General features: G+C 46.8%; 43 protein-coding genes. 24 read left to right on the top strand and 19 right to left on the bottom strand.

What is annotated here, in order from left to right:
- Positions 1–62 precede the first annotated feature (62 nt).
- Genes JW881_01830 through JW881_01810 form a run of 5 tightly spaced genes read right to left on the bottom strand, consistent with a single transcriptional unit; the run spans position 63 to position 5495 of the window.
- Complete coding sequence (locus JW881_01830; protein ID MBN1696228.1) at positions 63–1136, bottom strand: polyprenyl synthetase family protein; 1074 nt, start codon at positions 1134–1136, stop codon at positions 63–65.
- On the bottom strand, positions 1120–1809 hold the full coding sequence (locus JW881_01825) for a carotenoid biosynthesis protein (protein MBN1696227.1): 690 nt from the start codon (positions 1807–1809) through the stop codon (positions 1120–1122). Before JW881_01825 ends, JW881_01830 begins: the two co-directional genes overlap by 17 nt.
- On the bottom strand, positions 1806–2630 hold the full coding sequence (locus JW881_01820; GenBank protein ID MBN1696226.1) for a phytoene/squalene synthase family protein: 825 nt from the start codon (positions 2628–2630) through the stop codon (positions 1806–1808). The genes JW881_01825 and JW881_01820 overlap by 4 nt, the downstream gene beginning before the upstream one ends.
- A gap of 55 nt (positions 2631–2685) precedes the next feature.
- Positions 2686–4272, bottom strand: a complete 1587-nt coding sequence (locus tag JW881_01815; protein ID MBN1696225.1) for a 4Fe-4S dicluster domain-containing protein — start codon at positions 4270–4272, stop codon at positions 2686–2688.
- 59 nt (positions 4273–4331) lie between these two features.
- On the bottom strand, positions 4332–5495 hold the full coding sequence (locus JW881_01810; GenBank protein MBN1696224.1) for a glycosyltransferase family 2 protein: 1164 nt from the start codon (positions 5493–5495) through the stop codon (positions 4332–4334).
- A gap of 41 nt (positions 5496–5536) precedes the next feature.
- Between JW881_01810 and crtI (JW881_01805) the strand changes: the two genes are divergently transcribed.
- Genes crtI (JW881_01805) through JW881_01795 form a run of 3 tightly spaced genes read left to right on the top strand, consistent with a single transcriptional unit; the run spans position 5537 to position 8422 of the window.
- Positions 5537–7033: a phytoene desaturase gene (crtI, locus tag JW881_01805; protein ID MBN1696223.1), complete on the top strand. Its 1497-nt coding sequence runs from the start codon at positions 5537–5539 to the stop codon at positions 7031–7033.
- Positions 7030–7710 carry a lysophospholipid acyltransferase family protein gene (locus JW881_01800; GenBank protein ID MBN1696222.1) on the top strand — a complete coding sequence of 227 codons (681 nt, stop codon included), beginning with the start codon at positions 7030–7032 and terminating at the stop codon, positions 7708–7710. The genes crtI (JW881_01805) and JW881_01800 overlap by 4 nt, the downstream gene beginning before the upstream one ends.
- 52 nt (positions 7711–7762) lie before the next feature.
- Positions 7763–8422: a hypothetical protein gene (locus JW881_01795; GenBank protein MBN1696221.1), complete on the top strand. Its 660-nt coding sequence runs from the start codon at positions 7763–7765 to the stop codon at positions 8420–8422.
- A 170-nt stretch (positions 8423–8592) separates the two neighbouring features.
- Here JW881_01795 and crtI (JW881_01790) read toward each other — a convergent pair whose 3' ends face one another.
- On the bottom strand, positions 8593–10074 hold the full coding sequence (gene crtI, locus JW881_01790) for a phytoene desaturase (protein ID MBN1696220.1): 1482 nt from the start codon (positions 10072–10074) through the stop codon (positions 8593–8595).
- A 114-nt stretch (positions 10075–10188) separates the two neighbouring features.
- Here crtI (JW881_01790) and ispH point away from each other — a divergent pair, with 114 nt between their 5' ends.
- The 7 genes from ispH (at position 10189) to JW881_01755 (ending at position 20330) form a co-directional block, all read left to right on the top strand.
- Positions 10189–11076 carry a 4-hydroxy-3-methylbut-2-enyl diphosphate reductase gene (gene ispH / locus JW881_01785; protein ID MBN1696219.1) on the top strand — a complete coding sequence of 296 codons (888 nt, stop codon included), beginning with the start codon at positions 10189–10191 and terminating at the stop codon, positions 11074–11076.
- 73 nt (positions 11077–11149) lie between these two features.
- Positions 11150–12307 carry a hypothetical protein gene (locus tag JW881_01780; GenBank protein ID MBN1696218.1) on the top strand — a complete coding sequence of 386 codons (1158 nt, stop codon included), beginning with the start codon at positions 11150–11152 and terminating at the stop codon, positions 12305–12307.
- A gap of 3 nt (positions 12308–12310) precedes the next feature.
- Positions 12311–13855 (top strand): hypothetical protein, encoded by a 1545-nt coding sequence (locus JW881_01775; GenBank protein ID MBN1696217.1) that lies wholly within the window; start codon positions 12311–12313, stop codon positions 13853–13855.
- 26 nt (positions 13856–13881) lie between these two features.
- Entirely contained in the window at positions 13882–15489 is a 1608-nt protein-coding gene (locus JW881_01770; protein ID MBN1696216.1) for a glycosyl hydrolase, read from the top strand.
- 318 nt (positions 15490–15807) lie between these two features.
- The gene (locus tag JW881_01765) at positions 15808–17496 is read left to right on the top strand and encodes a glycoside hydrolase family 11 protein (GenBank protein ID MBN1696215.1); all 1689 of its coding nucleotides are present in this window, start codon (positions 15808–15810) and stop codon (positions 17494–17496) included.
- A gap of 96 nt (positions 17497–17592) precedes the next feature.
- Positions 17593–18777 (top strand): hypothetical protein, encoded by a 1185-nt coding sequence (locus JW881_01760; GenBank protein MBN1696214.1) that lies wholly within the window; start codon positions 17593–17595, stop codon positions 18775–18777.
- Positions 18777–20330 (top strand): hypothetical protein, encoded by a 1554-nt coding sequence (locus JW881_01755; protein ID MBN1696213.1) that lies wholly within the window; start codon positions 18777–18779, stop codon positions 20328–20330. The genes JW881_01760 and JW881_01755 overlap by 1 nt, the downstream gene beginning before the upstream one ends.
- Here JW881_01755 and JW881_01750 read toward each other — a convergent pair.
- Entirely contained in the window at positions 20314–22299 is a 1986-nt protein-coding gene (locus JW881_01750) for a FecR domain-containing protein (protein MBN1696212.1), read from the bottom strand. The genes JW881_01755 and JW881_01750 overlap by 17 nt on opposite strands.
- A complete protein-coding gene (locus JW881_01745; protein ID MBN1696211.1) occupies positions 22286–22903 on the bottom strand; it encodes an RNA polymerase sigma factor in 618 nt (205 codons plus the stop codon). The genes JW881_01750 and JW881_01745 overlap by 14 nt, the downstream gene beginning before the upstream one ends.
- Before the next feature lie 325 nt (positions 22904–23228).
- Here JW881_01745 and JW881_01740 point away from each other — a divergent pair, with 325 nt between their 5' ends.
- Complete coding sequence (locus JW881_01740) at positions 23229–24725, top strand: thiol-activated cytolysin family protein (protein MBN1696210.1); 1497 nt, start codon at positions 23229–23231, stop codon at positions 24723–24725.
- 229 nt (positions 24726–24954) lie between these two features.
- Here JW881_01740 and JW881_01735 read toward each other — a convergent pair whose 3' ends face one another.
- From JW881_01735 to JW881_01725, 3 genes are all read right to left on the bottom strand, one after another.
- Positions 24955–25296: an EAL domain-containing protein gene (locus JW881_01735; protein ID MBN1696209.1), complete on the bottom strand. Its 342-nt coding sequence runs from the start codon at positions 25294–25296 to the stop codon at positions 24955–24957.
- A 473-nt stretch (positions 25297–25769) separates the two neighbouring features.
- Complete coding sequence (locus JW881_01730) at positions 25770–27179, bottom strand: sigma-54-dependent Fis family transcriptional regulator (GenBank protein ID MBN1696208.1); 1410 nt, start codon at positions 27177–27179, stop codon at positions 25770–25772.
- 13 nt (positions 27180–27192) lie between these two features.
- Positions 27193–30420, bottom strand: a complete 3228-nt coding sequence (locus tag JW881_01725) for a response regulator (protein ID MBN1696207.1) — start codon at positions 30418–30420, stop codon at positions 27193–27195.
- Between the two features lie 332 nt (positions 30421–30752).
- Between JW881_01725 and JW881_01720 the strand changes: the two genes are divergently transcribed.
- From JW881_01720 to JW881_01695, 6 genes are all read left to right on the top strand, one after another.
- Positions 30753–30950: a class IIb bacteriocin, lactobin A/cerein 7B family gene (locus JW881_01720; protein MBN1696206.1), complete on the top strand. Its 198-nt coding sequence runs from the start codon at positions 30753–30755 to the stop codon at positions 30948–30950.
- A gap of 25 nt (positions 30951–30975) precedes the next feature.
- The gene (locus JW881_01715) at positions 30976–31173 is read left to right on the top strand and encodes a class IIb bacteriocin, lactobin A/cerein 7B family (protein MBN1696205.1); all 198 of its coding nucleotides are present in this window, start codon (positions 30976–30978) and stop codon (positions 31171–31173) included.
- A 58-nt stretch (positions 31174–31231) separates the two neighbouring features.
- Positions 31232–31411 carry a hypothetical protein gene (locus tag JW881_01710; protein MBN1696204.1) on the top strand — a complete coding sequence of 60 codons (180 nt, stop codon included), beginning with the start codon at positions 31232–31234 and terminating at the stop codon, positions 31409–31411.
- Positions 31412–31525: 114 nt separating this feature from the next.
- Positions 31526–31666: a hypothetical protein gene (locus JW881_01705; protein ID MBN1696203.1), complete on the top strand. Its 141-nt coding sequence runs from the start codon at positions 31526–31528 to the stop codon at positions 31664–31666.
- A 17-nt stretch (positions 31667–31683) separates the two neighbouring features.
- Positions 31684–33873, top strand: a complete 2190-nt coding sequence (locus tag JW881_01700) for a peptidase domain-containing ABC transporter (protein MBN1696202.1) — start codon at positions 31684–31686, stop codon at positions 33871–33873.
- Between the two features lie 365 nt (positions 33874–34238).
- On the top strand, positions 34239–35015 hold the full coding sequence (locus tag JW881_01695; GenBank protein ID MBN1696201.1) for an HlyD family efflux transporter periplasmic adaptor subunit: 777 nt from the start codon (positions 34239–34241) through the stop codon (positions 35013–35015).
- A 304-nt stretch (positions 35016–35319) separates the two neighbouring features.
- On the opposite strand, the gene JW881_01690 is transcribed toward JW881_01695, so the two are convergent.
- Positions 35320–36834 carry a hypothetical protein gene (locus tag JW881_01690; GenBank protein ID MBN1696200.1) on the bottom strand — a complete coding sequence of 505 codons (1515 nt, stop codon included), beginning with the start codon at positions 36832–36834 and terminating at the stop codon, positions 35320–35322.
- A gap of 317 nt (positions 36835–37151) precedes the next feature.
- Between JW881_01690 and JW881_01685 the strand changes: the two genes are divergently transcribed.
- Both JW881_01685 and JW881_01680 read left to right on the top strand, forming a co-directional pair.
- Positions 37152–37643: a protein kinase gene (locus tag JW881_01685; protein MBN1696199.1), complete on the top strand. Its 492-nt coding sequence runs from the start codon at positions 37152–37154 to the stop codon at positions 37641–37643.
- A gap of 45 nt (positions 37644–37688) precedes the next feature.
- Complete coding sequence (locus JW881_01680) at positions 37689–42419, top strand: AAA family ATPase (GenBank protein MBN1696198.1); 4731 nt, start codon at positions 37689–37691, stop codon at positions 42417–42419.
- A 161-nt stretch (positions 42420–42580) separates the two neighbouring features.
- Here JW881_01680 and JW881_01675 read toward each other — a convergent pair whose 3' ends face one another.
- Both JW881_01675 and JW881_01670 read right to left on the bottom strand, forming a co-directional pair.
- The gene (locus JW881_01675; GenBank protein MBN1696197.1) at positions 42581–43171 is read right to left on the bottom strand and encodes a DUF1905 domain-containing protein; all 591 of its coding nucleotides are present in this window, start codon (positions 43169–43171) and stop codon (positions 42581–42583) included.
- Positions 43172–43286: 115 nt separating this feature from the next.
- Positions 43287–43952 carry a FecR domain-containing protein gene (locus JW881_01670; GenBank protein ID MBN1696196.1) on the bottom strand — a complete coding sequence of 222 codons (666 nt, stop codon included), beginning with the start codon at positions 43950–43952 and terminating at the stop codon, positions 43287–43289.
- A 529-nt stretch (positions 43953–44481) separates the two neighbouring features.
- Between JW881_01670 and JW881_01665 the strand changes: the two genes are divergently transcribed.
- Positions 44482–44880 carry a hypothetical protein gene (locus tag JW881_01665; GenBank protein MBN1696195.1) on the top strand — a complete coding sequence of 133 codons (399 nt, stop codon included), beginning with the start codon at positions 44482–44484 and terminating at the stop codon, positions 44878–44880.
- A gap of 673 nt (positions 44881–45553) precedes the next feature.
- On the opposite strand, the gene JW881_01660 is transcribed toward JW881_01665, so the two are convergent.
- Both JW881_01660 and JW881_01655 read right to left on the bottom strand, forming a co-directional pair.
- A complete protein-coding gene (locus JW881_01660; protein MBN1696194.1) occupies positions 45554–47509 on the bottom strand; it encodes a FecR domain-containing protein in 1956 nt (651 codons plus the stop codon).
- Entirely contained in the window at positions 47506–48093 is a 588-nt protein-coding gene (locus JW881_01655) for an RNA polymerase sigma factor (protein MBN1696193.1), read from the bottom strand. Before JW881_01655 ends, JW881_01660 begins: the two co-directional genes overlap by 4 nt.
- A gap of 256 nt (positions 48094–48349) precedes the next feature.
- On the opposite strand from JW881_01655, the gene JW881_01650 reads away from it, so the two are divergent.
- Both JW881_01650 and JW881_01645 read left to right on the top strand, forming a co-directional pair.
- Positions 48350–49975 carry a thiol-activated cytolysin family protein gene (locus JW881_01650; protein MBN1696192.1) on the top strand — a complete coding sequence of 542 codons (1626 nt, stop codon included), beginning with the start codon at positions 48350–48352 and terminating at the stop codon, positions 49973–49975.
- A gap of 163 nt (positions 49976–50138) precedes the next feature.
- A complete protein-coding gene (locus JW881_01645; protein ID MBN1696191.1) occupies positions 50139–51317 on the top strand; it encodes an endo-1,4-beta-xylanase in 1179 nt (392 codons plus the stop codon).
- Positions 51318–51357: 40 nt separating this feature from the next.
- Here the strand turns inward: JW881_01645 and JW881_01640 are convergent, their stop codons facing one another.
- Together JW881_01640 and JW881_01635 are read right to left on the bottom strand one after the other, a co-directional pair.
- Positions 51358–51918 carry a hypothetical protein gene (locus tag JW881_01640; GenBank protein MBN1696190.1) on the bottom strand — a complete coding sequence of 187 codons (561 nt, stop codon included), beginning with the start codon at positions 51916–51918 and terminating at the stop codon, positions 51358–51360.
- A gap of 247 nt (positions 51919–52165) precedes the next feature.
- Complete coding sequence (locus JW881_01635; protein ID MBN1696189.1) at positions 52166–53737, bottom strand: cellulase family glycosylhydrolase; 1572 nt, start codon at positions 53735–53737, stop codon at positions 52166–52168.
- A gap of 217 nt (positions 53738–53954) precedes the next feature.
- Between JW881_01635 and ispG the strand changes: the two genes are divergently transcribed.
- Positions 53955–55016: a flavodoxin-dependent (E)-4-hydroxy-3-methylbut-2-enyl-diphosphate synthase gene (ispG, locus tag JW881_01630; protein ID MBN1696188.1), complete on the top strand. Its 1062-nt coding sequence runs from the start codon at positions 53955–53957 to the stop codon at positions 55014–55016.
- Positions 55017–55052: 36 nt separating this feature from the next.
- Complete coding sequence (locus JW881_01625) at positions 55053–55982, top strand: hypothetical protein (GenBank protein MBN1696187.1); 930 nt, start codon at positions 55053–55055, stop codon at positions 55980–55982.
- 348 nt (positions 55983–56330) lie between these two features.
- Here JW881_01625 and JW881_01620 read toward each other — a convergent pair.
- Positions 56331–56805, bottom strand: a 475-nt coding sequence (locus JW881_01620) for a hypothetical protein (GenBank protein ID MBN1696186.1), incomplete at its 5' end; no start/stop codon positions are given.

The raw sequence follows: 56805 nt of genomic DNA, 5'->3' as shown, positions 1-56805 counted from the left end.
GAATGATATGCGGCCGCAGTATGGAATGATATGCGGCCGCAGTATGGAATAAGATGCGGCCGCTATATTGAACGGTGCGCGTTATAATCGATAAACTCCCTGAAGAGCTTTCCCGCCGCAACTGATGCGACCGGAAGCGATTCGAGGAGTGCGGAAACCTTTTCCGTCATGGAATCGATCATCCGGCTGAGTTCGTCGCGAATCCCGAGTCCGGTCACAAGCTTCCTGATATATTCGATGTCCTCTTTCCCGATATCGTCCCGCCCGATACAGGACATGATCCGTTTTCTCTCTTTTTCTCCCGCTTTGTTGTATGCCTTGCAGAGATACAGGGTCTTTTTCCCCTCCTTGAGGTCCGAACCGATCGATTTCCCTACCGCATCCTCGTTTCCGAAAAGACCGATATCGTCGTCGACGATCTGGAAGACGGTTCCCATGAGTTCCCCTATTTCAGCGATGACTTCGAGATCCCCCTCACCGACGCGCCCGAGTATCGCCCCGATTTTCAGGGGGAGGGTATAGGTATATCTGCCCGTTTTGTAAACGTAGAGATTGAGGATCGAATCTTCATCGATCATCGATTCTTCGGCACCCCATGCGACATCGAGCATTTGAGCCACTCCGACATAAAACATTTCACGGCTGCAGAGTCTTAGGATTTCTTTTCCTGCCTCGCGATCGATTCGGAGGGAGTTGAGCAGGTCGAACGCGAGAAAAAAGGAAATGTCGCCGCCGCAAATACCAAGGGCTTCACCGATGTGATACGGATCGCGAAGCGACTTCCGTCCCGCCTCTTCATAATAGATATAGTGAAAGGAGGGTTTCCCTCTTCGTTTCATGTCCCTGTCCATAATGTCGTCATGAATGAGGAGGGATGACTGGAGAAGCTCTAAAGCGGCACCGATTTTGACGATCTCTTCCTCCAAGGCGGGGCTGATATCAGTCTTGAACATCATACAGGAAAGACTGACCAGTCCGCCCCGTATCATTTTACCCAGCCTCGAAAACTCATAGATCCGGGAAAGGACATCGATGCCGTCGAGATGCAATAACGCAAGACGCTTCCTGCTTTGATCGAGAAAGGATTTCAGGAAACGAGATATTTTCTCTTTCTGTTCACTAAAGAAATATTTCATGAGACCACTCCGCGATAAAGATGAAAACAAGGAGAGAAAAGAAAAAGGCGGCCTGTATGAACACATAGAATGCGGGAAGAAAATTTCCGTATTTCTTTTTCCCGGCCAGCAGGGAAATCGAGGCGCACAATGAAATCAAAAACCATGCGAGGTAATTCTGAAAGGGAATCGTCCCTCCCGCCCACCGCCAGTAATTGAAATGCATTGCCACCGGTTCGAGAATTATATCGAACACAAGACAGGCAGAGGCGGTGAGGAGTGCAGATAGAAAGATATTGTTGATTTTATGTGCAAAAAAGATTGTTGTTCCCAAAATAATGATGGTCCAGTTGAGACCGATTAAGGGGGGTACACCGAAGATAGCGGGTCCGAGGACCGGGCCGTAGGCATATGACCCGAAAACAAGGCCCGTATTAACGCCGATTACCTCGATGAAAAATGTCAGAAGAAAAACAACGGCGTACCACACAAAGAGATATCTGTCCGGGGGAAATGAAACGGAGAATAGCACAAACAATCCGGCAATCAGGAGAAAAAAGGGGGTGACGAAAAGCGCGAACGGTCTGGTAAACGGAATGATATGCAGGAGGAAACCGACCGCGAAAGATATCGCAATATTTCTTTCAATGAGTGACTTGTATCGAATAAAAAGAATCCCGATCTCCCTCTTCATCCCGGTTGTTCCACCATATTCTTCAGTAATTGCAGCAGTATTCTCCATTTTGGAGGTTTGACCTTTTTTTTATAGACAATCAAAGGATCTTTTCTTATTTTATCTGCGGACCAGAGGTACATATCGGCTGCGGTCTTGATCGGGATCAGGTAACGGCGCGGAATGTAGCGGTATCCTTTTTCCGCTTCCTTTTGCCAGCTTTCGTACCTGTCGATCTGTTTTCGGTGAAAAGCGATGAACCGGGAGGTATGCGCTCGGACATGATTTTCGTTCAGGGATGAAAGGCCTGAATCTTCAAGGGGAAGGTACCTGCGGCCGAGGGCATTGTCTTCCGCAATATCACGGATGAAGTTGATGTACTGCATCGCCCTGCCCTGCATTCGCGCCGCATGAAAAGCCTTTTCGGGAAGGTCGAGTATCCGGGACATGAACAGACCGATTACTTCGGCGGATCCGTAAATATATAAAAGGGTTTCCTCGAGGGTTGTGTAAACGGATTTTGTCAGGTCCCATTCCATCGACTGCAAAAAGGCGTCGATCCATGAGGGATCGAAAGCCTTTCTCTTCATGAGTTCGACAAAATCATCAATGATGATCTCACCGCTTTTCCTGCCCTTGAGGCATTGATAATACTGATCCTTGAAGCGGGAAAAACCATCCGAGTCCTGGGGGATATTGTCGACGAAATCATCGGCAATGCGAACGAATCCGTAAAGAATGAAGACATCTTCCCTGACTGCTGGGGGAAAGAAAAGACTCGAATTGAAATAGGTCTTGCTACCCCTTTTAAATGTCTTGTAATGAATGGTTGTGATCGCCATATTAGATGCCTCCTGGCTTGTTCAGGTTTCCTGTGACGCTGAGTCGCATACCTGCTTACATCTCCCTGTATGACGGTCCGTATCCGCCTTCCGGTTCATTCCATTCGATATTATCATAGGGGCATTTGACCTTGCACGCCTTGTCGTGAATGCAATTGACGGATTGCACATGGAGGCCGCCGTCGATCAAAGAATACACACCGCCCGGGCAGAACGAAACACATGGGTTCTTTTCCCGGATACCGCAGACAATGCATTGGCCGGCGTCCTTAATGTTGATATGTGAGATGGATGTTTCATCATGGATTGTGCCGGAATAATGGACGAAGAGGTCCTTGTCCGCCTTGTGTGTTTTCCCGAATCGGAGTTTTCTCCGTAAAGCCCTTGTTTTTACCGCGTCGCGTTTCATGGGTAATATACCGGGGATCGCCCGCATCAGAAAGGTAAGCGGCAGACCGGCATACAAACCGAGGGGGGTGGTAAAAAGCTGCCTGAAATTCCGTGCCCGGAAAAGTTCGGGGAGAACGCCTTTTTTATACAACTCCCTTTCATAGCTGCGGACGATGTCCGTATTATATCCGGCCTCCACCTGAAAAACCGAGTCCGCGGCGGCAAAACCGGATGCGATCGCGCAATGCAGCCCTTTGATAATGGAGGTGTTCACAAAACCGGCAGCGTCACCGAGCAGCAAGGCCCCCGGAACGCCCGGGGCGGTAAGCGCGCCGTATCCTCCGCAAGGGACCGTTTTCGCGCCCGCTTCCGCGAGTTCGGTATTGAGGAGGTACCCTTCGATCGCCGGATGGCGTAAAAAACGTTCGAACTCCTCCTGCGGATCGAGATCCCGGTATTTCCAGCCGAGGCTGACCACGAGACCGGCCGAGATAGCCTTCCCGTCGGCACTGTAGAGAAAGCCGCCGCCAAAGACATCGGGCGGCAATGGGTAGCCGAGTGTGTGAATAACCCGCCCGGCACCGAAAGGATTCGGCCCGTTTGTCCTGAAGAGCTTTTTTATCCCGATTGAATAGGTCTGCTGGTGGGCATGGGGGAGGAGACCGAATCGTTCTTTGAGCCGGGAGGAGAGGGTTCCGAGGCTTCCATCCGCGATCAGGGTGACATCGGCATAAAGTTTTTCTGAGGGTTTGAAGCCGTACTTTTTCGTTCCGTCTTTATTGATTCCCTGTTCCGGGATAACGATCCCGTGCACCTTTCCCCGCTCGACAATAAGATCGCCCGCTGTTACACCGTAAAGAACGTCGATGCCTTCTTTTTCACAAAGCGCGGCGAGTGATTTGCAGAGTCGTGAAATAGAGAGGATGACATCGCCGAAATGCCGCTGCTCAGGTGGAAGCAAAGCGGCCGGGAGGGCCGTTTTACCGCATGGTGAGAGGAACGCGAGGGAATCGTGCCGTACCTGTTCCGCACCGATCGATTGAGGCAGATTGTCCGAGAGAGCGGTTAAAAACCCTTGCTTAACAAGCCCGCCCGAAAGCGAATGATAGCCGGCCGATTTCGCACTGTCAATGACCAGTATGTTTTTTTGTATTCCTTCACGATCGTAATGCCGCTTAAGCCGCAACGCGCTGCTCAATCCCGCAGGACCGGCACCGGTGACCAGTACATCAATCTTTTCTTCGTTATCCATCGAAAGATCCTTTCACTTGATTATCTGTATCAAAAATGGAATGTATTGTCCACCGGGTATCACGAAAGTCTTATCGTGCGGTTTTTCCAGACAACTTCTTTTTTTACTTTCGAGACATATATTGAACGGAAAAAGAGAAAGAGAAAAAAAAGTATATATACGGGATAGACGAATGAACAGATGGGATGGAAATTGCCAGCTTTCCGGGACATTCCGAATATCTGTAATCCATAGAGCGAAAATATCACAATAAAAAAAGCGGTAAAAAAAGGAGAGCACCCGAATGCGATTAATACGGGAAACGAAAAACTGCTCATTATTCCCGTAATCCATGCGGCCAGCATCACAATCGAGGCCTTCCCCGACATTTCTGAGGCTTTCGAGAGGTTTTTCGTCCAACCGCCGACAAGTGACGCGATCCCTTCCGGATACATTGCATAGGTAATATGGGGGCCGCCGCCGAAACAAAAAATCTGAAATCCCTTTTCCTGAAAAAGCCTTCCCATGGCCATATCGTCGACGAGTTCGTTTTTTATCGCTTTATGGCCGCCGGATTCCATATAATCATTCCTGTCGACGAGGATACACGGACCGAACAAACCGGCCGTTTTTCCCCGTTTTGACATAATATTGAAGGCGTCGACGCCGGCAAGGACCACAAGATTCGGAAAAAGCGAAAAATGTTCGTACCATCGGCTTACGGAGTGATATGGCTGGACCGATACGATTCCCGGTTGTTTTTCTATTGTGTGAAGGAGGATTTCGAGTGCCGCGGGTGAGAGACGGACATCAGCGTCGAGGAAAAGGAGGTAGTCACCGGAAGCCGCCTGCGCGCCTTTCCAGCAGGCGTGAGTTTTCCCTATCCAGCCGTCCGGTTTTTCCGGTATCCGTATAAGGGTGGTGCCGAACCGGTCGGCGACGGATGCCGTACCGTCCGAGGAATCATCATCGACAACGATGATCTCGAAATTCAGGTACGATTGCCGTTTCAATGACTGAAGCAGCGGCAGAATCCGATGTGCTTCGTTTCGAACGGGAATGATCACGGAAACCATGGCTTGCGCGTGGAGGGTGGATTCATGACGAGTAACGGCGCTGAACCTGAAGAAAAGAAAAAATCCGGCGATCATGAGGAGAAGGGCGAGAAGGATATTTATCGAAGAAAGCATATCGATCATGCTCATCATGAGGATGATTCTATACGACAATTGTCGTTTATTCAATGTTTGACACTGCGGCATTTACCCGTTATACTCGGTTTTTGATGAAACAATGTGCAGTCATCGGTGGCGGACTCGGCGGTCTCGCCGCAGCGATTTCTCTTGCCCACACAAATGTATGCGACGTCCACCTTTATGAACAGGCCCCGCAGCCCGGAGGAAAGGCGGGTTCCATTGTCATTTATACCGATCATCAAAAAAAACGGCGATTCCGCTTTGACACCGGCCCGACGATTCTGACCATGGCGTTTGTCCTCGAGGACTTTTTCCGGTCGGTTGGAGAGGACCTTTCCGATTATCTTGACTTGCAGCGGCTTGAAACACATTGCGACTACTATTATCCGGACGGGCTTGTTTTTCACGCGTACACGGATCACCAACGGTTTTATCGCGAAGCGGGAAAGAAGTTGAAAGATCCCGTCCGGTCGATCAAGGCGTTCAAACGGTATTGCGGGAATATATACGATCTTGCTTCCCCGCTGTTCCTTTTCAATTCCTTTCACGAACTCGATACGCTTTTTTCGGCAGATCCAAAAGAAATCCTTCCGCATTTAAACCGCCTCGATTCCTTCAGAACCATGCACGGGGCGGTTTCATCATATTTCAGTGACGAGCGGTTGATCCAGCTTTATGACCGGTATGCGACATTCAACGGATCGAATCCCTACAAGGTTCCCGCCACCCTGAATATCATTCAGCATGTCGAAAGCCTCGGCGTCACGGTCCCTTCAGGCGGTATCTGGCGCATCCCGGGGGCGCTTCATCAGTTAGCGGAAAAAAAAGGGGTGACCGTCACATGCAATTCGCCCGTTTCAGGTATCACGCGAAGCGGAAGGCGAATTACCGGTATCACGACAGGCGGAATTAAAAAAGCATATGATATCGTTGTTTCGAACGCCGATGTCAGATATACCTACACACACCTCCTGCATGACACTTCAACGCCGGGCGCCCTGAAATACAGGATAAGCGAACCGTCTTCGTCGGCTATGGTGTTTTTCTGGGGGATGAATTGCCAAAGCGGATTGAACACCCATTCGATCCTCTTTTCTTCCGATTATAAAAATGAGTTCAAAGCCATTTTTAAAAAACTGGTATGTCCGGATACACCGACGGTCTATATCTATATTTCATCAAAGTATTCAAACCGGGACTGTCCTGAGGGGTGTGAAAACTGGTACGTGATGATCAATACACCACGTGACCGCGGACAGGACTGGAAAAGTGAAACGGTACGAATGAAACGAGCCGTCCTCTCCTTGATAAAATCGCGTCTCGGCATCGACGCCGGGAAATATATTGTCTGCGAGCATGTGTACGGTCCGCGTGATTTTTACCGCATGACTTCAAGCACGTTCGGAAGCCTGTACGGGCTTTCCTCCAATTCGCTGACCGCGGCCTTTCTCAGGCAGGGAAACCGTTCGCGGTGGTACCGGGGACTCTATTTTTGCGGCGGCAGCGCACATCCCGGCGGCGGAATTCCGCTTACCGTTCTGTCCGGTAAAATGACCGCAGACCTGATAAAAAAGTACGAGTTATGATCAAGGCGCATCACCGGCTTTGGGCACAGCTTTTTTTCAATCGATATCTCGACAGACTCATCAAAAAAAACTTTGAAGGGTTCTACCTGGTAAATGAATTACCTTCACTCCCGCTTGAAAAATCCCTGCTTTTCACACCAAACCATATAAGCTGGTGGGACGGATTTTTTGCCTATTCCCTTCTTCGAATATTGACCGGCCGGGCGGTTTTCCTGATGATGCTCGAACGCGAACTGCGTCGATACCGTTATTTCAGCAAGATCGGCGCCTATTCGATCAATCCCTCATCGGGAAGGGAGACGATCCGGTCGATCGCCTATACCGCTGAAATTCTTGACAATCCGGACCGCGCGGTCATCTTTTATCCACAGGGTGAAATCGAACCGTACTGGAAACGGCCTCTTTCAATCAAAAGGGGAGGACTCCGCTCGATTCTTTCAGGAAAATATGGCCCGTTACCGCATTGCGAACGAACGGTTTTGGTCGCCGGCTTCTGCATCAATTATGGCAACAAAAAATATCCGGATATTATCGTCCGCTTTGGAGAACCTCTTTCACCCGATGAGATTATCGGTGATTTCAAACGATACGAGGCGGTTTTTCACGAAAATCTCGACAGACTGGACAGGGCGGTATGCGGACGGGATTATATCAGGAATATCATGCCGTTACTGTAAGGGTATTTCCCCTTTATAAAAAAATTATTAATATAAGTGTAATGAGGTTGCCATGAGAAAAGCGATATTACATTTGTTTTTCTTTATCTTCTCTGCTATGATAACGGTTGTGCATGGATACGGTATTGATGAGGTATGGGCAATGTATTACATGACACAGGCGGACGACAGTGAGCTCGATCGGGAGATCGGTGTCTATGAAGCGATATCGTCCCCCATACCGGAGGATGATATATCGCTTGCGATACTCTATATCCATAAATATCTGCGTACGGGGAAAACCGTCTATAGCGACAAAGCGCACAAACGATTTAAAATACTGAAGGACTCCCACCTTCCCGATTATCTTGTCATCGCGTATATGGGAATGTCATCCTCTTTTCAGGCAAAGAAAAAGACTATTTTCGGGGCCGATGACCTCAAGGCGATGGCCGCTTCTTTCCGTTCCATTCCCGAACATATCGAAAACTGGTTTATCCGTTTTTTGCGGGGCACCTCCTGTTATGAAGTGGGTAAAAAATTGCCCGATATCTGGATCATGGGAGAAATAAAAAAAGAAGCGCTCGATATGGGTAAAGCGGATCTCGCTTATGTTCTCTCCTGCCATGATAAAGCCAATATTTTATCGTTCACTCTCTCGGGATATGACCGTAAAAGGAAACCCGTCCCCGAATCGGTCAGGAAAACGATCGAAGAGATACTCGAAAAATAGTACCAATACCGCCCGTAAAGGAAGCCGTACGAACGTAGCGGCTGATGTGCAGAAACATGCCTGACATGTACAGACACCGCTTTCAATTAGATAAGAGAAGCGGTCCTATCGTCATTATTCAGAGAAGGCGGCTTGTCTATGATAGTAAATCGTCTTCAATGCTGTCCGGTTTATGCTGCCGGAGAGTTTTTGGCGACGGCCGCAGCGATCATACGACCACCGATTAACGCCATCGGCATCCCGATGCCCGGTTGCGTGTAATGGCCGCCGTAATAGAGATTTTTCACCTTTTTGCTTTTATGCCTGGGTCTGAAAATTGCCGATTGAAAAAGGGTATGAGCAAGACCGAGTGCCGTTCCCTGAAAAAGATGGTAATCGCGCATGAAATCGCGCTGTGAGGCGATTTTCTTGACCGCGATCTCGGCCTGAAATGATTCCCCGAGGAGTTTCTCGATATCGTTAATAATCATATCGGTAAAAACAGCACGATGTTCATCCGAATCGTCGAGTCCCGGCGCAATGGGGACGAGGACAAAGAGGGTCTCTCCCCCCGGAGGGGCTACGGAAGGATCTGTTTTTGACGGACACCCCATATAGTAACATGGATTGTCCGGCCATCGCGGGGTCGAAAAAATATCGGAAAAATGTTTTTTCCAATCCCGTGCCAGATAGAAACTGTGATGAATCAATCCCGGCAGCTTCTTGTTAATGCCGAGATAGATGAGGAACGTCGAGGGCGCAAGGGTTCTCCGATTCCAGTAGCCTGAGGAATAATTGCTTTCGCCCGATGAAAGCAGAACCGTATCGGTAAAATGATAATCCGCAGTGGAAACCACGATATCGGCTTTTATATAGCCTTCTTTTGTCTCTATCCCTTCCGCCTTCCCGTTATTGACGACAATGCGGCGTGCTTCCGTTCCGAACAAGAACTCGACGCCGAGTTCGGATGCAAGCGCATAAAGGGCGAGGGGAAGCTTCGCGATACCGCCCTTTGGATAAAACACACCCTGGGTGAGATCCGCGTGGGCCATGAGGGAAAAAAGGGCGGGAGTGGTAAAGGGACTGCTTCCAAGAAACACGGTATTGAACTCGACGATCTTTTTCGACCGGTGGTCGTCAAAGAACCGGTCGACAAATGAATCAAGTTTCCCGGCGATATTGAGTTTTATACCGTCAGTGAAAAGGCGGGGATTCGCCATATCCAGGATGGAGGTAAAGTCCTTGTAGAGAAAGTGTTTGAGGACGATTTCGTATTTCATCCGGGCATTGTCGAGGTAGCGGGAGAGTTTTTTTCCTCCGTCTTTCTCGAACAGATCGAAGAGTGCCCGGTTTTTTTTCTGATCCCGGCAGAGGGTCGCCGTGCCCTGACCTTCGAAGTAAATTCTGTATGACGGCGTAAGGTCTGCCAGTTCGTAATAGGAGCCGGTCGCTTTACCGAATTGCGCGAAAAAATCGTCATATACTTCCGGCATGAGGTACCATGAGGGGCCCATATCAAAGGTGAAACCCTTTTCGGTAAATCGGCGTGCGACACCACCCGGAGTCGTGTGGTTGTCCATGACCGTTACCGTGTATCCCGATTTTGCGAGCAGACATGCCGAGGAAAGACCGGCCAGTCCGGCACCGATAACAAGAATTTTCTTCTCTCCCATGAGTCTTCCTTTCTCTTTTGTTGCTACTTTATCACAGTCGCGTATTAGTGGCAATGACATCTTGTCGATAAGGTCTTGTTTTAACCTGTCACATCGCTTATAATCGGATGTGATATGCGAATCGTCATACCAAAGCTTTCAGGATTCTGCCCCGGCGTCAAGGAAGCTGAAAAAACGGTGATGGACTATCGCAAACGGTTTCCCGACACGCCGATTTATGTTCTCGGCTACATGATCAATAACAGGAAATATATCGAGTACCTGAAAGAACGGAATATCATAACCGTCGATTCTCCCGATTCACTCTGCCCCGGCTGTATCGTCGCAATCCGTACCCATGGAATCGACCGATTTGTCGAGGAGGATTTACGAAACCGTTTTGAGGTGATCGACCTTACCTGCAGCAAGGTAAAGAAAGTGCAGAACGCGATCAACGCCTATTCCCGTGATAATTACGATATCGTCATCAATGGGAAAAAACCGCATCCGGAGATGAAGGGACTGATCAGTTATGCGCGTCATGCCCACATTATCGAAAACCGTGAAGACCTGAATCGGTTCATGCGAGAAAGCGATGTGCGGATAAAGATTTTTTCTTCGAGAAATATTCTTATTATTTCACAGACAACGGGCGACAGGACGCTTTTCGAAGAAATCGTCGACAACGTGAAAAAACGACTCGATTCACAGGTAAATGTCCAGGTCATCGATTCGATCTGTCCAGTGACGGAAAGCAAGGAAAGGGAGGCGCTGCTTCTCCAACGGACCTGTGACATCAGTTTCGTCCTGGGCGACAGGCTGTCGTCCAACGCGAACAAACTCTTTTCCATCCTCAAAGGGGCGAAAGAAGATGTCTACTTCATCGAAGGAATCGACGACATCGAAAAACAGGCGATCGGCCTGTATGAGTACGAAAACGCGATGATTGTTTCTTCCGCATCGACTCCCGCGTTTGTCGAACAGGCGGTGGCGGGATACCTTGAAAGAAAAGGAAAGCCGTAAGGGAATCACAAAAGGCAGTGACGGCGACAGAACATGCATTGGACGATTCGAAACAGCAATGATATAATCACTCATGATAAAAAGGCTTTCTTTATTATTGCTGCTTCTGGTTTTTACCTTGCCTCCGGTCTGCCCCTCTGATAATGAAGAAAGCGTAAAACTCGAGATTCTGTTGACGCCCGTCGTTTCTCTGACCGAAAATGAGGAATTTTCTTATCTCAAAGGCATCATTTACAATGTCCTTCTCATCAATATGAAAAGCCAGGAAACCCTTTCCGTGCTGAACGATCGTGAGGATGCAGAGACCGTAATTATGAGGCAGACTGAGTTTGAAGACTATGTCGATACGTTGAAGAAGAATTTTCCCGGGGCTTCGGCAGTGATGGCTTCATATTACGTCGATGAGAACAACCTCCACCTGATTGTCAATGTGTGGGATCTCGATTCCCTTCGGGTAAGAAAAAGTTTTATCGAAACAATGCCCGCCGATCTTGACATGCTCGGGAATATCGAAAAAACGGCTTCCCGTACGGCGATCGCGGTCGCCGAAGAACTCCCCCCGACACTCCGTGAGGCCCTTTTCGAAAAACAGATCGTCATGAGTCTGAGGAAGAAAATCAATGACGAAGAAAAACGGGTTGAAGAGATTTTTTCACACCGCAACGAGATATGCATGATTCCATTTACCGGAATCGGATTGGGCAGGACGGTCGTCTCATGGTCCACACTCGGGCCTTTTGTCTCCCCGGTATTAGGTTGCGAGTATTCATTTTTTCCGGATGACCGCTTTCATTTACGGGTGGGGGTGGAATACCTTTGTTTCGACGTTCTCACCGCCAATCCGCTCCGTTACGAAATCACCTTCGAAGCGCTCGCAGGCGTGCACTCCCTCTCACTTTTTTCACTCTCGCTGGATGCCGGAATCGCTTTGATCTACGACAACAATCCCTCCTGCGCCGCACTGACCTCATCGTACCTGGGGGTACATGTCACGCCCGATGCCGAACGTTTATCGATTTCACTCCCCCTTCGGCTCGGATTGACGGTCTATATATCCCGCTGTTTTTTCATCCAGATGGCGTTGAAGTATCACGGACTTACATGGACAATCGAAACCGAAGATCCCGAGGCGTATGACGTGGGCCGGGACCGGCTTAAATACATATACGGACTGTCGCCGTGGAACCTTTTGTGCCTTTCGTTTGTCGCGGGAAGCGGCGTGAGGTTTTGAATCATGGGGAAACGAATAAAAATGACCAATGCCCTGCGTATCATCCATTTCATTGTCCTCATCCTTAACCCGGCAGTGTCTCTGCGGGCTCAGGCGCTACCCCTTTTGATTGTCGCCGATTTTCATCAGAACGGGATATCCGAATCCGAAGGGAAACTTCTTGTCGATCTTTTTTCCTATACCGCGTTTGAAACAGGTGAGTTTCTGGTACTCTCGCGGTATGAAAGGAACAAACTGCTCAAGGGCTTCGGATACAGCCGGAACAGACTCAAGGAAAAGGAATCGTACATCGAAGCGGGAGAACTCCTGCGTGCAGAATATCTTGTTATGGGACGTTGTATAAAGACCGATGAATCCGTCGAAATGGCCCTCTCACTCTGGGCGGTGAAGAAAAATGCACTCCTTGCCGATGTCTCCGGCGAATATACCTCTTTTGAAGAAGCAATCGACGGAGCGAGAAATCTGACCGGTGAGCTTGTTTGGTCCCTTGAAAAACGAACCATTTCAGACAACGAAAAGGCCTCATCGGGTCTATCGGAAACACTCTATGTTTCCCGCATCAGGCAGCGTATTCTCGTCGTTTTCCCTTCCGGAACGCAACCGGAGGGGACAGCCGGATTCCAGGTACTCGTGAACGATGCGTGTGGCCGTCTGTTAGAAAGCAGGACCGTCGAGATTCAGTTTTCCTCACTCGCCTATGATGTTGCGTCTCCGGATATCGAAGCCGGTTGTGAACTGGTATCAAAAAGGGACGCGCACACCCTCGCCGTACTCGGCGTTAAACGCAATGCGTATTCTCTCGATTTTTATACCGATGAAAAGACGCCTTTATTTTCCATCGGGTGCTCCCCGGAGAGAGACCGGGACGTTGAAGCGGGACGGATCGCGAAGCGGCTCGAAGCGGAACTCCCCCCCCTTCCCATGAAAACCATTGCCATGGAACTCCGCAATGAGATACGGATCAAGGAAAAACTCGATATGCTGCTTTTCAACGAGCGATACCTTTCCCAGCAATGGTTCGTCAATCTGCACCAGAGTGTCATCAAGCCGGCCGTGGCCGGGAAATTTCATCCCATGCTCAATATCCTCTCGCTGGAAGGGGATGTGTACTGGTATTACGCCCGTCTTGTCGGCTGCGGCGCTGGCTATGCGGTGTCCCTGGGGTATCCGGCGACGATCGACGCCAAACTTTCATCGCACCCGCTCGTTCTCCAGCACGAACTGAGGATTATCCCGTTCAGTTTCAGGAGCGCGGGCGAAATCGGGATCATCGCCAATATCGTGACATCGCTCAACATGCACAACGCCTACAAAATCGTCTACAACTCCGTTATCGATAAATACGATTTTCAGGACGAACGGATGCTGTCTTTCTTCAAACTAGGGCTTAACGCCGGCATCCTGTTCAATCTTTCCGCAAGCTATTCGATATTCGTCGATCTTTTGACATTGAGTTTTATCGTCCCGCTGAATATCGGGAACGTCACCTACGACAATACCGCCGTTTCCGGGGCGGTCGGGGGCGTCGGGGTCGTGCTTCGATTTTGAGTGGGCCAAAAAACAGGAGGAAAAAAATGAAACGACGTTTATTGCTGCAATCAATCGTTTATATCATCATCTGCTTTTCCGGCCTTGATACGCTGCGGGCGGAATCGGCATCATGGACAAGTTCCACCAATACAAACCGCTGGGTCGTCAATACGGATCAGACCTTTACTTCATACGACAATACCACGGCCAATCTGATAGAGATTAATCCTGATACAATGTATCAGGTTATCGACGGCTGGGGCGGCTGTTTCAACGAACTGGGATGGACCGCGTTGTCCGTATTGGGCGGGGCTGAGCGTACGTCGGTACTAAAGGCATTGTTCGATCCCGAGACCGGATGCAAATTCAACCTGTGCAGGATGCCTGTCGGTGCAAATGATTATGCGCTCGATTATTATTCATTCAATGACAACTCCGGTGATTACGACATGTCGGAGTTCAGCATCGAACGGGATCTGGGCTGTTTGATCCCCTATATAAAGGCGGCAATGGCTGTCCGCCCGGATCTGAAAATATGGGGATCGCCCTGGACCCCGCCCGCCTGGATGAAAACCAATGGCGTGTATAACGGAGGAAGACTCACCTGGAATACGCAAACCCTCGATGCCTATGCCTTATACTTTTCGAAATACGTCCGGGCATACCGGAGCCAGGGAATCGACGTCTACGCAATACATGTGCAGAATGAACCGATTTACAGTACGCGATACCCCTCATGCGAATGGAGCGCAACAGAGTTCAGGGACTTTATCAGGGATTACCTCGGTCCCCGTTTACGACAGGATAACCTGGATTGTGAAATCTGGGTTGGCACGATCCCCGATTCGGGCACGGTCAACTCCTATGCGGATACGGTCCTGAAAGACAGTGCCGCACGCGGGTTCGTCGCCGGTGTCGGCTACCAGTACGGTGGCAAAAACGCCATCCAATGGACCCACGAAACATATCCCGCCATGAAACTGATGCAGACGGAAAACGAATGCGGCAATCACGAAAACGACTGGGCGTACGCCGAACAAACCTTCGGATTAATGAAGCATTATTTCGACCGCTGGGCAAATGCATACATGATATGGAACCCCGTGCTGGATGAAACGGGCTTGAGCAGCTGGGACTGGGCGCAGTGTTCCATGATCTCCATCGATAAAAACTCGCGCGCCGTCACTTATAATCCCGAATTCCATCTTTACAAACACTTCAGTTATTTCATAGAGACCGGCGCGTGCCGCATCGGTTCAGGCGGAAGTTTCGGCGATCACCTCGCATTCAGGAATCCGGACGGGGAGATCATTATCGTTATCGCAAACAGGAGCGATCAATCAAAGACCGTGACCGTCAAAAACGGCTCTTTGATGATCAAGCCCGCTATTGCCGCACGGTCCTTCAATACCTTCGTCATTGGCGGAAGCGGACCGGCGCCGACTGCGGGGGAATTTTCACCCGGCGATGTCAATCACGACCGTTCCATTAATATCGTCGATGCATTGCTCGTTGCCCGGTATTATGTGGGCTTGAATCCCGGCGGTTTTTACTCCGGCGAAGGGGATGTGAACTGCAACGGCAGTGTCGATATTACGGACGCACTTCTGATCGCACGGTATTACGTCGGGTTGATAACGGAGTTTTGTTAAGAGAAGATTCTTATACCGCCGTTTATAATCGATAGATCGACTATCATCGCCGCTCAATAAAGAATCCCATTGCAGATTTTATTCACGAAAGAAGCACCCATTCCCGGTTATATGGGACGCACCATATCAATCCCGGCTGAAATATCCTAATATATATAACCTATAAAAAATGAAGGCAATTGACTATTACATTTTTAAAAAATATTTATCATAATAATCCGAACGAGAAAACAGAAATAATTTTAAAAGGAGGTGATTGGAAAACATAAGGTTATTACTAAAAAAAGTCAATTGAATAAAAATCGAAAGGAGTCAAAAATGAGAAATGTATTCGCGAGGAAACCGGCAATGGTGTCGGTTTTGGCTTTGGTAATCTGTATTGCCGCGGTGACGGGAACCGCGCAGACGATTACCTCGAATTCGACCGGCAGCCAGGGAGGTTACTGGTATACCTTCTGGACCGACGGCGGAGGGTCGGTATCCATGACGCTGGGTTCGGGCGGCCAGTTCAGCGTCAACTGGAGCAATTGCGGGAATTTCGTTTGCGGCAAAGGCTGGCAGACGGGATCTGAAAGCAGAACCATCACATGGACGGCCAACGCCGGCGGTGCCCAGTATGTCGGTCTCTACGGATGGATGCAAAACCCGCTCGTCGAATATTACATTCCGAGAAGCGGGGGCTCCAACCGGGGCACCTATCAGGCGGACGGGACGACATACACCCTGTATACGAACACGCGCACCAACATGCCTTCCATCGAGGGCACCAGAACCTTCGAGCAGTATTTTTGCGGAGGAGGCGGCGGCGGAAGCGTCAACTTCGGCGAACACTGTAACGGGTGGAGAAAACTGGGAATGGGTGTCGGCAGTCAGAACTACCAGGTGGTGGCGATAGAGGGATGGGGCGGCAGCAGCGGAAGCGCCAGCGCGACGGTCGGCGACGCACCGAGCCAGACCGCGGCCCCGACACCAGATACGACCCCGTCACCGTCTCCGCTTGCCAGCGGCAATATCGTCGTAAGGGCAAGGGGAACAATCGGCGGCGAAATCATGGAGGTACGGATCGGCAACAATGTTCTGGGCAGCTGGACCGTGACGACCGATTATCAGGATTATTACGCCCAGGGGGACGGAACCATCGATGTTTATTTTACGAATGACGATCAGGAGCAGAACGGGATGGATCTTCAGGTGGACTATATTACGTATAACGGCACGACATATCAGGCGGAAGACCAGGCGGTCAATACCGGTGTGTACAATCCGGACGACGATTCCTGCGGCGGTTCCTACAGCGATCTTCTGGAGTGTAACGGGTATATCCGCTTCGAAGTAGCGCCCGTGACGCCTGACCCCACGCAAACACCGATATCGACAACACCCCCGACGGCGACACCTTTAATCGGGGATTGTAACGTATCATTTTATCCCGTCAATTCGACACAGGCCCTGAACTCCACATTCCGGATCGATGTTATCGTGAATTCGGGAAGCCAGGCGCTTGCCGCATACGGTTTCACCATTACCTATAATCCCGATATCATGAGTGTCGTTGAGGTGGCCGAAGGGGCGGACGGATTTATCGCCGCCGAAAATACGGGAAATCCGGGAGAAATCATCGTCTCGGGATTCGAGACCTCGCCCACAGGGCCCGGTTCGAGTCTTCAGGTATTGGTTGTCACCTTTAATGCGGTAGCGGAAGGAATATCGGACCTCGGACTGTATGTCGACGAACTCATTGATGCGGATTTAAACACGATAGGGACCGCGTGCGGTATCGGCGGCAGCGTCGAAGTCACGGATGAAGGTATTCTTGGCGATGCGAACGGAGACGGCGAGATAGATATTCGCGACGCCCTGGTGACTGCCCAATATTACGTGGGACTTGCTCCGGCGAATTTTATTCCCGCCGCGGCGGACACCAATTGTGACGGTGCAATAAGTATCGTGGATGCGCTTGTTATCGCTCAATACTATGTCGGTCTTGTAGACGGTTTCTGCCTGTAATCCTGCGGTAACGCGATAAAAGCATTCTCCGTATGCCGTTATATACCGGTGTATGCGGGAATGCTTTTTTTATTGCGTCACATTAATGATTCTGCTATGATGATACGCATATTTATGAAACGCTATCGACGATATATGGCATTCATGTGGATCATCATGATTCTGGGCGTAGTGTCTGTCTCAGTGTTGGCGGAGAGTTCAGACGACGTACTGGTCAAACGTTCCGTGCTTCTCCTTCCTGTCGCAAACCTCACCGGAAACGGCGAGTACGCGTATCTTTCGCACACCATTTTCTACGTGCTCGAAAACAATCTGAGAAAACAGGATTCGCTTAATCTATTCATCGGTGACGAGGGTACACTCGCGTTGTCCCGGACACGGGGATTCGGGGAGTTCATGAAGGCGGTCGAAATCCGTTACGCCGCGGAGACTTGCGTTTTCGGCGATTATTACACGGAAGGAGAGGAACTGCACATCACCGTCATCGTCGCCGATGTCGCGACGCTTCGTATTAAAAACTGTTTTTCGGAAGTGATGCCCGTCGATCAGGAGAGGAACGAATATCTCGATGAGATGTGCCGGGATATCGCAGTGACGATCGCCGCCGGTCTGCCCGCTCTGGCCAGGGAGGCGATTATGGAGAAGCAGATCGTGAACAGACTCCGGGCCAGACTCGATGCGGAAGAAACCCTGCTTGATTCGATTCTGAGAAAACGGAACGAAGTCGCCGTAAGTACGATGACCGGTATATCGCTGGGCCGTTCCGTGATTACCTGGTCAAGAAAAAACTCACTCGCAGGTTTTCCCCTCCGTATCGAATATACGCGGTATCTCTCCGGTAACTTGCATATGAGGGCCGGTCTCGAATATATCCCACTCGATATCATGGTCCCCGGGGTATTCCGTAACGAAGCGGGGCTGGACCTGCTCCTTGGCATTCATACGCCTTCGCTTTTTTCCTTCAGCCTCGATACCGGATTCGCGGTCACCTTCGATTACAATGAAGAATGTCTCGCACTCGCTGAATCGGAATACGAACCGGGACCGACCGCAACCCGCCTTACCTTTTCGCTTCCGCTCGTCACGGGTTTCTCCCTCTACCTGAACCGCATGTTTTTTCTCTGTTTCAGGTTTTCCAGCTTCGGACTGTCCTGGACGCTCGAGACGGCGGACCCGCGCGAATACGAATACGGAAGCAGGTCGCTTTCCTACGTGTGGGGGTTTTCTCCTTTTTCTTTTCTTTGTCTCTCCCTGACCGCCTCCTTCGGAGTGAGGTTTTAATGGGCGGACGGCACGCGCAATACAAACGGAGCGTATATATAATCCTTGTTCTCGTGTTATCGTTCGCCGGCCCCGGGCTTTTCGCGGACGGAAAGCCCGTCGTCGCCGTTTTGGATTTCGAAGGAAGCGGTCTGCCGCCGGTAAAATGTTCGATGCTCGTCGACCTTTTCAATCAGAACCTGCTCGAAACCTCACTGTGCCACGTGATAGGCAGATACGAACGCAACAAGCTGCTTAAAGGCTTTTCCCGCTCGTCGTTCGACGGGGAAAGCGTAAACGACAACATCGAGGCGGGAAAGCAGCTGTTTGCAGATTTTATCGTAAGCGGCCGCATCGAAAAGATATCCGGCTCCTTCGTGGTTACCGTCAGGCTTTTCAATACGCTCCATTCGCGATTTCTTGTTACCGAGACCCGTACGTTTACCGATTTTTCAGAACTCATCGATTCGTGCCGGCCGCTTACCGGCATTCTCCTTACAGAGATCGGAGCGGGGGGGGCGGGAGGCGACAATGAGAAAAAAATACTCGATGCCTTGAGTCCGGTGCCCGTCAGGGAACGGCTGCTCCTCATTTTAACCAATGGTACGCTCGACAGGGATGAAGCGGTGATACGGGACGTGATGGGCAGATGCCTCGCGAAGCTGCTCGAAGACAAAAGATTCATTCCGATGATCGATTATATGGACCGATCGGTAACCGGGATCGATCCCGGGGCCATGCAATCGTTACTCGCGAGACGGGACTGCCATTATGGTGTCTACGTGACTGGCGATGAAGCAGGATATACGGTGGAGGTCTTCGAAACGGCGTCCGGCGTCATAATGAGGATACCGATAGGGTTTCCGCTTGATCCGGAAAGGGAAGCTGCGATACTCGCTCAAAGCCTCAACGAACGCCTTCCGCTGCTTTCCGAGCAAACACTGGCTAAGGAATTGAGTGAGCATATCGCGACGGAAAAAAAGCTCGAGGAACTGCTTTACACGAACAGGCTTCTCTCCCGGAGGGTAATCGTTTCTTTTTATCAGAAACTACTCAAACCGGTTCTGCTTTTTTCATACGCCCCCTGCCTTTCAATCGTATCGGCGGAAGCGGATGTCTACTGGTATTATTCGCCCGTGCTGGGTCTCGGTGCCGGATACGGTTATTCATACAACTATCCGGGGACTATGGATTCCCGGCTGAATACCATCCCGTATATTCATCAGCACGAAATAAGGTTGATCCCGTTTTCTTTCAGGACGGGGGGCGGCATAGGCATTCTCATCAACGCGATCGCGACACTCAATATGCATGACTCCTATCATATCGAAATGCATGTCGAAGATCCCGTGACGTATTCCGGTGAAGGAATGGTATTTTTTTCCAAACTGGGAGCGCAGGCCGGGGTTTTCTGGAATATCGGAGAATCCTTCGCGGTGTACTGGAGCGGTTTGTTCTTCAACATCGCCTTTCCACTTTCAGCAGGCAGCCGTTATCCGGAGTTCCCCGACCTGAAATCGTGGGGTTATCTTTCCTTTGATGTCGGCGCGCTGGGCATCATCTGTCGTTTTTGATCACGGTATAGACATTTCCGCTGTCGGAAACGAGGTAGACGCGGTCGGTAAACACGATGGGTGATGAGTAAAAGCTTTCGCTATTACCGATCTGTCCCGTATATTCGATGTTCCCGTCTTCAAAGTCATAGACGATTACATCGCCGCCTGCGCTTCCGGAAACAAGGCGCGTTCCCGCGACTGCGGGACACATCATCCTCCATGTCCTGTTCGAGAAGCCGCTTTTATAGGGTGCGGCAATCTCGGTGTACCTTCCGGTCGTAATATCGAGAGAGAAGAGAACTCCTTCCGTTGTGTAGCCGCATACCAACTGCTTGTATACGGCCATGTCCGAGTTCACCGGGGCGGGAAGGGGCCATTTCCCGGCCGGTGTGCCCTTTCTGTCGAGTATCAGGATCGACGATGAATCGTGTGTGCCGAGGTAAGTGACGATGCGGCCGCCTGCTTTGACCGGATTCACGTATGATATTCCCTCGAGCCTGTATTTCCAATCGATCGTCCCGTCCGTATCGATCATGGCGAGGTAATTTTCATAGGAGGCCCCAACTGTCATCCTGCCGTCTTCCCATACGATCGGTGTGACCGGAAAGCGCTCGATGAAAAACCGGACGGGCCCCCTGCGCCCGGATTGCAGGTCGAGTGAATAATATCCGTTGTTTAAAACCGGTACGATCAGTGATTTTCCGGCAGCTGCCGGGTGGTAATTGTCTTCGGAGCTTCCGGACTCAGGCAGGGGATACTCGCCTTTCACTCTGAATGTCGATTTATCGAGAAGATACACTGCGCGCGTCGAGAGGAGACAGATACTGTCTTCCGAAACGACAGGTTTCACCTTGAACGTCGTATGCGACGGGAAATCGCCGCATTTCCTCAATCCCCGCTCATCGACGAGGAAGAGGTCGTGTGAAGTGAGAATGTATCCCCTCATCCCGTCGGATGCGCCGGTCACGAACGCGGGGGTATTCCCGCCGAACTCATCGCCGTTGACGGTGCCGATCAGACGGAAGGTATACGGCTCCGCGACTTCGGTCGTATCCTGCCGGACAGAATCGGAGGAAGTCACGGGAACGGAGTGGGTGCATTCGGCATTCGTATCGGCTTCGGGAAGGCCTTCGTATGGGGTGAGAAACCCGGAGTGCCGCGCTGTGAATGCGGCTTCAAAAGGCGGAAATTCGATACAGTCCCTGTCGAAATCGACGGCTGCCGTGTCGAGAAATCCGTCGATATCGTAATGCGGTTTGCCGTTCACGGATGAAATGGCGATGCACTCGCCGGCTAAAAGCGTATAGATGTCGCGTCCGTCGTTTTTCCCGGCGAGACGGACGCGGACGATTCCTTCATAGCAGAAAGCCCTGATCAGGTTTTCGAAACGCTGCACATGCACTCTCGTTCCCGTGAGTTCCATCGTGTAATCGCCCGTCCTCACGGCGAGCGTTTTACCGTCAAGCAGGGCGCGCGTCTTCGAAATATAGAGATTGCCCGTGCTGAGAGCAATTTCGACCGTCTTTCCCGAATTGGAAGGCACTGTGAGACTGAAGACCGATCCCGGAAAGAATCGGAAGCGGGCTTTCCCTGAAAGCGCGAAATCACCCGCGGAACCTTCCGGTATACGTACAACGGTATCCGGTGAGATCCGGTCGCCCGTTTGAAGCGCCGCCTCATTTTCCGACATCTCTATTGCGGACCCGGAAGCAAGGACAATCTCCGGGAGTGCGTTATCCATGGCGCCGGTTATCCGCAGCGCGATAGTCAGGGATAGGATCGCGATCAGGGGAATCACGAGAATGAGTGAGAGTGACGGATTGAGTGAAAGCGAGAGGAAGGGATTGAACCGGAAGGCCTTTTTTTGTGTGTATTCGCCGATTCGCGCCAGTACCCTGCTTTCGGCCCGGCTGCCGATCGAAGAGGTTCGGGAAGTCTTTTTCAAAAGATGCCTTATCAGCTCTTCATGTGATTCACGCGCTTTCATACGCCTCTCCTCCTTCCCTGAAGCAGTAGATCTTTTCCTTTGCCGCGCGTTCCAGTTCCCGCTCGAGCATCTTTCTTCCCCGGTAGAGCATATTCTCGACCGCCTTTTCCGTCCTGCCGGTGATCGCGGCAATCTCGCTCACGCTTTTCTCGTCGATATATTTGAGTGAAAGGGCCTGTTGGTAGACGGATGAGAGACGGGAAAACCCGATCGATACGATAAGACCGTCCTCCTTTTCCAGCAGGCTCGATTCCGGGGGATTGGACAGCATGTTCAGCACCGCGGTGTGGCCGGCGGCGGCTGACTGCACCACAATCATCCTGTTTTCCCGCTTCATCCTTCTGTAGTGGTCAATTACCTTCGACTGTGCGATGCGGATAAGCCAGCCGGTCACGTTGTGGTTGGGGTTGGGGTTGAGCGTGTGGGCGTATTCGATGGCCCTGCAGTACACTTCCGAAAGCAGGTCTTCGGCGAGACCGGCATTTCCGTTCACCTTGTATTTGATGTAATTGAATACATCATGCCGGGTGAGCCGGTAAAGCTCCTCGAACGCGGCCGTTTCCTTCTTTTTGAGCCGCTTTATGAAATCATTGCCGAAATCCATGACATTCTCTGTTTTTCATGTGTCGCTTCCTATTAATAAACAACGGTTTCGTCCGGGAAATCACTCGCTCATACCTATCATATTTGGCCGCTTTTTGTAAACAAAAAAAAATCGAGTGATTCACGGAATACGGTCGTTGTTTATTACAGAAGCAATTGATCGATCAAAAAAAACGGATTGATGAGAGGAGGTTTTTATAGTATAATAATTGCCCGTTTTAGCGGGACAATAGAAAAAAGTATAACGGCATTCGCCGTAACGGCAACTGCCGAAGTACAATATTATATTTGATAAACGATGATGTTTAAATAACAAGGAGAATAGTATGAAATATCAATCTATTACGACGATATTACTCGCCGCCATTGTCATGGCGGGAGGATGTACCATAGACAACGCGCCGCCGCTCGATAACAGGACGGAGATCAACGAGCGGATCTACGACGCCGTGTATGCGGAACAGCCGCAGGAATCACCGCGTCTTTCCATGGATGAGTCGGTCGACCCGGAATCCGAGTGCGTGGTGACGCACTACAAGGTGAATCTCGGCTGGGACGAACTGTTCCTGCTCGATCCGGCGGCGTCGGTAATATGGCCCGGCGCAATTATAGACGGTTCGACGATCGTAACCGGTGCATACAAACCGATTACGGCCAAACGGGGGCCCCTCACCGTCTACTGCACCATCGGCAATACAGCCGGTTCGATTCACCGGGACATTGTCGAACCGAAGGCTTCGGTTGTGGCGGAAGCCCTGAACAGTATCGTCATGGAAAACGCTGACGGCACCGTCCCGGCGCAAATGAGCTATACCTTTGCCGATGTCTATTCGAAAGAACAGCTTTTTGTCGAAATCGGCGTGAACATGAAGGCGGGAATAAACGGAATGCTCTCCGCCTCGTTCACCGAACAGTTCCGGTGGGACGAGACGCACCGGAGAAGCAAAGTCCTCTTCAAGTTCATGCAGATCTATTACCGGTGCAACATCGATATTCCTCATACACCGGCGGATTTCTTCGACGATTCCGTCGACTGGTATGACATCGGTTATCAGATCTCGGGTAATGTATCGCCGGGCTATGTCGCGTCCATCGGGTACGGCAGGATGGCCCTCCTCCTCGCGGAGTCTTCCTATGATTCGGTCACGGTAAAGACCGCCTTCAAGGAGGCTTTCGACGCGTCATTGGGCCTGGACAACCTCGGCAGTTCGACCACGGAGATTTACACGAAGCACCGGGAAGTCTTTGACGAATGCGATATGAGGATGGTGGTGATAGGGGGTGACTCCGCCTCGGCTACGCCAATGATGACCGATTACTCCCAGTTCACCGCGTGGCTCAATGACGCGCGGAACGCGAAAGTGAACACCCCGGTCATGCCGCTGAGTTACCAGGTCCGCTACCTCAAGGACAACACGGTGATGCACAATGTCCTCACCTCGGACAGCTACCTCAGAAACTGCGAGGATACCGTGCCGACCCCGACGCCCGCTTCAGGCACTCCCGAACCGACTGCTCCGCCCGCGCCCACCCCGAACCCCGTCACCTACACATTGACGGTCAGATATATCGATCCGAACCATACGGGATGTAATCCGGGCGAGAAGGAACAGGAATATAAGGTTACCAATGCCTCGCGAATCTATATCGCGACCGCGGATAAATACTGCTGGTCGAGTCAATGGAACGGCGGACAGGTATATTTCGATGCATGGTCGGGAGATTCCGGCGGCATCGTCCAGGACCGTAATTCACCGATGACGGAAGTCTACGGGTTTACGGGAAACGGAAAACTCACGGCGACCTATAAAACAGTACCGTAACCGGGATTTCCCGGATACGGTATTCGGGAAACGCCTGAATGGATCACCGCGCCTTCTTTCGGGGGCGCGGTTTTTTTATGTTCGCCCGGCGGGATACATTTTCCGGGAGTGAACGTCTCCTCTCCGCCCGGTAAGGAAAAACGGACGCTTTTATCAAAAAAGCGGAAGCCGGACGGCAAGGGTGCCATCCGTGAGGATGAATTCTAAAGTTGAATCGTTATAGAATAGCTTATCCGCCGGGGTATGGTTTTCCCAATAACTTTGTTGTTTCGTTTTTGGGAACGGGAACACTGAAATAACATCCCTGTGCCAGATCACGGTTCTTTGCGTTTAAAAAAGCAAGGCGCTCTTCATTTTCTATTCCTTCCGCCGCCACTTGTAAATCCATACTATGACCAATGGCGATCAGACTGCCGGCTATGGTCGCATCTCTTTTGTTTCCGGGAATATTGCTGATATAGTTGCGATCGATTTTCAAAATATCTAATGGTATTTGCCGTAAAAGTGTAAACGAAGAAAATCCCGAACCGAAATCATCCGGAGCTATTTTAATTACTTTATCTTTGCACAAGCGTCTTCCATATTTTGAATAATCCAGTTTTCCGTTATTTCAAAAATTATATTGGCGAAAGGTATAATAAAATCCTTGACTATCCGCTTTACGGCGGCAAAAAAACATCGTGATAAATTTGCTTGGGCGATATATTTATTGCTATCTTTATAAACAATTATTATGATTTATAAAAACACTTTATAAACATCAGTAAAGCGCCCCAAAACCCGGATAATGCATAAAAGTCACAATCATCTCTGCGGCAGGGCGACTGTCCAATGCTACCTGTGAATCGTGACCGAAGTGCAGGTGGTATTGATTATCGGCAGGATCTATAATCAGGCCGGCGGCGGAAATCACGTAGCAGTTGCTGATAAGGCTCGGCAGCCGATTAATCAGGGTATTGTTTCCGGCAAAAATGCCGCTATAGCATGAAGCGAAAAAAAACGCGGATTCCGGACTGCCCTCTCTTTCGAAGGAGAGGCATTTTACTATTTTTTCCTGTTTCTGTAAAACTTGTCTTTCAATATGCCTGTATTATCGACTGCCTGCTTGACGTTTCCCCCGAAATAATCCAGAATCTCGCATAATATATATTGTTCAATATGTTTGAGTTCAAGCTTTTTTTGGATGACCTCCCTGCTGAGGGTTGTGATTGCCTTTCCGAAGTTGCTCATGTTACATCCGCTCATATGAAAAAAAGGATCAAGACTCTCTTCGCTGATCACTTTTTTATCCATAGAAAGGATGAGCGCCCGCATCATGACATTTTCAAGCTCCCGGATATTGCCAGGCCATTTATACCCGTTAAGTAATTCAAGAGCACTTTCTTCAATTACAGGCTCGGGTATTGAGAGTTCTGTACTTATCTTTCGTAAAAAATACGCAACCAGAAACGGGATATCTTCACGACGCTCCCTTAAGGGAGGAAGCTGTATGGGGAATCCATTAATACGGTAATAAAAATCTTCCCTGAGCGAACCGTTTTTAATACACTCCATCGGTTCCCGATTTGTTGCCGTAATAAGCCGGAAATCGACGGAATAAACCGTATTACTCCCAAGCCGTTCAATCTTTTTTTCCTGGATAACCCGAAGCAATTTGACCTGCAGGTTGGATTTGAGTTCGCCGATTTCATCGAGAAAGAGGGTCCCGTGATCCGAAAGTTCGATTTTTCCGGGTTTGTCCCTTTCTGCGCCGGTAAAGGCACCTTTTACATATCCGAATAGTTCACTCTCCAATAAATTCTCCGGATATGCCGAACAGTTAATGGCAATAAAAGGATTATCGCATCGCGGACTCATTTCATGGATAAACCGGGCGATAAGTTCTTTACCTGTACCGGTTTCACCGGTTAAAAAGACATTAATAGAGAGATTGGAAACAGATTTTGCTTTTTTATATACATCATTAAGCCCGTGGTTGAGTCCGATAATCCTTGAAAAGGGATCTTCCCACTCTCTTTTCGAGTTTTCATAGTACCGGGACAGCTGCTCCAGACGTTTTTTTTCCTCTTTCTTTTTTCTGCAATCGTCAATCGCCTCATCGATAACGGCCTTTAACGATCTTAGTTTTACCGGTTTTTCTACGATTCTTTTTACCAGGTTATTGTTGATGACCTGCTCGAGGATTGTTTTATCGGCAAATGCGGTAAAGAGAATTCCGTAATGGTAAGAGGAAGACTTTTTTGCGGTGATGAGGAGCTCGATACCCGAAAGTCCGGGCATACGGTAATCTGCGACAATAATATCATAGTAGGAGGAGGCAAGACTTAATGCGGCCTCGTTCGGTTCGGAAAATGTCTTTATATTGTAATCGAGAAAATATTTGGCAATATCAACGAGCAGACTCTCTTCATCATCGACAATGAGAATGCTTATATCCGAAACAGATTTGTTCATTGTAATGTCATCCTTATTTCTCTATTTCAATGATAAACTCCGATCCTTTCAAAGGTTCGGATCGAACGTGAATATTCCATCCCTGTTTTAATATAAGATGTTTTGCGATGTATAATCCAAGTCCCGTGCCGACACCGATTTGTTTTGTGGTAAAAAAGGGATCGAAAATATCGTCCATGTATTCCTTGTTTATTCCGCACCCCGTATCTTTTAGTATAATCACCGGTTTCCCCCCCTTTTTTATTATGTTGATGAAAATATCTCCCCTGTCCTTTATCGCATCGATGGAATTTGCAATAAGATTGCTTATAATGTGGAATAAGGCCTCCTCATTTCCACTGATAACGACCGAATCATCGCAGCTAAAATGAACAGCTATTCTTTCACGAATCTTCTCTTCATAGTAATCCAATACGGCAGCGACGATTTGCTTGACATCAATGACATCGGTTTTTAATTTGTGTTCATAGTATAACACCTTTAACATTCTTATCATTTTCCCGATGCGGTCAAGATTCTTGTAGATTCGTTCGAAAAAACCCCTTGTATCTTCATCACCAAGCTTTCGTCTGCCTAAATAGTCTTCCAGGTTTTCGATAGGGGCATAGACACTCTCCAGGGGATTTAATATTTCGTGGGAAATACCGCTTACGAGCATGCCTATTGTTGCATATTTCTCTTTTTCGTACAACTCCCGTTTTATTCGCTGGTACCGCAACAACGCCTTTATTTTAAACTCCAGTTCATCAATATAGAAAGGTTTTGTAATGTAATCGACGGCACCTGATGAATATGCTTTTATTTTTTCATCGAGTGATGATCTGGCAGTGAGGAAAATAAACGGTACATCACGAAAGAGGGGATGTTGTGCGCACGCATCATGAAATTCATACCCGTCCATTTTGTCCATCATGATATCCGATATAATGAGATCGGGTTTGGGATTATTAGAGAGTTTCTCGAAAGCTTCGTTGCCATCGCGGGCAATAATGACATTGTAATGTTCGCTTAATCTGGAATGAATAAAAAATAATAAATCCGCATTGTCTTCGACTATGAGAATAACGGGTGCCCCTTCCCGTTTTTCGCTTTGCCTTGGCTTTAAATGCGAGGATGTATCGACGGGTAACGTATATTCAATCTTTTTTTCCACACTGTCGTTCATTCGCAAACAATGTTCATAAAACAGTATTGTAAAAACGGTTCCGCAGTTTTCCCTGCTTTCCACATGAATCCTGGCATCTATCGCGGCGAGAATTTTTTTGACAATATACAGACCCATCCCGATGCCGTGAATATTCCGGTTATTCCCGGAGATCTGGTTAAAAGGCTCGAAAATGGAATGAATACGGTCTTCCGGAATTCCTCTTCCGTTATCCTTGATAATAAGATGCAGACCGTTATTCTTTTTAAGATGCATTTCAATAGTGCCGGTTTCATTTGTGTATTTGATTGCATTGTCCAGGAGATTATTGACAACCCTGTCGATAGCGGCCGGGTCGGCTTTTATATGCAAGGACGGCTCCACGGAAACCAGCATGCTTATCCGTTTTTTGGAAGCAATTTCCTGAAAAAGTTTTCCCTTTTGTGTTACCATCTCGGAGAGATTGATAATCTGTTCATGATTATAAAATATCTGACCCTGTACAAGTTTTTCGGAATCAAGAAAATTTATAATATCACGTTTGAGTATATCGAGGTTTTGCCGTATCACACGGAGTTCGTCTGTCATTCCTGTTTTTTGTATATGTCTGTCCAGATAATTGATAATGAGTGTGAGAGGCGTTTTGATTTCATGGGCAAGATTTACGAAAAATATTGTCTTCTGACGGCTTGCCTCTTCGATCTGTCTATTTGCCTTTTCCAATGCCGCCGTTCTTTCGGAAACCTTGCTTTCCAGGGTCGCATTCAATTCTTCCAGCTTTGTTTTTGCCTGTTCAGCGGCACGGGCTTCGTATTCTGCTATCTCTTTTGCATTTTCCAGATCGACAATCTGGCTTTTTAATTTAAACAGATGGTGGTTGAGTGCGTCTATATTCTTTGAGAAGGTTCCGATTCCTTCCTGTTTTACCACGGTTTTAAGATCAAGGATAAAATCGATTCGTGAATAGGGGCACCCAAATACTTCTCCTTTCCTTAGAATAAATCCGCTTTCCCGTATGAGAAAATCATCTGTTACCTGGTAACATACAATGCCTTTTTTTTGGGCAAGTTTTTCATCGAGTTCGGCCCGCCCCAAATCCTGCACGGCTATGGATTTTTCCGAATATATTTCCTTGAATGCCGGGAGTCTTTTTTTTCTAAGGAAAATGCGTCGAAAAAGGCTAAAAAAACGCGTATGGAATGAGTATCGGCACTGAATTCGCTCTTTTAATAATAAAACTTTCCGTGCATATTCCTTTCCATTAATAAAAAGACTTGCTCCTTTTTCTACAAGCTTAAGGTTGAGGTGTTTGTAATCCCTTTCAAGCATGCGTTTTAGTCCGATTTGATAGTAGACTATTTTAGATTCTGCGTAATTTCTGTTAATTCTGCGGGGCAGTGCTTCAAAAATACCGTTCATAAACAGAATCGTCCATATCGGAATATCTTCGGAATAATTATCAAAGTTTTTTAAAATAATGACGATTTTCAGCCTGCCTGCACCCATAGAATCCTGTGTAACATACTGTCCGCTCAAATCGGAATTAAAATATCTTATAAAAAAAGGTAAATATTCAAAAAATGTATTTGCGTTTATAAACTTGAGTGCAAGATGGAAAAAATTGACCATCGTTTTATCCTGTTCCGCCGCTATTCTTCCGAGTTTCTTGGCAAACCGCGGATTTGCATTATTGAAACCGAGGAAATCGATGATTCTGTACACGAGCTCGTAATAGTCCTCCATGGGGATCCATTGATAATAATCGTTCAGATATGCGAATGAATACTTCGTGTCGTTGTCAAAGAAATGGGTAATATCGTACCCCTGCGATTTTAGGATATCAAAAAAAAACCGTATATTTGCCGTTGAAACGTCTGTTCTTCTCGAGCAGTCGTTTATATAGATATATTTTTCATAATCAAGGTCCGCTTCGTCGCAATGCTTAAGATCATTAATGATGATGTAATTATCCGGGGATAATCCCTTTTTTTCGATATCCCCGGCTATTTGTTCATATGAATGGAGGAACATACAGGTTAAAAGAGTAGCGTAAAAATAAGGTTTGGTCAAGATTTTTCGCAGAAATGCGACAGTCATTTTAGCAAAACTGCGAAAGAAGTGATATGGAATGAATACCTTTTTAAGAAATTCAATTTAAATTAGCTATGTATTTATTAAAGGTCAAATCAATTGATTAATGTATATTCTTATTATTATCAATACAAGAAATTAATCCTCTCATAAAAAAATTGTAATGCACCTTTTTTAAAACAGCCATTCGTTATTCTGGCATAATATTTGCTTCTGAAAAGATATAAAAACATAGGAGAAACTTACGGTCGTTGACCGGTGTTTCATAACAAGATGCCGGCACTATTGTTTTACCGCGGGAGGCATGTGTGGCGGCCACAATGTAAAAGGAGAAAAAAATGAGAGAGATGACACAATCGAATGAACTACAGGAGCTTGGTGCAGCCGAACTGGAGGAAATTAACGGAGGAGCCGATCCAATTACGATAACAGTCGCCTATATAGTTGCATTGGCGGGAGTTGCAACCATTTCTTATACGATCGGCAAAGATTTTGGGAAGAATGTTTTAGGTCCTATTATCTGGGGAACAAAATAATATTTATCAGCGAAAGGAGAATTATATGGAAAATAATTTTAAAACATTGGATGAGAACGAATTGATGGAAATTAACGGCGGCGTCGGTCCTATTGTTTGGATAATCGTGGCCCTGGTTCTTGGCGCTTGTTGTTGCGCAGGCGCAGCCGGTGCTGCCGGTGTTGTTAACGGAGTCGGTGAAGCAAAACCCACACCTACTCCTGCACCGACACCTACTCCATAAAACCTGTTGATAGTGAGATCATTAGTAAATAATGCAGTAATAGGAAAAAGGAGTCACTATGAAAGATTTTGTCAAAATTTCTTTAGTCAAATTACAGAACGATGCATTGCAAAATATAAACGGCGGCAGCCCAACGATTCCCCTGTACGGTGTCGTACCGTATTTACGTCTTGTTGCGGCGGCCGTGACCGGTGCGGCTGTCGGATTACTTGGACAAACACTTGTTAGAAATGGCTGAAGGAATTGCATTACTTCTATAAATCGAAAAAAGCCGGGATCTGCATTGTTATGCAGGTCCCGGCTGTTAAAAATGTATTACCGATATTGAGAAGTTTTATAGAAAGATATATGTATGAAATGCACAGGATTGTATTCAGGTTCACAAGAAACCAAAAAGCTTTCAGGGACAGACACTGCATTACTTGAAAAAGGCAACATGACTCCGGAAATGGAAAAACATGCTTCAACGAAATACAACAACAATTTATTTTAAGGGAAAGGATAAAAAAGATGGTTATTTTACCCCGGCGTTATTATTGTATCAAACAACATGATATAACAGACTGTGGTGCCGCATGTCTTGCAACCGTTGCAAGACAATACGGTTTAAAGAAACCTATATCCCGGATACGGGAAGTAGCGGGGACGGACAGGATGGGAACAAATGCATTGGGGCTTGTAAAAGCGGCAAAAACCCTTGGTTTTATCGCCAAGGGAGTGAAGGGAAGCCTTGACCAAATCGACGGGAACATCCCCCTTCCTGCAATCGCTCATGTGGTTCAGGAGAACTTGTTTCATTATGTGGTGATACATCGAATTACAAAAAAAAATATTTTAGTTGCCGATCCGGGAAAAGGTCTTGTCAGGTATACCCCGGAAGATTTCGGGAAAGTATGGTCCGGTGTTCTTATTCTCCTTCTTCCGGAAGAGTCATTTGAAAAAAAAGATGAAACCACTGGAATGCTTTCAAGATTTTTTTCATTAATGATACCGCATAAAAGCCTCATTGGAGAGATATTTCTTTCGTCTGTTCTTTTCACACTGCTTGGGATACTCGGAGCCTTCTATTTTAAATTCCTAATCGACGAGGTGTTTGAGGGCGGTCTTGTTAAGTCCCTTAATATAATATCCGTCGGCATGGTGATACTTACACTTTTTAAAGTGTTGATGGATGCATTCAGGAAACATTTACTTCTTCACTTAAGCCAGAAGATCGATGTATCACTCATATTCTCATACTATCAGCATGTATTGAAACTCCCAATGAGTTTTTTTGATAGACGAAAAGTCGGTGAAATTCTTTCGAGACTTAATGATGCATCAAAAATACGGGCGGCAATATCCGGTGCAACCCTCTCGATTCTTATTGATACACTTATGGTGATTGGGGGGGGGATCATCCTATTCATTCAGAATCGGCAGTTGTTTCTTATAGCCCTGCTTTTTATTCCTTTTTCTGTTGCAGTGGTGTGGTCATTTACACGCCCTTTTCAGAGGATTCAAAGAAAGCTGATGTCGGAAGCCGCGATAACTGAAAGCTATCTGGTTGAAACCCTCAATGGTGTTTCAACAGTCAAAGCAATGAATGCAGAAAGCGAGGTTGTCCGTGAAACAGAAAGAAAATTCATTCGTACACTCAAATCAGGATTTACAATCGGCTGGATGACCAATCTTCAATTCTCACTCCAGGATTTTTTAACGCTTCTTGGGGGTATTGTCATATTATGGACAGGGGCTCACATGGTTTTAGGAGGAAGTATGAGTCTGGGACAGCTTATTACGTTTAATGCACTTCTTGCCTATTTTCATCAGCCTATAAGAAGCCTTATTAATCTTCAGCCGGTCCTCCAGGAGGCCTTTATCGCTGCCGACAGGTTAGGCGAAATACTCGACCTGCAGGACGAGTCGAAAAACGAGAAAACAATGCTGCAGCCAAAGAGTGTATGCGGGCATATTTGTTTTAAAAACATCAATTTTCGGTACGGGACAAGACAGCGGGTGCTTAACAACATCAACCTTACTATTAATCCCGGGAAACGGTACGCGATTGTAGGCGAAAGCGGTTCCGGCAAGACAACACTTATAAAGCTTTTATTAAAGTATTATATTCAGGAAGAAGGGGAAATACTGATTGATTGGAATAATCATAAAGACATCGCAACCGATTACCTAAGGGGCAGAATAGGGTACGTGCCGCAGGATGTTTTTATTTTTTCCGGTACCATTATGGAAAACATTGCTTTGGGAGAAGGAAGTGTTGATTTCGAGAGAATAGTAAAAGCGGCAAAAGCTTCAAAGGCACATGATTTTATCAATGAACTGCCATTGCGGTATAATACGATGGTCGGCGAAAGGGGGGTGACGCTTTCGGGCGGACAAAAACAAAGAATTGCAATTGCCAGGGCACTTCTTAAGGAACCGGATATTTTGATCTTTGACGAGGCAACAAGTAATTGTGACAGCATTACCGAAAAATCCATTCATGCAACCATCGACGAGATGACCCGCGATAAAACGACAATAATTATCGCCCATCGATTTTCAACCATCATGCAATGTGACAGAATTATCTGTATGGCGAATGGTATGGTTGCCGAAACAGGAACACATAGGGAACTCCTTCAAAAAAAAGGCATTTATTTTAAACTCTGGGAGGAACAATTTTCTTATACATCTGCGATTGAGGAGGGTGTGGCATGAAGGAATATTATACCGATATAAAAAATGTAGAAGACAGCCGTGAAATCATGTTTGCGAAACCTCCCAGAATAATGAGGATATTTATTTTTTCCATTCTTTTTATGCTTATTATCGGATTCTTATGGATGTGGTTCGGACGCATAGACATCGTTGTAAAGGCAAGCGGCATTGTAAGACCGGCAGAAACAATCAGTATTATCACAAATCTGGTGGATGGTGAGTTAAAAGAAAAATATTACAAGAATGGAGATATTGTCAAGAAAGGAGTGATGCTTTATTCTATTGACGATCGGAAATTTTGCAGGGAAAAGGAAAGCATTGAATCCCGGAAAGCAACATGTATCCGAAAACAAAAACAGCTTCGGATGCTTTATAAAAGTATTGCGGATGATTTACAATGGTTTCCGGAGGATGATCATGAGTTCTATGACAGATTTGTCCTCTATCAGCTTCAAACGAAACAACTGACACTCGATTATAATAAGGCAAAAAGTATATTCGAAAGAGAGAGTATCCTCCCCAAAGGGATGGTTGCGGATATTCAGATAGAGACACTTTTATCGAATTATGATTATGCAAAACTAGCTTTAAGCAAATTCAAGCGCGAAACCCTTGTTCAGCTGCAAAATGAAATTAATGCGATAGAAGAAAAATTACTGAGTATCGATAATTCAATGAACATTGTCGAGGAAAATTTAAGGAGATGTAATATTTATGCGTCAATGAGCGGCATATTACAGGAATCAAATACATATCACATCAATGATTATTTGCCTTCCGGAATTGAGTTATCCCGCATTATCCCGAATGAAGATGCAAAACTCATGACCGAGCTTTTTATTTCGAATAAGGATATTGCTTTGATAATGAAAGGGACAACGGTAAATTACAGATTCGCAGCTCTTCCATATGATGAATACGGCAGTATTTCCGGAAATATAGTTGAAATCCCGGCAGATATTTCAATAAGGAATACAGTCAATGATTTTGCCTATATCGTTAAAGCCTCAATAGATGAAAATGCAGAAAGGAATGTGAAAAAATCCAAGGATTTCAGGATAGGAATGTTATGCGAAGCAAGGATTATCGTGTCCGAAAAGAGAATATTGACCTTCGTTCTTGAGAAACTCAATTTTTTATAGGTACGAACAAACGGGTCTATATTTTTTTTCAACTTTCATAAAATCGGTTTCGATGTACTCACATCGATTTTTTCAAAATATTCAAAGGCTTCGATGATATCAGGATAAACACCGTCGAATCCCGCATCGATGATTCGTTGTCAATATGATGTTTCATTATTGCCGTCATAACGGCCTTTCGCCCACGCACTGATATCCTGTACAAATGAACGCAAATATTGTTTATATATCGTATTTGTCGTTCCATCGTCTTTTCGAGTCGCTTAAAGAGGAATGGATACCGGTTTCACCCGACAGGCGGCTTTTACCCTGAGGTAATTTCGAGTAACGTCACCCCGAAGGGCTGAACCGTGACGGTCCATTCGAGTGTGTTTGCGGGCGCGGTGAGGCGATGCACAGAAACATCCAATTCCATGCGGCGGCGCAAAACATCCAGGTCAGCGGGAAGGATGTGCTGAGGCGCCCCCATGGCGACCCACTCGTCATACACGCTGCCGTGCTCCCGATCAAAGCGCGTCATCTGTAAACGGACAGATGTGCCGACGCCATCGAGATTCAGTATAAACTCACGGGGGGCCTGCACATCAAACAGGTCGTAGATTTCGCATGGTTTTGCGGTGGCCAGCAGGCGGCTGTCGTTGGCGTCATCGCGATAGTGACAATAGTTCCACATCAGGACAACCAACGTGCCATCGAGGCGTCGGGTGATTGCATACGAATCGCCTTCGGCCATTAATTCGTCGCCCAGGCGCGCCATGAACCAGTACCCATGATACGATGGTTTTTTCAATCCCTGGATATTGACAAGCCCGAAACCGCCGTGGAAGGGGGTGTCTCCCTGACGGCATTCTTCAAATATATCGCTGACGACCCAAAATGACAGTGAATCCATCAGACCGCGCACCCGCCAGTTGTTGTCCACAATGAAAGCGGCCTCGAAAGCGGTGTCATGCACAGGATCACGCGGGCTGGGGCTTGAATTCCATTCGGTATAGTGGCGCTCAACATCGGGATAGGCTGAAGACTGCAAGAGTTTCTCACAGCCACGCGCATCCGCAAGAAGGCGGTCGGGACCGTCCCAGGTCATGTAACCCTTACCTTCCAGGTCAACCGGGTAGAATGTGGGGTACGGATGAGTAGAGAAGAAATCAAGCGGCAGTTGACGTTCAGCGCACGCCTCAAGAAAGATCTCACCCCATGGCGGTTCGCCTGCATGGTCGCCAAAGCCGTGGCTGGACGGCCCTCCGACACGGAGTCGGGGGTCAACGAGTTTGATAGTGCGAACAGTGCGTGCATAGAGTTCCATATAGGCATCGAAATCGGCGTCTTTCCAGAAAATGTCCAGACTCGGTTCGTTCCACACTTCAAAGTACCAGCGACGCACTTCCGTCAACCCGTATCGTTCAATGACGTGGCGGATGTACTGTTCAATGAACCATTCCCAACGCGCCCAGTCTTTCGGCGGGGTGATGTTACCCTTCCACCAGAAGACGGTTTGATTTCCACTGGCGAGATCGTAAGGCATGAAGCCCAATTCCACAAACGGCCGGATGCCGATGGAAAGCCAGTGATCGTACACCAGATCGACATATTGCCAGTTAACAATCGGTTGGCCGTTTTCTTCACGGTAGACCATCATGTCTTCATGGAACAGCCCGTGCATGCGGATGTATTGAAAGGGCATCTCGAGCTGTACCATTTCCAGGTGCTTTTGGAAGTCGGCGCGAAGGGCTTCACATACCCGTCCACCACCGATGCACACCCGCCAATGCGGGGTGATGGATTGGCAGGTTTGTTTAAGGTCAATATGGATTTTCATAGCAGATGTCTCCTGTTACAACGAATTCCTGAAAAAACGAAAATGACATACTATCAATTTATTCACATTATTTAAAGGCTTTTATTATATATATCAAGATAGACACCGTCGAATCCCGTATCGGCTTTATTTTTAACTATGAGGTTTCATTATTGAACATTATTTCCTGCCGGTAATAGCGGCAATCCGGAATCACGAAACGCACCGGGAATGTGATTTCATGGTACATGAACAGGAGATGACGGATGTGCCGTAAAATCGTTAAAAATGGTATATCCCGATCCTTTTCCGGTTTTTCTTGGATTAGGATTTTAAGAGTGGAAAAAGGCATAATAATATATATAATTTTTAATATGGAAAGAATTGGAAATTATACTGTTATCGATAAACTTGAACAAACAAGGTTTTCCGCTACATACAGGGCTCGCAAGGACGGTACACCGGATAGTGTTATTCTTAAGGAATATAAAATACGATTATCCTCTGCCTCTCATATTGCCAGGTTCAAACGGGAATACGAGACTATCAGAAATATTTATATGGATGGTGTTGTCAAAATTCTGGATATAATAGAAAGGAAAGACATGTTTGTCCTCGTACTTGAGGATTTTGACGGTGTATCCATTAAAAGTATTCTGGAGGAGAAAAAGAATTTTGATATAAAAACATTTCTGAATTATGCTGTTGCATCAGCAAGAATATTGGGAGATTTACATCAAAATAAAATAATTCATCTGGCTATCACACCGTATAATATTTTAGTAAAAGAAAAAATCGGAACGATAAAAATAACAAACTTCGGTGTTTAGGCGCTAATAACACATGAGAATGACGAGCTATATGACCCGGAAGTAATGCGTTCGACTCTTTTCTATATATCTCCTGAACAGACAGGTCGTATGAACCGAATTATCGACTACCGAACAGATCTGTATTCCCTTGGCGTCACATTCTATGAAATGATTACAGGTATTGCGCCATTTAAATCAGAACATCCGCTTGAAATCATCCATTCCCACATTGCAAGAAAACCGGTATCTCCCGCCTCACACAATCCGGAAATTCCATCTATGATTTCTCATATTGTCATGAAGCTGCTGTCCAAGAATGTCGAAGACCGATATCAGAATTCCTTTGGGCTTATGGCAGACTTGAATGAATGCTTGAAACAACTATATTCGGAAGGAAGCATCACACCATTCGCCTTGGCACAAATGGATATATCAGACAAGTTTATTATACCCCGAAAACTATACGGGCGGGAGGATGAATTTAACACGCTGATGTCTGCGTTCAATCGCGTAAACGGAGTAACGGAAATGGGGAATCTGGACGAAGGCTGTGTGGAAGTCATGCTTGTGTTCGGAACACCGGGGATCGGAAAATCCGCTCTTATTAATGAAATAAATAAGCCGGTTACCGAAAAACACGGATATTTCATCTCCGGGAAATATGAACAGTTCAGAAAAGATAAACCATATAGCGCAATCATCCAGGCATATCAAAAATTAATTAGACAGCTGCTTATGGAAAGCAATGAAATGATACTCAGGAGAAAAAAGGAAATCCTGGAAGCCCTGGGACCTAATGGCCGGATAATAACAGATATTATACCGGAACTCGAGATGATCATTGGAAAACAACAAAAAGTACCTGAGCTTTCGGCAAAGGAAGAGGAAAACAGATTTAATCTGGTATTCGAAGCATTCGCCGCAGTATTTGCAAAAAAAGAGCATCCAATTGTTCTGTTTCTGGATGATCTGCAATGGATTGATCATTCGAGTCTTGAACTTATCAAGTATCTGCTTTCAGGACAAAAAATCAATTATCTATTTTTTATAGGATCCTCACGAGATAATATCGATATGGAGATTCGTCCGATACTCGAAATTTTCAGTGAAATCGAAAAAAAAGGAATATCGATAAACCGACTCACCATAAAAGAATTACATCAACGCCATATAAAAAAATTCATTATCGACTTTCTTAATTGTCCGGAAGAAAAAGTCACTCCTTTAGTCGAATTGATATACAGGAAAACCGCGGGCAATCCGTTTTTTGTCAATGAATTTCTACACACATTATATAATGAACACCTTATCAAATTTGATGCCCGATCGGGATGGAAGTGGGACATAGGTGAAATAAAAAAGATGCAGATAACCGATAATGTTGTTGAGCTTCTGGCATTAAAGATCAATAAACTTCCTGAAGATGTAAAAGATATATTAAAACTGTGCGCCTGTGTGGGTAACCGGTTTAGCCTGGAAAATCTTTCTTATTTGCAGAATAAGAACATCGATGAAGTATTGAAGACACTCACCAAAGCGATCGATGAAGGATATATCGGGTTAGGTGACGATTTATATATATTTCATCATGACAGAATACAGGAAGCGGCTTATTCCTTAATCCCTGATGATGAAAAACCCAAATTCCATTACAGGATCGGTAAATTAATGCTGGAAAGAGAAGGAGAAAAGCAGAATATATTATTCTATATTACAGATCATTTGAATTTGGGAAGATCACTTGTGACAAACTCAAAAGAGCGGAAAAAACTGGCATTACTAAACTGCAAGTGTGGAATAAAGGCCAGAACTTCTGCAGCTTATACTCCCTCGCTGAAATATCTGGAAACCGCTATGAGTTTACTTGCAGAAAATCCCTGGAAAACCCAATATGAACTTTGCCTTAAAATTTATTCGGAAGCAACGATAGTTGCATATCTGATAGGAAATTATGAAAGCATGAACAAATATGCTTTGATGGTAATCAAAAATTCCGGAACGATTTATGATGCCTTATCCGTATATGAAATAAAAATGGATGCTTCAAATTCATCATCAAATTATCAGGAAGCTGTTACGATCGGTCTCGAAGTAATGAAAAAAATTAATTACCCGATACCGGTACAAATCTCGAATCTGCAATTGTTATTGGCTATGATAAAAATAAAGTCCGCTTTTACAATAAAGAAAATCAACGCTTTAAATGATCTCCCTGACATAAACGATCCCAAAATATTAACTGTTTTAAGGATGCTTTCTATATTGGGAAGAAGTGTTTATTTTATTTCTCAAAAGCTATTTGCTTATATCGTAATAAAGGAAGTCGAGCTTTCTCTCAAATTTGGGCATTGCCCGGTTCAATCGTACAACTATATGGGATTCGCTATAATACTGAGAAACATCCTGGGTGATCTTGAAGCGGGATATCAATTGGGACGTTTTGCTCTTAAACTGGGGGAAAGATATAATGCACGTCGTTATGAATCAGCAAGGCTTTTTGCTTTTTACAGTTTTTTGGCTCATTGGAAAGAACACCTGAAGGTTGTGAGACAGGGATTTAAAAATGCGTATATTACAGGATTGGAAACGGGAAATCTGGAATGGACAAGCTACAGTCTTTGCCTGCATGATTGTATAGGGCTGCTTCTAGGGTATAATTTGAATGAATTGGAACAACAGGTATCTCAAAGCTATACATTGATTAAGCAATTCAATCACATCCCATCTTTGGGGATTCAGATCATTATATGGCAGACAATTCTGAACCTTCTTGGGAAAAGTGAATCTCCTATAAATCTTACGGGTACAGCATTAAATGAAAAGAAAATGATACCTGAATGGGAAGCCGCAGGAGCAGATAATTTTCTGGGAAATTTTTATGTGTACAGAATTATTCTTCGTTATCTATTTGAGGATTACCAGGGTGCATTAGAGGATTGTGAAAAAATGGTGCCGTATCTCCCTTCTGCAGAAGGTATCATAATGGTACGTGATTTTGCCTTCTTTTCCGCCCTGGTAAAAATAAGACTATATCCCATGGCTTTGAAAAAGAGAAAAAAAGAATATAAAAAATATATCGCCCAATCAATAAAGAAATTTAAAACATGGACTCAACAAGCTTCCATGAATAATGAACACCGTCTCTCACTTCTGCTTGCAGAAGAAGCCAGGATTTCTGGCCGCAATAAACAGGCAGAAGTTTTTTATAACACGGCTATTGAATTGAGCAAGAAAAATGAATATGCAATTGAGGAAGCTTTGGCTAATGAACTGGCCGGCAGGCATGCACTGGACCGGGGGAAAGAAAAATTGGGACAAATTTATTTATCAGATGCGTACAATTGTTATACTGCCTGGGGTGCTGCGGCAAAATTGAATCAATTGAAGATGAAATACCCTGAACTGCTGAAAACAATTGATTTTAGTTCACCATTCAAAACTTCTCCCTTATTAAAAAACTCGGGAACACTTCTTGATTTTTCCACAGCCGTCAAAGCGGCCCAAACCATATCCGGAGAGATCGTGCTGGATAAACTATTATCCCGTATGATGAAGATTGTTATGGAAAACGCAGGAGCCCAAAGAGGTTTTTTTATTCTTGAAGATAATGGAAAACTAGTGGTTGAAGCCGAAAGTACAATCACTGACAACGATATCAGGGTACTAAAATCAATCCCTGTAGAAGAGCATCATGGTATATCCGGATCCATTATTAATTATATTGCCAGGACAAAAGGAATGTTAATTTTACATGACGCTTCATTTGAAGGTGAATTTATAAATGATCCTTATATTAAAGAAAACAAACCGAAATCTATACTATGCACGGCATTCCTTAGCCAGGGAAAACTCTCCGGGATTATTTACCTGGAAAATAACCTTTCTACAGGTGCTTTTACTGCAGAACGATTGGAATTATTACAGGTCCTGTTATCACAAATCGCCATTTCCATTGATAATGCACGACTCTATGCAAATCTCGAGGAGAAAGTGAAAGAGAGGACCAGGGAATTAAAAGAGTCCTATACAAAATTGAAATCTGCAAAGGACGCTTTATGGGGGGAAATGGAACTGGCCAAGAAAATACAAACATGTCTGTTGCCGGATATTCCCCATATTGATGGATATGACATTTCCACATTTATTGCACCAGCCAAATCTGTTGGAGGAGATTATTATGATGTCATTAATACAGGCGATCGGAATTGGATTATAATAGGTGATGTGTCGGGACATGGAGTCCCGGCAGGACTTGTTATGATGATGGTACAAACTTCCATACACAATACACTGGAAAATCATCCTGAAATTCTTCCTTCGGAACTTATTATTAGTGTAAATAAAACAATCACTGCAAATATAAAACGACTCGGTGATTTGAAATATGTGACTATATGCGCGTTTTCTGTGAAGCCGGACGGAGAATTCATCTATGCCGGGAAACATCTTGATTTTGCTGTCTACCGTGCCGGTACGGGTAAAATTGAAATGTTTGGTACTTCCGGTATGTGGATAGGATTTCTGGATGATATAAAAGAGTACCTGAAAAATGAAACCTTCCGGTTGGAGAACGGTGATACACTGTTATTATACACTGACGGTATTATCGAAGCTTTTAAAAAAGGTGTAGAGAAGAAAGTTATGTTTTCCAAGGATAATCTTATGAATTTATTCGGCAGTTTGGGAAAGCTTACGACAGAAGACATAATAAATGGTATCATCAGTGAAGTCAATCAGGACTACCGGATAAACGATGATATCACACTTATGGTTATCAAGAAAATTTATAAATAATGATCTCATACCCTCTTTCAAAAATCCAATAATAGTAAATATATTGCTGCAAAAGGCTTCAAATTTTTTTTATATTAAATAATACAGGAATTTAATATGCGTTACATTATTCCGGGTTCGTTTTTACAGTAATTATTTCTTATTTTAGTAAAAATCTTTTGTTACTTCGGCAGCGTACTCCACGTTTCTTCCGGTGTCACATGGTCTTTCGTCATCCAGTTAAGCCCGGGAAAACAGCATACCCGCCGCTTTCCGGATGCGAGCATGTCGCAGGCTTTTTCGATCCGGTTGCTGCGGGTTTCCGATTGCCTGGCCGTGGTTATCCAAAGCACCCAGTCCCTGCGCGCCATCGGTGTGATATCCGACCATGCTTCCCGCGCCGGCGGGGAGGCTTCCAGGGCTTTTTCCAGGTCTTCCGGTACTCTGATCTTGGGCTCGTCTCCGACCCGTGTCATCTCAACAGACGCCGTGTCATGATCGACTAAGTCTGCGGCATCGCATAATGCTTTACTTACTTTGAGCCGGTGGCCGCCTTTGCCGTCAGGTTCCAAAGCGGTCCGAAAGGGGAAGCTGTTGAGAATTCCCTCGACCATTGTCGGGCCTTGTGAGGAGAAATGCTTACTTTCGTTTTTGGGCAGTGATAGAAACGACCACGAACCGTTTTTTCCGGTCGCATCGGGTGTATACAATACCGCTTTGAACCGGATGGTCGGTATATTCCTCCGTTTCCCGGTTGTTTCGTTTTTTATCATAGGTGACCTCCCTACGCTTGTATCAACACATCCAATAAGGATCTTATACGATTACAGTCCGGTGATCGGTACCTGACGGTACAATGCTTTTTGATGGTACGGACACCATTTCCTCCTATTCGATTTCTTCCCAGTTTATTTCATAGCCGATTTTTAAAGCGACATTCTCGATATCGGAATCCGTATGATAAAGCATCGCGGCCGGGGTCACAATCGTCCCATTCTCCGATTTTGTTAACAGCCGTGCGGTATGGTGCTTTGCCCTGATTTCTTCTGTATTGTTTCCTTTCTCATCCCCTACAGTGAGAACGCCGTTACACACACAGACATAGGTGGAGTCTGCATCCGCTTTTACAAAAAACGACGTTCCCCTCACGCCTAAAACTGCGGTGGATGTATTAATGGTAAAAACCTCGGTTTCCGCCAGGGCGGCCAGTTTTTTGAGGACATTGGTAAGTGTGCCCTCTTTAAGGTTGACGGATTTATGCAAACCGGAGAAATCCATTTCAAACAATGTGTTGCTTTCGACCTTGATAATGTTTTTATCGTCGAAAATGATTTCACAGATTCCCTCATCGCCTGTTGCGATAGTGGATTTATCCGGAACATTATCGCCGATTACCGCCTTCCTGCTGTTTAATACAACATCGCCTGAAACATAATCAATCGACGCTTCGGAGACGGAACCGCGGTTATCCGAAATTTTTTTCGCGCATGAAACTACCGGTGAAAATATCAGCACTAAAAAAAAGAGAACAACAATTACTTTATAAATTCCCATTCCTATACCTCCATACTAATAAAAAAATCCGATCTTGCAGGCGAAATTCCTGCGCACGGCTTTATAAAAGCTAAATGTTTAATCTCATTTAACGTAGAGAGGATTTCCCCTTTCTACTGACCGGAATCGTAATTTAAGGCTTCTTTCCGGATGATTTATAAGGCCGGACGCGGTTCGTTCTTGACCGCAGGAGAAAATTGATGTAGGGTAATTTTCATGGGCAGAATTTCACCGTCATTGATCATCAGCGCCGTGATCCTTCTTGCCGGCGGGTTATTTACCGGGCATTTTGTCGTTAAATGGTTCCTTAATCGATCTGAAGGAAGCATGGCATACTCTCAAAGACACCATTATCGATTACTGTCAGACAAAGAAAGCGGGAGACATAGAAGCGATTTATAGTATTTTTTTTTACTTATTTTCAACTATTCAATTTGACAGATAAATATCGAATTAATATAATAAATATATGTGTTCATCAAAACTTTTTTTCATTTATATCATTTTATCTGTGTTTCTGATTTCATGTATGGCGGTAGGTCCTGCCTTTCAAAAAGAACAACGTGTCGATAAATACGGTATTGTCTATATATATCGGCCTGTCAATCTTTTTGGTTCCGCACTTGAGTTTCCTATATATGCAAAAAAAACAAAATTATTGAGCATTAATACGGGGGGGTATACCTCGATTTATGTAACACCTCAGCGATTATTGTTATTTTTTTCTCAAAAATGGGGTGAATTGTCGAGTTCAGAACATGACGCTTTTATTTTGGAGGTACATGAAGGACAGGAATATTATATAAAAGTCGAAGCCAGACTGGCCAATCAACCTCCCGGTATCAAATTAATGGATAAAACAATTGGAGAGAAGGAAATAATCAAAACCAAATACCAGGAACCTGCATTAAAATATATTGAAGGTTGAGAGGTAGATAATGATTGATAGAAATATATCGTTATTTTTTTGTCTGATAATACTGTCGACAATGTGCTGTTCTTCATGTATGACATCTCAGGGTTCCGTGCTTACAGAAAAAAAATCTTTTTTCTTTGGAATATTTTACAGTTCATTCAAGTTACGGTTAAAAAATATCGAAACAAATAAAAAAATAAATTATACTATTTCATCTTCCAATAATATCCAGGTCTTTACGATAGAACCCGGAGAATATATTGTCATAGGAATTTCGGACACTGTTTATACCCTTCATTCGAGCGGCAGAATATCAGCAACCAAAGAATTCGGAGATATTCCCGAAGAACTCATGCAGCTTATACATATTGGTGTCGGCGAAATTGTTTATCTCGGCGTGTTTTCTACGAGAAGTTCAAGCGCTTTTACAATAAAGCAGGATATCTTTTACGCTCACGACTTCGAAAAGGCAAAAAACATGCTTTTACAATCATATACAATACCGGAAGGAATGATAATAAAGGATTTTATAGAATAATAATTGAGAAACGCTCATCAAGTATCAAGAAAATAACGAAAAATATTACCAAATTACTTTGATTCCGGATTATGTTACGATAGAATGGTAAATCAAGAATTAGAAAATAAATTTAAAAACCTGTCAATTCAGTGGTAATAGCCTGTATCATTCATTATTTTTTTCGATACGAAACACGCGTCCCGTATTGGATACAACGTGGATGAAGTTTCCGGTCACGATCGGGGCTGTATACAACCGTTCCCCCGTGTCGACCGTGATCCGGCCGCTTACCTTTCTGCTCTCCGAATTGACCAGGACAATTGTCCCGTTTTCACAGGCGGCCATGATCGAGTCATCCGAACGATATAATTCGAGGAAGCGCATGTGACGGGAAGAGAGTGCGCCTCCGTGAATCCGTGTGACGGAAGCCTTTTGTCCAGATACGGTGTCGGCATAAAAAAGGGTTCCGTTCGTGTCGATACCCCAGATGGTTGTTCCCGTCACGATAAAATCGGTAGCAATCTTCTGCGGAAGATCGATTCCGCCTGCCGGTTTGAGTGCCGTATCGTATATGGCGATCGAGTACCTGTCCGCCTTTTCCGAATAGAGGTAGAGTTTATTGTTTTGATGCACGATATTCACGTAGGTATTGCCTTGAAGCGGCGTTTTTGCGAGTATGGCGCCCCCGAAATCGATTATCCCCAGATAACTCGCATAGTATGCCCCGATGACGATACGGCCGTCTGCGGGAACAGGGGAGAGGGGAAAGGCTTCCTTATGGAGAAGCAGGAGGCGGGGATCGTCCGAAACCGGATCGATCGTATAATACCCGTGGTTCTGGACCGGTATGATAATCAGATTGCCGGCCGTATGGGGTATATAATGGAGATCGATGCTGCCGTCCCGGGGGAAAGGGATCTCGCGATCGGCTTTCATGGTGTGCGTATCCAGGAGGAGGAGTGTGTTTGCCGTAAAAAGGCAGAGTGTGCTCCCCATGATAAGCGGTTTGGAACGGAACGAACTGGATGGATCGATACCGGGTACTTTCAGGATCGTGCCGTTCTCAATAATAAAAAGTTCATGCTGATTGACGAAATACAGCCTGCCTTCGTCTGATGTTGAGGCGAAATAGTTTACCGTATCATCCCTCATGCCGTTAAAACCGATCTCACCAAGCGCGGTAACGATATAGGGAGGCTTCTCCAGTTCCCGGACGGGTGTCGCTTCCGGCTGTCGCCGTACCGACGGTTCAAGGGCCGCGTTTTCAAACTGCTGCCGCCTGTGATAGGCGATTTCCGCGATGAGTCCGGTATACGGAGACGGCATCCTTAAAAGTTCATCGAGGGCCTTTTCATCATCCGCCCAGGCCTCGATCCCCGATGTCTTCCACTTCCCGTCTGTAAAGATCTGTAATTTTACCGGGGCCTGAAGAGAGGAGGGGATACCGCGTACGGTTTCCGGAAGCCTTTCGATAGAGAGGAGGCCGTCGTACAGGATCACGGTGACCGTCGCGTCGAGCCCGATCGAAAAATAGACCCTCGTCCCTTTCAGGACAAAAATATATTCATTCCGTATAGTGACGGCATAATAGGTATTCGGATCGTTTGGGGAATATTTGTTAATATAGAGGGAACCCTTATCGAGAGAAAACCCGGTCTGCCTTTTTCTTTCCGCACCAGACGATATCGTGAGGAGTGACTCCGAAAAGAGGTAGACGACCGCCTCGTCCTTTCTTTCGATAATGACCTGTTCCCCTCTCCCGGTCCTGATCATTTCACGATGACCGAGTTCGTATCCTTTTGTCAGCGGGTTGTCCGTGTCCCCGAGAAAACCGCCCCTGTGGGAATAGACAATAAAGGGAATGGCGTCCCGGTACGAGGGCTGCAGTAAAACGGAAATGACAACAATAAGCGGGATGACGATAAGGACGGCGGCGGCCGCAACGGCGACCCCAGGCCGTGTAAGACGAAAGGGAGAAACGGGCCGTTTTAAGGGTTTGATGTTCGTTTTTTCCTGGATCACTGCCAGAATACGGTGTCTGGCTTCTTTGGACGGCCTTTCCGGGGAAGCGGCTTTCGTTATGAGGTTTTTTAATGTGTTATCGTCAAACAGATCTCTCATGTTACTCCTCGTGGTCTATACGGCCGGTCGCGTTCGAGTCGTTCGAGGAGTTTTTTCAATTCGTTCCTCGTCCGGTAGAGCATCGACTCGATCGACCGTTCTGTTTTACCGTAAAAAGCGCTTAATTCCTTCATACTCATCCCGTCCACATATTTTTTCTGTAATAGTTCGCGCTGAAGGTCGGACAACCCGGCAAATGCCGTTCTGACTTTTGCCGCGTCTTCCCGTTCAAGGAGGAGGATTTCAGGATCCTTACCGTGTCCCTTGCCGTTGGCAATGACCTCCACCGGTTGCCCGCTTTTTCTTTTTCCTTCCCTCGCGAGGCGCCTGAAAAAATCCGCGATCTTCGACCGTGCGATCCTGAGCAGCCACGCCTTGAGGTTGTGGCCGCGGGTGAGTGAACCGGCATGATCGATCGCGTCGCAGAAAATATCTGAAAGGATTTCTTCCGCCCATGTTCTGTTGTTGCCGGTCCGGTAAAGCAGATAGTTGTACAGCATCGCTTCCGTCTCCCCGTAGAGTATGGTAAATGCCTCTGTTTCGCGGTTTCGCAACCGGTCGATAAATGCGCCGTCAAACTCCATTCCTCGTATAATAAACCGAATTGCCGTACAAAATCACGCACATTTTTTGAAAAAAAAGTGAGGGATTTCGCCTCTTTATGCGGTATTGAGGGCAGAAGCAAAAAAGAAACGAGGGGGCGGAAGAAAAGTGTTACTTTTTTTCCGTTTTCGTGGTATAATGAAAAAGCACGATACGGCAGGATGCCGGGGAAAGTGCGCGCGAATCCATCAGGGATCCTGCATAAAACGATACCAGGATTTTAAAAAAGGATATAGTATGAAAGGTTTCAAGACAAACATTATATTTTTATGTATCGCCGCGGGAATATTTTTATTGACGGGATGCGACGCGATCATCGAACCGGCGGATCTCCAGAATGTCAATGACACGATCAGGTCGATGGAATATCTCGACCAGGAACCGGAACTCGCTTCCCCCCTCGTCCTCGAGGACAATATCTCAGCCGATGATCCTGATCATCCGGACAGGCCGGATGACCTTCCGGGATTCTACAATTCGGTCAGAAAGGAAAAAGCGGCAACGGGATTCGACGAAAACCTCCTCCTGAATCCGACGAACGATATCATATGGATCGGTTCGGTTTTCGACGGCAACAGCATCACGAGCGGTGAGTACAGGCCGGTTTCCGCGAAACGGGGGCCCATGACCTTCTCCATTTCGATTCCCATGGCACAGCAATGGGTGACCGTTCCCGAAGCGACACTCAATTATGTACGGCAGGGTATCACCGATATCGTCACCTCCGAAGTCCTTGCCGGGAATCCTGCGGACACGCAGCTGACACAGGAAAACGTCTATTCTTCGGATCAGGTGAAGATCGCGGCGGGCGTTCACTTCCGCGGGTGGGGGGCGTCACTCAAATCGTCGTTTTCATTCGGCACCAAGAATGTCAGGTCGCGGGTGCTGGTCAAGTTTCTCCAGATTTACTACACACTCGACATGAACCTGCCGGACGAACCGGACGATCTCTTCGCGTCCGGCGTGACATGGCGGGACATCCAGTCACAGATCAGGGGAAACGTCTCGCCCGTGTACGTCTCCTCGGTTAAATACGGCCGCATGGGCCTTCTTGCCGTGGAATCGGATTACAGCGAGGAAGAAGTCAAGGTCGCTTTTAAGATGGCCTACGATGCCATCGTCGCGGGCGGGGGTGCAAGCCTCGATATCGAATACAAAAACATCATCTCGGAAAGCACGATCAATGTGCGGATTTACGGCGGCAGCGGTGAAAGCGCGTGCCAGATTTTCGGCTACGAATCATTTGTCGACTGGATCAAAAAAGGCGGCGAGTTCTCGAAGGCTTCGCCCGGCGCCCCCCTTTCCTACACCCTCCGTTACGTCAGGGACAATTCGGTCGCGCGGGTCATCCTCGCTTCCGAATACTATGTGAGGAACGCCGTCCAGATCCAGAACAAATTCAGGATCAAGGTGACGGGTATCGAGAATATGTCTGACGGCTCCGGGGCGGGACAAACGGATGCGAATCTATTTCATTTGAACTCCTATGCGGGCTACGGCGAGGAGGATGTGACGGACAACAGAATCTGGAATAACCCGAAGATGGCGCTTCCGCCGAGAAAACCCGTTCCGATCAATGCTTCTCATGAGTACGAATTCGACAGGGAACGCCTGGAAGATGCCTATATAAAACTTGAATTTTTACTAACGCTTTTGAATTACAGTGCCGTATGGGGATCCCGTACATTGTCCATCGGACAGGTAATCGATGATATAGCGAAAAACGGCTTTTCGGGCGATAATCCCGATAAATGTTATTATCTCTACATGGATGCAGACTTGGACGGTATGCCGGGTTTTATTCTGTCAATATTTGCAAACTTTAATTTGCGTATCAGTTATCTTATTGAACCTATCGAATAAATATAATATATGGAAAATGTTTATTCGGGGTATTGTCCGGGATCACTCCCGGACAATACCCTTTTTTACTTTAAAGCGATTATAATCTGCCATATTTCCCTTTTCTTTATAAATACCCATAACGTTCCTTGACATCTTCCCTTATATGGCGTTATGTATCAGTATGAACACCAAAACTTTATTAAAGAAAAACACAATACACACCGTCGCTGTTTTACTGGCGGTACTCCTGTCTCTTCTCCCGGCCTGTGTCACGAGAAGCGGGGAAAAGCCGGTTGCTTCGAAGCAACCGGTCGAGGAGACCACGAAGGCGGTCGATATCGGCGATGTGCCGCTTCATGAAAAGTACGCCCCGTATTTCGCCATAGGGACGGCGATAAGTCCCTATCAGCTTGAAACCCATGAAAAAATCCTCGCGTTTCATTTCAGCCACCTCACCCCGGAAAACAACATGAAGTTCGCGAATATCCACCGCCGCGAAGATATCTACGGTTTTTCCGGTATGGACATGGTGACGGATTTCGCTCGTGAACACGGCATGAGGATGACGGGACACGCCCTGGTCTGGCATTCGCAAAACCCGAAATGGCTTTTCGAAGGACTCGTTCCGGGAAATCCGGATGATATCGAACGCCTGAGCCGGCGGCTCGAAAGCCATATCGGGACACTGGCCGCACGGTACGGCGATGTGATCGACAACTGGGACGTGGTAAACGAAGCGGTTTCCGAGACGGAAGGCCTCATGTACCGGACCGGAGAAGAATCGGGGTGGTACAATATATTCGGGAGCGAGGAGTTCATTTATCTGGCGTTCATATACACGGAAGCGGCCCTCGATGCGAACGATTCGGAAGCGCTGCTTTTTTATAACGATTATAACGTTGCCAGACCGGAGAAACTCGAAAAAATCATGAAGATGGCGGCGTGGCTTCATGAAAAAGGCGCGAGGATCGACGGGATCGGCTTTCAGGGACACTGGAACATGACCGAACCCTCTATCGATGAACTAAAGGCGGCCTTCGATACCATTATCGAGGGCGGCCTCAAAATTAAAATCAGCGAACTCGATATATCGGTCTACAAAGACGACTGGACGACAAGTACATGGGAAGACGAGAAACCCTTTACCGCTGAGCTCGAACGGGAACAGGCCGGCCGCTACGGGGAACTGTTTACCCTGTTCAGGGAATACTCGGATCACATCACGGAAGTCACCTTTTGGGGAATGTCCGACGACAGGACATGGCTCGACCGCTTTCCGGTCGTACGGAACAATTATCCGTTATTGTTCGACGACGACCTCAACGCGAAGCAGGCCTATCACGCGATTATCGATTTTTAATGTGCCATGTGTCTTTGAAAGGATTGCTGAGAACCCCGCGTTATTTGAGGCTGACCGAGAAACTCCTTCGAAAGCTGTGACGTGCGGTGAAGCCGTCCGAATCCGCGCACGCGATGATGAAGTCGAGGTATTCATCCCCCTCCTCGATAAAACCGGCAAGGGGAAGCGACCCTTCGCAGCGCGTGATCCCGTCCGATTCCGCAAGGACCGGGGAAACGAGCAAGCCGGCATCGGCTGCTTTATGGCTGTGTCCGATCCCGCTTTGCTCGCTGACATGCGGGGTTCCGTCTTCGACATATCCGATCAGTATATGTGAATCGTGCATGCCCTTCGATCCGAATCCGATCGCGATCCAGCCGGCTGTAAAGCCTTCGAGCCCAAAATAGATCGTTCCGTCGTTGATGGAAAGGGCGACCTTCATTTTCGAGGCATCGAAATCTATCGCGTATTCGTTTTCTCCGATAACCCCGTCGGCCGTCGGGATGGAACCGGTCCGGGCTGTTTCTCCTTTTCCGATCACCTCGCCGCCTCCCATGGCGAAAATATGTGCGGCAATAAGGATAAAGAGTATCGTCATAAAGGTCGATGTTTTTTTGATCATCGTTTTCCTCCTTTGATAGCGTTTCGTAAATGCGGTTTTTCCCTCTTGTTCCTGTCGGTAAAAGGTACAATGATTCCGTGCGTTTGATCAAGCTCTTCCCACACGCTTTTCCGTGAAGCCAGCGAACGGCATCCCACTGGTGACGGCAATCCCCTCGAGGAGTTCAGGGATTATGTCTTTTTTTCTCTCTATGAAAGACTGACGGTGCTTCCCCCCGTATGAGAATAAGATCGAAGAAACATTTCCGTTAACAGAAACGTTCGATCAGCCCCACGTAATATTGCGCGATAACGAGCGCGTCGACGATATCGATCGACCCGTTACAGTTGGCGTCAGCGCGGCTTTGATCGAAATTCGAGGGCGAAAGTCCCACGTAATACTGGGCGACGAGCAGCGCGTCCACGATATCGATCGACCCGCTCGAGTTCACGTCCCCGATCGACGCAGTCGGGGGCGATGTCACGGTGGGCGGGGTTGTCTGCTGTGTGCCCCCGTAATAGGCGGTCACATTCGTTCCGCTTGAGCCGAGGACGACTTCATGGTCGAGTCCGATTGCACGGCCGCTCGAATCCTTCCAGAGGGCGGGCTGTATGAGTTCGATCCTTCCGTCGTTGTTGTAATTCTCCCATGAGGAATCGAAAATACCGCCGGTATCGCCCGAGTTGGGGTTAAGGCACCAGTAGGTATGGTGTATCTTGTTGTCGCGTATGAAGTCTCGCAGGAGTGTTTTCCATACGAGATTGTCGCCGCTCATGAACCCGCCCCATTCACCGATAAAGAGGGGGGCGGTGTTCTGTTTATAAATAAAATTCCACCAATGGTCCCATACGATTTCCATCTGGTTTCTGGTAATCCCTTCACCCTCGATAAACCACGGCTGCTGCGAATAGACACTCGGTCCGTATTCATGGGGCGAATAGACCAGCTGGTCCTGATTGGACCCGAGATTGATCGGGTAATCCTTCACGCCGATAAGGACGCCCCCCCACCAGCCCCAATGCAGGGCCTGGTCGGTATTCGGATCGTCTGCGGGATTATAATTGGGGATGATTTTTGTCTTGATATGCGGATACGTGGCATCCCGGTATGCCTCGACCCCCTCGACAAAGATAAGAATGTTGGGGTTGATGGCAAGGATCTTTTTGGCGGTATCTTCGGCCGCCTTTTTCCAGTTGTTCGCATCGGAAGAGCCGTCCCATTTGGCAAAGCCGTCGGCCGCATCGAGTGCGCCGTGCGGTTCGTTTTCGAGATCGAACCCGAGTATCGTGTCGTCGTTTTTATACCGTTCAGTGAACCATTCCCATGTCGACTGGAAGACGGCATACGTGAAATTGTCCTTATACCAGAGGGGATATACATGGCCGGAATTGTCCGCGTGCGGGCTGTGTATATCGATAATGACCTTGATTCCCGCTTCCCTGAAACGGGCAAGAAGGTAATCGAAGAGTTCGAGGGTATTGAGATCGAGGATATGGTCGTTTACCCCCGGCGCCCCGTTGATGGAAGAGGGCATACCGATGTTGCCTGTCCGCCATTCGTTCAGCAGTTCGGTCGAAAAGGGAAGCCGGACAATATTGAAGTTGAGTTCCGCAATCTCATCGACGAGTTCTTCGAGACGTCTGGCATAGAGGCCGTGGACGACCCGTTCACTACAGTTGAAACCGAACCAGTTGACGCCGGTCAGCCAGACCATATTGTTGTTTTTATCGTAAATTTTGTTTCCCGACGTGTGCAGCCAGTCGTCGTCTGCGGATTGAGCGGTGACTGAAACGAACGGCACGACTGCCAGTAATAGGATACCGATTATGTTTTTCGACATTGTGTTACCTCTTTGTATTAACAAAAATGTTTAAATGATGAAAAAATTCCGATAGTACGACTATAATATATCAGCAATAGAACCCGAATAAAATAGGGAAAAATACCTCAAACAATATAAGACATATGTATTATGCAAGATCGTCCTTGAACATTCGGGGAATGTAAAAAAAGGGGTTATCGGGTGAAATAATCGGGGGAATGTGATATTGTCGAGTATGAGAAAAAAAACCTTTCCGGTCACAGTCGGTAAAAAAATTATCGGCGGTGTGGCTCCAATATCGGTCCAGACAATGTGGAAATCTCCGCTCGATAAAAATCCGGAGGATGTGATCAAGGAAGTCAAGATACTCGAAGAGGCGGGGTGTGATTTTATACGCTTTGCCGTCCCGGGGATCGAAGACGCGAAATATATCGGATTTCTTGCAGCATCGCTTTCAATCCCGGTTATCGCTGATATTCATTTCGATTACAGAATCGCACTGGAATGCATGAAATACAGGATCGCCAAAATACGGATCAATCCGGGTAATATCGGGAGTGCGTGGAAGGCGGAGGAAGTCGTTAAAAGGGCGAAAGGGGCGGATATCCCTATTCGTGTGGGAATCAACGGCGGTTCACTGCCTAAGGAATTACGGAATGAAAAAAATACCGCCGGGGCAATGATCAAGGCGGCGGAGCGGGAACTCGATATCCTCGAAAAATACGATTTCCGGAATGTTGTTTTTTCCCTGAAATCGCATATTGTCGAAGATACGGTTTCAGCCAATGAGGAGTTCGCTGAAAGATACCGGTATCCCCTTCACCTCGGGGTTACCGAAGCGGGACCCCTCATCGAGGGTGTGGTAAAAAACGCCATTGCCCTTGCCGCCCTCATTCAAAAGGGAATCGGCGATACGATTCGTGTCTCCCTCTCCGACTCCCCGCTCTCCGAAATTATCGCGGGAAAGGAAATACTCAGGACATGTGGCTGCGGCAATTCCGGGATATCTCTTGTTTCATGCCCCACATGTTCGAGAACCGTCTTTGACGTGAGGGGATTTATAGCCGAAATGCATCCGAGGCTTATTTCAATACGGAAACCGCTCGAGATTGCGGTCATGGGCTGTCCGGTGAACGGTCCCGGAGAAGCAAAAAATGCCGATCTGGGTATTACGGGAACGGGCAAATATGCCGTTATTTTTAAAGGGGGGAAGATCATCAGGAAGGTTTCCCTCGAAGAAGCCTGTGACGCCTTTATCGAGGAGATAGAAAAATGTGAAGGGCCGAAGGGAATATGAAAGGTCCCGGTACGGCGTCAATGAAAGGTATAACGTATGAAACCGATTATTTATGCTGTCATTGTTCTTTTTTTCGTATCCTCCAGATACGGGCAGGCACAGACGGATAACGAGCCCGCCTGGGTAATTTTCGAGAAAGCAAAAGCCGAGTATACGAAGAAAGAATACGGAAATGCACTCAGTTTCTGTAAAGCGGCAATTCAGAAAAAGGGGATATTTCCCGAAGCGGAACTTCTGCTCGGGGATATTTACAGAATCAGCGATAATCCGATCGCGATCGATTATTACAAACAGGCGTATGAATTAAAGAATTTTTTTGAAATACCGGAAGATAAATACACGGTACTTTACAGAATGACGGACCTCTACAGGGAGGAAAAGAATTACAGGGAGTACAGCGAAACACTGCGCACTATAATCGAAGAGGATGCGGATTATTATGAAGAGCAGTTCAAGCGGTACCGAAAAGAGTTTTATAAAATATTTTTTACCGACGGACTCGACAGGGTGTTGATTCTCCATAGAATCGAGGACAGCCAATTTGTCGTAAAAGCCCATGCGGAATACGGATGGTATTATTATAAAACGGGGATGTATGAGGATTCGATCGTTCATTCATTGTTTGCGGTCGTCGGTGCAGTGACCGAAGCGTTTGGGGAAATAAGACGATATCAACCGCTTTATTTCTATACGACCATGCCGGCTTTTATCGGGGACGCGTTCTCCTACGAACATATTCGCTCGTATCTGGAAGAGGATGTGAGGATTTTTGAGTTGCTTTATTATCTCGGGTGTGCCGTGTATGTGGAAATAGGGTATGCACGGGCAAAACAGATATGGAGTATCGTTGCAGAGAGTCCGTATCAGAACAATTTCAAGCGGCGCTCTCAAATACAGATTCAAAACCCACGGGTCGAGGAACTCCTTGTTGTTCCTAAAAAATCAGGGTATGAATGGGAGTTCTAGCCGGGATACCCTCGTTTTCTTTATTTAATAAAATTTTTCCGGCAAATAACGATTCTATATAATCGATAGTTAAAAAACAGGGTAACCCCTTAAGATCAGTCACCTATATCACAGTGGGATTAAAACACTATTTTTTTTTTTGCATACCGAATGTATAGTGGGGTATATAGGTAATTTGAAAAGCGACATCGTTGAAGTCTTCACAGTGGCTTCACGTAGTGTAAAACTTCCTCAAAAACTGCCCGGCCAAAAACCGGGCAGTTTTTATATATATTGCGACAGGGTGCATATATAAAAAAAGGGGCTATCCGGCCATGCGGATAGCCCCGCGTCGTCATAGAAAAATGATTACATGACAGTGACCTTTCCGGGAATACCTTGCAATTCTCCGATGGTATATGTATTTTCATTCACCAGATTTCTGATATTTATTTCAATATATGTCGTTCCCATGGCGATGGCCGTCCAGTTGACCGTCAGGATATGTAGATTTTCACCGGGCCCTGATCCGTCAGTATCAAAACCGCTTGTCACCAGTTTCCCGGATTCATTAGCGTTAATGGCGGATAAAAAACCATCACTTCCAGGCTGTACGCCGTTATTACCGATATCCCTGTAAATAGCGACGATTTGGGGATTATAGTATATATCAATACCGTATGCCGCGATACGTGTCGTCCCGGTATGACAACGCACTTCCGTGATAAATTGAGTATCAATTGCCACGGTCTGGCTTTCAGGAAAAATCCACACGCTTCCCATGCTTTTAACAGGAGGAGTTGTCGGTACTGCGGTCGGAAGCGGTGTCGGCAGATCGGTCGGT

It is taken from the genome of Spirochaetales bacterium (genome assembly GCA_016930085.1).
Taxonomy (GTDB): Bacteria; Spirochaetota; Spirochaetia; order SZUA-6; family JAFGRV01; genus JAFGHO01.
Note: the sequence above shows the minus strand (reverse complement) of the source record. Positions and strands in the feature narration are given on the sequence as shown.

What these genes read in the sequence shown, in the direction of transcription:
- JW881_01830 (MBN1696228.1), bottom strand. Translation starts at nt 1,136, where the DNA reads ATGAAATATTTCTTTAGTGAACAGAAAGAGAAAATATCTCGTTTCCTG.
- JW881_01825 (MBN1696227.1), bottom strand. Translation starts at nt 1,809, where the DNA reads ATGAAGAGGGAGATCGGGATTCTTTTTATTCGATACAAGTCACTCATT.
- JW881_01820 (MBN1696226.1), bottom strand. Translation starts at nt 2,630, where the DNA reads ATGGCGATCACAACCATTCATTACAAGACATTTAAAAGGGGTAGCAAG.
- JW881_01815 (MBN1696225.1), bottom strand. Translation starts at nt 4,272, where the DNA reads ATGGATAACGAAGAAAAGATTGATGTACTGGTCACCGGTGCCGGTCCT.
- crtI (MBN1696223.1), top strand. Translation starts at nt 5,537, where the DNA reads ATGAAACAATGTGCAGTCATCGGTGGCGGACTCGGCGGTCTCGCCGCA.
- JW881_01800 (MBN1696222.1), top strand. Translation starts at nt 7,030, where the DNA reads ATGATCAAGGCGCATCACCGGCTTTGGGCACAGCTTTTTTTCAATCGA.
- JW881_01795 (MBN1696221.1), top strand. Translation starts at nt 7,763, where the DNA reads ATGAGAAAAGCGATATTACATTTGTTTTTCTTTATCTTCTCTGCTATG.
- crtI (MBN1696220.1), bottom strand. Translation starts at nt 10,074, where the DNA reads ATGGGAGAGAAGAAAATTCTTGTTATCGGTGCCGGACTGGCCGGTCTT.
- ispH (MBN1696219.1), top strand. Translation starts at nt 10,189, where the DNA reads ATGCGAATCGTCATACCAAAGCTTTCAGGATTCTGCCCCGGCGTCAAG.
- JW881_01780 (MBN1696218.1), top strand. Translation starts at nt 11,150, where the DNA reads ATGATAAAAAGGCTTTCTTTATTATTGCTGCTTCTGGTTTTTACCTTG.
- JW881_01775 (MBN1696217.1), top strand. Translation starts at nt 12,311, where the DNA reads ATGGGGAAACGAATAAAAATGACCAATGCCCTGCGTATCATCCATTTC.
- JW881_01770 (MBN1696216.1), top strand. Translation starts at nt 13,882, where the DNA reads ATGAAACGACGTTTATTGCTGCAATCAATCGTTTATATCATCATCTGC.
- JW881_01765 (MBN1696215.1), top strand. Translation starts at nt 15,808, where the DNA reads ATGAGAAATGTATTCGCGAGGAAACCGGCAATGGTGTCGGTTTTGGCT.
- JW881_01760 (MBN1696214.1), top strand. Translation starts at nt 17,593, where the DNA reads ATGATGATACGCATATTTATGAAACGCTATCGACGATATATGGCATTC.
- JW881_01755 (MBN1696213.1), top strand. Translation starts at nt 18,777, where the DNA reads ATGGGCGGACGGCACGCGCAATACAAACGGAGCGTATATATAATCCTT.
- JW881_01750 (MBN1696212.1), bottom strand. Translation starts at nt 22,299, where the DNA reads ATGAAAGCGCGTGAATCACATGAAGAGCTGATAAGGCATCTTTTGAAA.
- JW881_01745 (MBN1696211.1), bottom strand. Translation starts at nt 22,903, where the DNA reads ATGGATTTCGGCAATGATTTCATAAAGCGGCTCAAAAAGAAGGAAACG.
- JW881_01740 (MBN1696210.1), top strand. Translation starts at nt 23,229, where the DNA reads ATGAAATATCAATCTATTACGACGATATTACTCGCCGCCATTGTCATG.
- JW881_01730 (MBN1696208.1), bottom strand. Translation starts at nt 27,179, where the DNA reads ATGAACAAATCTGTTTCGGATATAAGCATTCTCATTGTCGATGATGAA.
- JW881_01725 (MBN1696207.1), bottom strand. Translation starts at nt 30,420, where the DNA reads ATGACTGTCGCATTTCTGCGAAAAATCTTGACCAAACCTTATTTTTAC.
- JW881_01720 (MBN1696206.1), top strand. Translation starts at nt 30,753, where the DNA reads ATGAGAGAGATGACACAATCGAATGAACTACAGGAGCTTGGTGCAGCC.
- JW881_01715 (MBN1696205.1), top strand. Translation starts at nt 30,976, where the DNA reads ATGGAAAATAATTTTAAAACATTGGATGAGAACGAATTGATGGAAATT.
- JW881_01710 (MBN1696204.1), top strand. Translation starts at nt 31,232, where the DNA reads ATGAAAGATTTTGTCAAAATTTCTTTAGTCAAATTACAGAACGATGCA.
- JW881_01705 (MBN1696203.1), top strand. Translation starts at nt 31,526, where the DNA reads ATGAAATGCACAGGATTGTATTCAGGTTCACAAGAAACCAAAAAGCTT.
- JW881_01700 (MBN1696202.1), top strand. Translation starts at nt 31,684, where the DNA reads ATGGTTATTTTACCCCGGCGTTATTATTGTATCAAACAACATGATATA.
- JW881_01695 (MBN1696201.1), top strand. Translation starts at nt 34,239, where the DNA reads ATGCTTTATAAAAGTATTGCGGATGATTTACAATGGTTTCCGGAGGAT.
- JW881_01690 (MBN1696200.1), bottom strand. Translation starts at nt 36,834, where the DNA reads ATGAAAATCCATATTGACCTTAAACAAACCTGCCAATCCATCACCCCG.
- JW881_01680 (MBN1696198.1), top strand. Translation starts at nt 37,689, where the DNA reads ATGCGTTCGACTCTTTTCTATATATCTCCTGAACAGACAGGTCGTATG.
- JW881_01675 (MBN1696197.1), bottom strand. Translation starts at nt 43,171, where the DNA reads ATGATAAAAAACGAAACAACCGGGAAACGGAGGAATATACCGACCATC.
- JW881_01670 (MBN1696196.1), bottom strand. Translation starts at nt 43,952, where the DNA reads ATGGGAATTTATAAAGTAATTGTTGTTCTCTTTTTTTTAGTGCTGATA.
- JW881_01665 (MBN1696195.1), top strand. Translation starts at nt 44,482, where the DNA reads ATGGCGGTAGGTCCTGCCTTTCAAAAAGAACAACGTGTCGATAAATAC.
- JW881_01660 (MBN1696194.1), bottom strand. Translation starts at nt 47,509, where the DNA reads ATGAGAGATCTGTTTGACGATAACACATTAAAAAACCTCATAACGAAA.
- JW881_01655 (MBN1696193.1), bottom strand. Translation starts at nt 48,093, where the DNA reads ATGGAGTTTGACGGCGCATTTATCGACCGGTTGCGAAACCGCGAAACA.
- JW881_01650 (MBN1696192.1), top strand. Translation starts at nt 48,350, where the DNA reads ATGAAAGGTTTCAAGACAAACATTATATTTTTATGTATCGCCGCGGGA.
- JW881_01645 (MBN1696191.1), top strand. Translation starts at nt 50,139, where the DNA reads ATGAACACCAAAACTTTATTAAAGAAAAACACAATACACACCGTCGCT.
- JW881_01640 (MBN1696190.1), bottom strand. Translation starts at nt 51,918, where the DNA reads ATGATCAAAAAAACATCGACCTTTATGACGATACTCTTTATCCTTATT.
- JW881_01635 (MBN1696189.1), bottom strand. Translation starts at nt 53,737, where the DNA reads ATGTCGAAAAACATAATCGGTATCCTATTACTGGCAGTCGTGCCGTTC.
- ispG (MBN1696188.1), top strand. Translation starts at nt 53,955, where the DNA reads ATGAGAAAAAAAACCTTTCCGGTCACAGTCGGTAAAAAAATTATCGGC.
- JW881_01625 (MBN1696187.1), top strand. Translation starts at nt 55,053, where the DNA reads ATGAAACCGATTATTTATGCTGTCATTGTTCTTTTTTTCGTATCCTCC.